The 55667-nt window shown below is 59.3% G+C and carries 58 protein-coding genes and 1 pseudogene (1 of these 59 running past the window's edge); 30 read left to right on the top strand and 29 right to left on the bottom strand.

The genetic code is table 11. The annotated features are described in order from the left end of the window. Positions 1–628 carry the 3' portion of a nucleoside recognition domain-containing protein gene (locus HDC30_RS25395; protein WP_025112290.1) on the top strand. The gene continues 602 nt to the left of window position 1, outside the view, so the window shows 628 of its 1230 coding nt (coding positions 603–1230); the start codon falls outside the window, past its left edge; it ends in the stop codon at positions 626–628. Positions 629–749: 121 nt separating this feature from the next. On the opposite strand, the gene HDC30_RS25390 is transcribed toward HDC30_RS25395, so the two are convergent. The 9 genes from HDC30_RS25390 to HDC30_RS25350 all read right to left on the bottom strand — a co-directional run bounded on the left by HDC30_RS25390 (position 750) and on the right by HDC30_RS25350 (position 11335). Then, complete coding sequence (locus HDC30_RS25390) at positions 750–1376, bottom strand: ABC-type transport auxiliary lipoprotein family protein (protein ID WP_096797614.1); 627 nt, start codon at positions 1374–1376, stop codon at positions 750–752. Beyond that, entirely contained in the window at positions 1373–2311 is a 939-nt protein-coding gene (locus HDC30_RS25385; RefSeq protein WP_096797615.1) for an MlaD family protein, read from the bottom strand. The genes HDC30_RS25390 and HDC30_RS25385 overlap by 4 nt, the downstream gene beginning before the upstream one ends. A 1-nt stretch (position 2312) precedes the next feature. After that, entirely contained in the window at positions 2313–3116 is an 804-nt protein-coding gene (locus HDC30_RS25380) for an ABC transporter ATP-binding protein (RefSeq protein WP_095139754.1), read from the bottom strand. Then, entirely contained in the window at positions 3113–4261 is a 1149-nt protein-coding gene (locus HDC30_RS25375) for an ABC transporter permease (protein ID WP_150369927.1), read from the bottom strand. The genes HDC30_RS25380 and HDC30_RS25375 overlap by 4 nt, the downstream gene beginning before the upstream one ends. A 54-nt stretch (positions 4262–4315) precedes the next feature. Then, on the bottom strand, positions 4316–5344 hold the full coding sequence (locus tag HDC30_RS25370; RefSeq protein ID WP_096797617.1) for a DUF5924 family protein: 1029 nt from the start codon (positions 5342–5344) through the stop codon (positions 4316–4318). A gap of 190 nt (positions 5345–5534) precedes the next feature. Continuing rightward, positions 5535–6926, bottom strand: a complete 1392-nt coding sequence (locus tag HDC30_RS25365; RefSeq protein WP_115988535.1) for a pitrilysin family protein — start codon at positions 6924–6926, stop codon at positions 5535–5537. 163 nt (positions 6927–7089) lie between these two features. After that, the gene (locus HDC30_RS25360) at positions 7090–8748 is read right to left on the bottom strand and encodes a Na/Pi cotransporter family protein (RefSeq protein ID WP_096797619.1); all 1659 of its coding nucleotides are present in this window, start codon (positions 8746–8748) and stop codon (positions 7090–7092) included. A gap of 441 nt (positions 8749–9189) precedes the next feature. Further along, the gene (locus HDC30_RS25355; protein ID WP_027610258.1) at positions 9190–9957 is read right to left on the bottom strand and encodes a TerC family protein; all 768 of its coding nucleotides are present in this window, start codon (positions 9955–9957) and stop codon (positions 9190–9192) included. 70 nt (positions 9958–10027) lie between these two features. Then, the gene (locus HDC30_RS25350; RefSeq protein WP_007954069.1) at positions 10028–11335 is read right to left on the bottom strand and encodes a CitMHS family transporter; all 1308 of its coding nucleotides are present in this window, start codon (positions 11333–11335) and stop codon (positions 10028–10030) included. A gap of 323 nt (positions 11336–11658) precedes the next feature. Here HDC30_RS25350 and HDC30_RS25345 point away from each other — a divergent pair, with 323 nt between their 5' ends. After that, positions 11659–12060 carry a GFA family protein gene (locus tag HDC30_RS25345; RefSeq protein WP_027610259.1) on the top strand — a complete coding sequence of 134 codons (402 nt, stop codon included), beginning with the start codon at positions 11659–11661 and terminating at the stop codon, positions 12058–12060. Here the strand turns inward: HDC30_RS25345 and HDC30_RS25340 are convergent, their stop codons facing one another. Continuing rightward, entirely contained in the window at positions 12061–12387 is a 327-nt protein-coding gene (locus HDC30_RS25340) for a DOPA 4,5-dioxygenase family protein (RefSeq protein WP_096797621.1), read from the bottom strand. Between the two features lie 83 nt (positions 12388–12470). On the opposite strand from HDC30_RS25340, the gene HDC30_RS25335 reads away from it, so the two are divergent. Continuing rightward, the gene (locus tag HDC30_RS25335) at positions 12471–13133 is read left to right on the top strand and encodes an NAD(P)-dependent oxidoreductase (protein ID WP_183785635.1); all 663 of its coding nucleotides are present in this window, start codon (positions 12471–12473) and stop codon (positions 13131–13133) included. A gap of 4 nt (positions 13134–13137) precedes the next feature. On the opposite strand, the gene HDC30_RS25330 is transcribed toward HDC30_RS25335, so the two are convergent. Further along, complete coding sequence (locus HDC30_RS25330) at positions 13138–14088, bottom strand: choline sulfate utilization transcriptional regulator (RefSeq protein ID WP_027610262.1); 951 nt, start codon at positions 14086–14088, stop codon at positions 13138–13140. Between the two features lie 114 nt (positions 14089–14202). Here HDC30_RS25330 and betC point away from each other — a divergent pair, with 114 nt between their 5' ends. The 3 genes from betC to HDC30_RS25315 all read left to right on the top strand — a co-directional run bounded on the left by betC (position 14203) and on the right by HDC30_RS25315 (position 18476). Continuing rightward, complete coding sequence (gene betC, locus HDC30_RS25325; RefSeq protein ID WP_027610263.1) at positions 14203–15717, top strand: choline-sulfatase; 1515 nt, start codon at positions 14203–14205, stop codon at positions 15715–15717. Between the two features lie 15 nt (positions 15718–15732). Further along, complete coding sequence (gene choX, locus HDC30_RS25320) at positions 15733–16653, top strand: choline ABC transporter substrate-binding protein (RefSeq protein WP_183785633.1); 921 nt, start codon at positions 15733–15735, stop codon at positions 16651–16653. A gap of 254 nt (positions 16654–16907) precedes the next feature. Then, positions 16908–18476 carry a SulP family inorganic anion transporter gene (locus HDC30_RS25315; RefSeq protein WP_183785631.1) on the top strand — a complete coding sequence of 523 codons (1569 nt, stop codon included), beginning with the start codon at positions 16908–16910 and terminating at the stop codon, positions 18474–18476. Between the two features lie 90 nt (positions 18477–18566). Here the strand turns inward: HDC30_RS25315 and aroE are convergent, their stop codons facing one another. Beyond that, positions 18567–19388 (bottom strand): shikimate dehydrogenase, encoded by an 822-nt coding sequence (gene aroE / locus HDC30_RS25310; RefSeq protein ID WP_098966439.1) that lies wholly within the window; start codon positions 19386–19388, stop codon positions 18567–18569. A 9-nt stretch (positions 19389–19397) separates the two neighbouring features. Next, positions 19398–20312, bottom strand: coding sequence for an oxygen-dependent coproporphyrinogen oxidase (hemF, locus tag HDC30_RS25305; protein ID WP_027610267.1), 915 nt, complete (start codon positions 20310–20312; stop codon positions 19398–19400). A 163-nt stretch (positions 20313–20475) separates the two neighbouring features. On the opposite strand from hemF, the gene HDC30_RS25300 reads away from it, so the two are divergent. Then, the gene (locus HDC30_RS25300) at positions 20476–21453 is read left to right on the top strand and encodes a quinone oxidoreductase (protein ID WP_096795474.1); all 978 of its coding nucleotides are present in this window, start codon (positions 20476–20478) and stop codon (positions 21451–21453) included. A 65-nt stretch (positions 21454–21518) separates the two neighbouring features. Here HDC30_RS25300 and HDC30_RS25295 read toward each other — a convergent pair whose 3' ends face one another. The 4 genes from HDC30_RS25295 to HDC30_RS25280 form a co-directional block, all read right to left on the bottom strand. After that, entirely contained in the window at positions 21519–22190 is a 672-nt protein-coding gene (locus HDC30_RS25295; RefSeq protein WP_027610269.1) for a hypothetical protein, read from the bottom strand. A 240-nt stretch (positions 22191–22430) separates the two neighbouring features. Further along, on the bottom strand, positions 22431–22988 hold the full coding sequence (locus HDC30_RS25290; RefSeq protein ID WP_115988545.1) for an L-threonylcarbamoyladenylate synthase: 558 nt from the start codon (positions 22986–22988) through the stop codon (positions 22431–22433). Positions 22989–23043: 55 nt separating this feature from the next. Further along, positions 23044–24141, bottom strand: a complete 1098-nt coding sequence (gene dprA / locus HDC30_RS25285) for a DNA-processing protein DprA (RefSeq protein ID WP_115988546.1) — start codon at positions 24139–24141, stop codon at positions 23044–23046. A gap of 82 nt (positions 24142–24223) precedes the next feature. Next, positions 24224–25249, bottom strand: a complete 1026-nt coding sequence (locus tag HDC30_RS25280) for a LysM peptidoglycan-binding domain-containing protein (protein ID WP_115988547.1) — start codon at positions 25247–25249, stop codon at positions 24224–24226. A 159-nt stretch (positions 25250–25408) separates the two neighbouring features. Here HDC30_RS25280 and def point away from each other — a divergent pair, with 159 nt between their 5' ends. The 5 genes from def to HDC30_RS25255 all read left to right on the top strand — a co-directional run bounded on the left by def (position 25409) and on the right by HDC30_RS25255 (position 30100). Continuing rightward, positions 25409–25915, top strand: a complete 507-nt coding sequence (def, locus tag HDC30_RS25275) for a peptide deformylase (RefSeq protein WP_027610272.1) — start codon at positions 25409–25411, stop codon at positions 25913–25915. Positions 25916–25972: 57 nt separating this feature from the next. Further along, positions 25973–26932, top strand: coding sequence for a methionyl-tRNA formyltransferase (fmt, locus tag HDC30_RS25270; RefSeq protein ID WP_183785629.1), 960 nt, complete (start codon positions 25973–25975; stop codon positions 26930–26932). Then, positions 26929–28239 (top strand): 16S rRNA (cytosine(967)-C(5))-methyltransferase RsmB, encoded by a 1311-nt coding sequence (gene rsmB / locus HDC30_RS25265; RefSeq protein ID WP_103367981.1) that lies wholly within the window; start codon positions 26929–26931, stop codon positions 28237–28239. Before fmt ends, rsmB begins: the two co-directional genes overlap by 4 nt. Positions 28240–28261: 22 nt before the next feature. Then, positions 28262–29638, top strand: a complete 1377-nt coding sequence (gene trkA / locus HDC30_RS25260) for a Trk system potassium transporter TrkA (RefSeq protein ID WP_095139781.1) — start codon at positions 28262–28264, stop codon at positions 29636–29638. 147 nt (positions 29639–29785) lie between these two features. After that, on the top strand, positions 29786–30100 hold the full coding sequence (locus HDC30_RS25255) for a tetratricopeptide repeat protein (RefSeq protein ID WP_027610275.1): 315 nt from the start codon (positions 29786–29788) through the stop codon (positions 30098–30100). 1 nt (position 30101) lies between these two features. Here the strand turns inward: HDC30_RS25255 and HDC30_RS25250 are convergent, their stop codons facing one another. From HDC30_RS25250 to tag, 3 genes are all read right to left on the bottom strand, one after another. Further along, entirely contained in the window at positions 30102–30341 is a 240-nt protein-coding gene (locus HDC30_RS25250; protein ID WP_007960749.1) for a PilZ domain-containing protein, read from the bottom strand. 110 nt (positions 30342–30451) lie between these two features. Continuing rightward, positions 30452–31339, bottom strand: coding sequence for a lysophospholipid acyltransferase (locus tag HDC30_RS25245; RefSeq protein WP_003220227.1), 888 nt, complete (start codon positions 31337–31339; stop codon positions 30452–30454). Between the two features lie 40 nt (positions 31340–31379). Next, a complete protein-coding gene (tag, locus tag HDC30_RS25240) occupies positions 31380–31937 on the bottom strand; it encodes a DNA-3-methyladenine glycosylase I (protein WP_183785627.1) in 558 nt (185 codons plus the stop codon). Between the two features lie 81 nt (positions 31938–32018). Here tag and glyQ point away from each other — a divergent pair, with 81 nt between their 5' ends. From glyQ to HDC30_RS25220, 4 genes are all read left to right on the top strand, one after another. Next, positions 32019–32972 carry a glycine--tRNA ligase subunit alpha gene (gene glyQ, locus HDC30_RS25235; protein WP_183785624.1) on the top strand — a complete coding sequence of 318 codons (954 nt, stop codon included), beginning with the start codon at positions 32019–32021 and terminating at the stop codon, positions 32970–32972. Beyond that, positions 32969–35023 carry a glycine--tRNA ligase subunit beta gene (gene glyS / locus HDC30_RS25230; protein ID WP_096795468.1) on the top strand — a complete coding sequence of 685 codons (2055 nt, stop codon included), beginning with the start codon at positions 32969–32971 and terminating at the stop codon, positions 35021–35023. The genes glyQ and glyS overlap by 4 nt, the downstream gene beginning before the upstream one ends. A gap of 5 nt (positions 35024–35028) precedes the next feature. Then, positions 35029–35568, top strand: a complete 540-nt coding sequence (gmhB, locus tag HDC30_RS25225; RefSeq protein ID WP_177325594.1) for a D-glycero-beta-D-manno-heptose 1,7-bisphosphate 7-phosphatase — start codon at positions 35029–35031, stop codon at positions 35566–35568. A gap of 82 nt (positions 35569–35650) precedes the next feature. Next, positions 35651–36430: a 1-acyl-sn-glycerol-3-phosphate acyltransferase gene (locus tag HDC30_RS25220; RefSeq protein ID WP_115988550.1), complete on the top strand. Its 780-nt coding sequence runs from the start codon at positions 35651–35653 to the stop codon at positions 36428–36430. A 168-nt stretch (positions 36431–36598) separates the two neighbouring features. On the opposite strand, the gene HDC30_RS25215 is transcribed toward HDC30_RS25220, so the two are convergent. Continuing rightward, positions 36599–38131, bottom strand: a complete 1533-nt coding sequence (locus HDC30_RS25215; protein ID WP_183785622.1) for a HAMP domain-containing sensor histidine kinase — start codon at positions 38129–38131, stop codon at positions 36599–36601. 168 nt (positions 38132–38299) lie between these two features. Between HDC30_RS25215 and HDC30_RS25210 the strand changes: the two genes are divergently transcribed. Further along, positions 38300–39037, top strand: a complete 738-nt coding sequence (locus HDC30_RS25210) for a response regulator transcription factor (protein WP_027610281.1) — start codon at positions 38300–38302, stop codon at positions 39035–39037. Positions 39038–39084: 47 nt separating this feature from the next. Here HDC30_RS25210 and HDC30_RS25205 read toward each other — a convergent pair whose 3' ends face one another. Next, on the bottom strand, positions 39085–39603 hold the full coding sequence (locus tag HDC30_RS25205) for an Hcp family type VI secretion system effector (RefSeq protein ID WP_097090227.1): 519 nt from the start codon (positions 39601–39603) through the stop codon (positions 39085–39087). A gap of 491 nt (positions 39604–40094) precedes the next feature. On the opposite strand from HDC30_RS25205, the gene HDC30_RS25200 reads away from it, so the two are divergent. Beyond that, complete coding sequence (locus HDC30_RS25200; RefSeq protein ID WP_047297418.1) at positions 40095–40895, top strand: alpha/beta fold hydrolase; 801 nt, start codon at positions 40095–40097, stop codon at positions 40893–40895. 419 nt (positions 40896–41314) lie between these two features. Further along, a complete protein-coding gene (locus HDC30_RS25195; protein WP_183785620.1) occupies positions 41315–41575 on the top strand; it encodes a DUF1652 domain-containing protein in 261 nt (86 codons plus the stop codon). A 50-nt stretch (positions 41576–41625) separates the two neighbouring features. On the opposite strand, the gene HDC30_RS25190 is transcribed toward HDC30_RS25195, so the two are convergent. Further along, a complete protein-coding gene (locus HDC30_RS25190; RefSeq protein ID WP_183785618.1) occupies positions 41626–42066 on the bottom strand; it encodes a low affinity iron permease family protein in 441 nt (146 codons plus the stop codon). Between the two features lie 327 nt (positions 42067–42393). Here HDC30_RS25190 and HDC30_RS25185 point away from each other — a divergent pair, with 327 nt between their 5' ends. The 6 genes from HDC30_RS25185 (at position 42394) to HDC30_RS25160 (ending at position 45952) form a co-directional block, all read left to right on the top strand. Next, positions 42394–43278, top strand: a complete 885-nt coding sequence (locus tag HDC30_RS25185; protein WP_183785616.1) for a manganese catalase family protein — start codon at positions 42394–42396, stop codon at positions 43276–43278. Between the two features lie 62 nt (positions 43279–43340). Beyond that, on the top strand, positions 43341–43502 hold the full coding sequence (locus HDC30_RS25180) for a hypothetical protein (RefSeq protein ID WP_183785614.1): 162 nt from the start codon (positions 43341–43343) through the stop codon (positions 43500–43502). Positions 43503–43510: 8 nt separating this feature from the next. Continuing rightward, positions 43511–44440, top strand: coding sequence for a ZIP family metal transporter (locus HDC30_RS25175; protein ID WP_183785611.1), 930 nt, complete (start codon positions 43511–43513; stop codon positions 44438–44440). A gap of 146 nt (positions 44441–44586) precedes the next feature. Next, positions 44587–45084 carry a ferritin-like domain-containing protein gene (locus HDC30_RS25170; protein WP_047297414.1) on the top strand — a complete coding sequence of 166 codons (498 nt, stop codon included), beginning with the start codon at positions 44587–44589 and terminating at the stop codon, positions 45082–45084. A 76-nt stretch (positions 45085–45160) separates the two neighbouring features. Beyond that, on the top strand, positions 45161–45382 hold the full coding sequence (locus tag HDC30_RS25165) for a PLDc N-terminal domain-containing protein (protein WP_183785609.1): 222 nt from the start codon (positions 45161–45163) through the stop codon (positions 45380–45382). A 33-nt stretch (positions 45383–45415) separates the two neighbouring features. Further along, positions 45416–45952, top strand: coding sequence for a hypothetical protein (locus tag HDC30_RS25160; RefSeq protein ID WP_183785607.1), 537 nt, complete (start codon positions 45416–45418; stop codon positions 45950–45952). 22 nt (positions 45953–45974) lie between these two features. Here the strand turns inward: HDC30_RS25160 and HDC30_RS25155 are convergent, their stop codons facing one another. Further along, positions 45975–46223, bottom strand: coding sequence for a hypothetical protein (locus HDC30_RS25155; protein WP_183785605.1), 249 nt, complete (start codon positions 46221–46223; stop codon positions 45975–45977). Next, positions 46220–46474 (bottom strand): DUF6555 family protein, encoded by a 255-nt coding sequence (locus HDC30_RS29250; RefSeq protein ID WP_047297410.1) that lies wholly within the window; start codon positions 46472–46474, stop codon positions 46220–46222. The genes HDC30_RS25155 and HDC30_RS29250 overlap by 4 nt, the downstream gene beginning before the upstream one ends. 195 nt (positions 46475–46669) lie before the next feature. Here HDC30_RS29250 and HDC30_RS25150 point away from each other — a divergent pair, with 195 nt between their 5' ends. Next, complete coding sequence (locus HDC30_RS25150; protein ID WP_183785603.1) at positions 46670–46921, top strand: hypothetical protein; 252 nt, start codon at positions 46670–46672, stop codon at positions 46919–46921. Positions 46922–47027: 106 nt separating this feature from the next. On the opposite strand, the gene HDC30_RS25145 is transcribed toward HDC30_RS25150, so the two are convergent. Then, on the bottom strand, positions 47028–47423 hold the full coding sequence (locus tag HDC30_RS25145; RefSeq protein ID WP_260320017.1) for a response regulator: 396 nt from the start codon (positions 47421–47423) through the stop codon (positions 47028–47030). 296 nt (positions 47424–47719) lie between these two features. Then, positions 47720–47992 (bottom strand): hypothetical protein, encoded by a 273-nt coding sequence (locus HDC30_RS25140; RefSeq protein WP_260320016.1) that lies wholly within the window; start codon positions 47990–47992, stop codon positions 47720–47722. Positions 47993–48284: 292 nt separating this feature from the next. Between HDC30_RS25140 and HDC30_RS25135 the strand changes: the two genes are divergently transcribed. From HDC30_RS25135 to cydB, 3 genes are all read left to right on the top strand, one after another. Then, the gene (locus tag HDC30_RS25135; RefSeq protein ID WP_260320015.1) at positions 48285–49805 is read left to right on the top strand and encodes a sensor domain-containing diguanylate cyclase; all 1521 of its coding nucleotides are present in this window, start codon (positions 48285–48287) and stop codon (positions 49803–49805) included. 171 nt (positions 49806–49976) lie between these two features. After that, positions 49977–51353, top strand: coding sequence for a cytochrome ubiquinol oxidase subunit I (locus HDC30_RS25130; RefSeq protein WP_047297406.1), 1377 nt, complete (start codon positions 49977–49979; stop codon positions 51351–51353). A gap of 12 nt (positions 51354–51365) precedes the next feature. Continuing rightward, positions 51366–52367, top strand: a complete 1002-nt coding sequence (gene cydB / locus HDC30_RS25125) for a cytochrome d ubiquinol oxidase subunit II (RefSeq protein ID WP_183785597.1) — start codon at positions 51366–51368, stop codon at positions 52365–52367. A 14-nt stretch (positions 52368–52381) separates the two neighbouring features. Here the strand turns inward: cydB and HDC30_RS25120 are convergent, their stop codons facing one another. Together HDC30_RS25120 and HDC30_RS25115 are read right to left on the bottom strand one after the other, a co-directional pair. Next, positions 52382–53554 carry a PAS domain-containing sensor histidine kinase gene (locus tag HDC30_RS25120; RefSeq protein WP_183785595.1) on the bottom strand — a complete coding sequence of 391 codons (1173 nt, stop codon included), beginning with the start codon at positions 53552–53554 and terminating at the stop codon, positions 52382–52384. Further along, positions 53544–54359 carry an alpha/beta fold hydrolase gene (locus tag HDC30_RS25115; RefSeq protein WP_183785593.1) on the bottom strand — a complete coding sequence of 272 codons (816 nt, stop codon included), beginning with the start codon at positions 54357–54359 and terminating at the stop codon, positions 53544–53546. The genes HDC30_RS25120 and HDC30_RS25115 overlap by 11 nt, the downstream gene beginning before the upstream one ends. Before the next feature lie 445 nt (positions 54360–54804). Between HDC30_RS25115 and HDC30_RS25110 the strand changes: the two are divergent. Then, positions 54805–55572: pseudogene (locus HDC30_RS25110) on the top strand (alcohol dehydrogenase catalytic domain-containing protein); the annotation flags it as partial. Between the last annotated feature and the right edge of the window lie 95 nt (positions 55573–55667).

The following is a 55667-nucleotide window of genomic DNA, read 5'->3' as shown; positions in this document are numbered from 1 at the left end:
CCCGGTGGTGCTGGCCTATCTGATTCCCGGCGCACTGATCCTCGGCGGCTTCATGGCGCTTCTGGCGACAATGTCGGCCACGGCGCTGGCCGGGCTGTCGTCGATCCTTGGCAACCTGACGCTGTTCGGCCTGATCATGCTGTTCCTGGTGATCGGCGCGTTACGCAAGGTCAAGGTCTACGAAGCGTTCGTCGAGGGCGCGAAGGAGGGCTTCGACGTCGCCAAGAACCTGCTGCCGTATCTGGTGGCGATGCTCTGCGCGATTGGCGTGCTGCGTGCCTCGGGCGCGCTGGACTTTGGTCTGGATGGCATTCGGCATCTGGTGCAGTGGGCCGGGTGGGATACGCGTTTTGTCGATGCGTTGCCGACGGCGATGGTCAAACCGTTTTCCGGCAGCGCCGCACGGGCGATGCTGATCGAGACCATGAAGACCTCCGGCGTCGACAGCTTCCCGTCACTGGTGGCGGCGACGATTCAGGGCAGCACCGAGACCACGTTCTATGTGCTGGCAGTGTATTTCGGCGCGGTGGGGATTCAGCGCGCAAGGCACGCCGTTGGATGCGCGCTGCTGGCTGAATTGGCCGGCGTACTCGGCGCCATCGGCGTCTGCTACTGGTTCTTCGGTTAACCACGAATCCCCATTGTGGGAGCGGGCTTGCTCGCGAAAGCGGCGGGTCAGTCGACCTGTATATTGACTGACACACCGCCTTCGCGAGCAAGCCCGCTCCCACAGGGGTTATGTATAAGGTTTAAGGTCTGGGTTGTTGGGTGAATTGCTGGCCTTGCTGAACAGCCCACGCGACAACCTTGGCCGTCAGCCGATCACTGGCCTGTCCAAACCCCGCGACCACCGCCGGCACCTGTACATCATTCAATGGCTGGCGCTCTTCGAAGCGGCGGCTGGCGAGAATCTTCTGGTCATAGCCGCGCACCAGCAGCGCATCGACGCGCACCACAACGCTGGCCTGATTGCCCTGATACTCAGTCTGAAACGCCTGCAAGCTGCCGCCCAGTTCCAGATCCGCAGCGAAGTTGCTGTCATCGGTGCTGAGCAGCGTCACCCGACCATCCCGCGCAAAACCATCCAGCAGCCGATTACGCACCAGCACCGGCGCCGGATCGCTCCAGCGCGACGCCTTGTAGCTGCTGATCACGTCGCCCTGTGGAATCACCGCAATGTTCGGCCGGTTCAGCGCTTCGCTGGCCTGCAGTTTGTTCAGGCGCAGCGACCAGTGCTGCGTCGCCGCTGAGCTGGCCGAGGCGGGCACTTGTGTGGCGGGCAGGCGATAGACGTCCGAAGGTTCGGCCTTGGGCAGGATCGAGCAGGCACTGGTCAAAGCGAGGCTGGCGAGGAGAGCGAAGTGAATCAGCTTCATGGGGTGAATTCCTTGTTCTTGTCACTGCCCAGCAAGTAGCCGCTGGGGTTGGCCTCAAGGCGTTGGGAAATGCCGCGCAGCGAAGTCAGGGTTTCGCGCAGTTCGCGGATCGCCGGCGCCAGGCCATTGAGGCCCTGCATTCCGTTGTCGAGCGAGTTCTGGTTCTTGCTCAGCAGGCCGTTGATGGTGGCGCTGCTTTGCTCCAGCGACTTCATCGCCTGCTCGGCACTGCCCAGCGCCTGCTTGCCCTGATCGTTGAGCAGGCCGTTGGCGTTGCGCATCAGCGCCGAAGTTTGCTCAAGCATGCTGCCGGCCTGCTTGCCGACGCTCGCCAGTTGCTGCATGGCCTGGCGCAGGTCGCCGCGCTGATCGTTGATCGAACCGGTGGTCTGCTCCAGATGCGCCAGCGTGTTGCTGACGCGCTCGACGTTCTCCGGGGAGAACATCTGGTTGGCGTTGCTCAGCAGCGCGGTGATGCCGGTCATCAGGTCGTTGCTGTCGTTGAGCAGGCGGGAAATGGGCGAGGGCGCCGCGACAATGGTCGGCAGCTCGCCGTCATGCCCACGCAGCTTCGGACTCTCCGGAGTGCCGCCGCTGAGCTGGATGATCGAAGTCCCGGTGATCCCGGCCAAAGCCAGTTTGGCCTGGGTGTCTTCCTTGACCGGGGTGTCCCCGCCCAGACGAATCCGCGCCAGCACCCGGCGTGGGTCTTTCGGGTCGAGACGCAGGTTGACCACATCACCGACCTTGATCCCGCTGTACTGCACGGGGCTGCCCTTGGACAGGCCGCTGACCGCCTCGTTGAAGACCACTTCATAATCCTTGAACTCGCTGTCGACGCTGGACTTGGCCAGCCACAGGCCGAAGAGCAGGGCGCCTGCCACGACAATCACTGAGAACAGGCCGATCAACACATGATGGGCTCGGGTTTCCATGTCAGACCTCGTTGAGCAATTTGGCGGCGTCCAGCGCCGAGCGGCCACGCGGGCCGTGGAAGTATTCGTGAATCCACGCGTCATCGGTTTCCGACACCACATCGATAGGGCCGGCCACCAGCACCTTCTTCTGCGCCAGCACCGCCACCCGGTCGGTGATGGTGTAGAGCGTGTCGAGGTCGTGGGTCACCAGAAACACACTCAGGCCCAGCGCATCGCGCAGGGTCAGGATCAGTTGATCGAACTGCGCCGCGCCAATCGGATCGAGGCCGGCGGTGGGTTCGTCGAGAAACAGGATGTCCGGGTCCAGCGCCAGAGCCCGCGCCAGCGCAGCGCGCTTGATCATCCCGCCGGACAGCGAGGCCGGGTATTTGTCCGCCGCCGACAGCGGCAGCCCGGCCAGCGCCAGCTTCACCGCCGCCAGATGCTCGGCGTCGTGGCGGCTCAGGCCGGCGTGTTCGATCAGCGGCAGGGCGACGTTTTCGGTCACCGTCAGCGAGGAGAACAGCGCGCCTTTCTGGAACAGAACACCAAAGCGCCGCTCGACCAGCGAACGCTCATGCTCGGACAGGCTCGGCAGGTTTTGCCCGAACACCTTCACGTTGCCTTCGCTGGGCCGACGCAGACCGACAATGCTGCGCAACAGTACCGATTTACCGCTGCCGGAGCCGCCGACCACGGCGAGGATTTCGCCCTTGTACAAATCCAGATCGAGATTCTCGTGCACGCTCTGGCTGCCAAAGCGATTGCACAGGCCACGGACTTCGATCACCGCCTCCGAGGGCGCGCGGGGTAGACGACTCACCAGCCCATCTCCATGAAAAACAGCGCAGCCACCGCATCGAGCACGATCACCACGAAAATCGACTGCACCACGGCAGACGTAGTGTGGGCGCCGACCGATTCGGCGCTGCCGCTGACCTTGAAGCCTTCCAGACAACCGATCGTGGCGATCAGGAAGGCAAAGACCGGCGCTTTCACCAGGCCGACCAGAAAGTGCTGAATACCGATGTCGCTCTGCAGCAGCGAGAGAAACATCGCCGGCGAAATCCCCAGCGACACCGCGCACACCACGCCACCGCCGATGATCCCGCAGAGCATCGCCAGAAACGTCAGCATCGGCAGCGCCACCAGCATCGCCAACACGCGCGGCACCACCAGCAGCTCCATCGGGTCGAGGCCGAGGGTGCGGATCGCGTCGATCTCCTCGTTGGCCTTCATCGAGCCGATCTGCGCGGTGAACGCACTGGCGGTGCGCCCGGCCATCAGGATCGCGGTGAGCAACACACCGAACTCACGCAGGAAGGAGAAGCCCACCAGATCAACGGTAAAGATCGTCGCGCCGAAACTGGCCAGCACCGTGGCGCCGAGAAACGCCACCACCGCGCCGACCAGAAAAGTCAGCAGCGCCACGATCGGCGCGGCGTCGAGGCCGGTCTGTTCGATGTGGGCGACGACGGGGGTGATGCGCCAGCGCTTGGGGCGCAACAGGTTGCGGGCGATGGTTTCGAGGATCAGGCCGATGAAACCCAGCACTTGCAGGGTGTCCTGCCAGACCGTTTCCACCGCGCGCCCGATGCGGGTCAGCAGTTGCACGCTGACGCTGACTTCCGGCTCCTTGATCGGCACGCAGAAGTCGGTCAGCGAGCGATACACCGTTTGCAGCAACGCGCGGTCGGCCTGGGAAATCGTGCAGTCGGGGTGTTCGGCGGATTTGCCCAGACGCTCGGAACCGAGCAGCTCCACCAGCAACGAAGCGCCCGCAGTGTCGAGCGCACCGAGGCTGTTGAGGTCGACCACGGTATTGGCGTCGTACTGGCCGGTCAGTTTTTCGGTCAGGTGCTTGAGGTCGGCGTAATGGGCAAGCGTCCAGTCCCCGGAAACCCGCAGGCGGGCAGGGCTGATTGACGTGTCCAGCTGGGCATTACCGCTCATTGAGCTGCTGATCATAAGCTCCGTGCTTGTCCGGCTATTAAGCGAACTAACGTAATAGCACGAACCGGATTACTTTTCTTTGATCGCTGTGCTGTCTGTCACTTCGAAACGCAACACGCCGATCACCTGACCATCTTCAGTCAGCACCCGCACCTGCCACTTGCCCGCCGGGTTGCCGGGGAAGTTCTGCTTGTGCGTCCACGCCCGGTAACCTTCCTTACGCCCGCCGTGGATATCGAGAGCGATGCGGTCGACCTCTTTGCCGTCGAACTGCCACACGTGGTAGATCCGCTCATCCAGCCCGCGCGGCGCGTTGATTGCGGTGTAGGCGTAGAGACCGCCGTTGCGGATCTGCTCGGCGCTGACCTGTTCGAGGCTGTCGCCCGGGGTGCGATCCTGCAACTGAGTGCTGATCGCCACGTCGGTCATCCACAGCGTCGCCGGCGGCACCCACGAGCGCAGCGTCCAGCCGACCGCGCCAATGCCGAAGGTGATGCACAGAATGGCCAACGCGTTGCGCACGGTGCGGATCGGGAAGATCGACGCCAGACTCGGGAACGACAACACCACCGCCGTGCCCAGCGCCCATTTGAAACTCTGCGCGGTGGTCAGGTGCATGATCACCGGCAGCGCGGTGAGCAGGGCGGCGAACAGGGTCAGGGTGTGCAGCGCGAGAAACGCCCAGCGCCGTGGCGCCAGCCATTTGTAATAGAGCGGATCGACAATCGAAATCAACGCGGCGATGCACAGCAGGCCGGTGAAGATCAGTTGGCCGCTGTTCCACGTAGTGGTGATGAAGAAGAACGGCAGGACGAAAAACAGGCTTTCCTGATGGATCATCTGCGTCGCGTAACGCAGCAGCGGCTGGGGGATCTCCCGCTTGAAGATGCGCGTGAACAGGCCGGTCAGGGTGTTCTCCAGCATCAGCCAGATCCAGCTCAGCAGCATGATGATGGTGATCCAGCTCGCCAGTCCCTGCTGGCGATCGACCAGAATGAAACTGCCGACCCCGGAGATGAAACCGCCAAGCGCAATCACCCCGGGATAGCGCTTCATCAGCTCGAGAATGCGCTGGATCAGGAGGGGGATTTTCTGCATGTTGGCGGTTCACGACTGAGTAGGAAAAAACCTCGACAGAGTACCGTCCGCCGGGCGACGTGGCGAGGCTCCCGGTCAGTAAAATCACCACAGATCCCTGTGGGAGCGAGCCTGCTCGCGAAGGCGGTGGGTCATACAACATTGCATCAACTGATACGACGCCTTCGCGAGCAGGCTCGCTCCCACAGGGTCAGTGTTCGGCGGGTTTTCGGCGGTGATGCAGGCGCCAGCCGATCAGGATCAACAGCAGAACCCCGAGACCACCGGCAATCAGCCACAATACTTCATCATCACTAAGCAACGGCTTCTCGATCCGCAGATATCCCGGTTGCAACAGCAACTCGCGCATGGCCTTGTTTGCCGTTTCCAGGGTCACGCCTTGCAGCTCCCGGGCCGGGTTGGCAAAGCGCCCGTCCTCGTAATCGCCCAGCGCGCTCCAGTAGTAATCCGCCATGGCACTGTTGCCCTGTACCGCCCAGGCCTGATGGGCGATGGCGGCTTGTTTGATCCGGGCGAAGGTGTCCGGGTCGAGGCCGTTTTTCAGCAGGTCGGCCTTGAGGTCTTCCAGCACCTGTTGGGCTTCGGCGAGGTCATCGCGATCCACGTCAGCGTTGAGGCTCATGAAGCCGACCCCGCCAAACACTTCACGCTCGGCCCATGGCCCGTAGGACAGGCCGTGATTCAGGCGAATCTGCCGGTACAGCGCCCAGTCGAGGTAGTCCTTGAGGATGTCGAAGGTCTCGTCGTACTGATCGTCGAGCATCGGCTCCGGCACCAGCCAGTGCAACTTGGCGCTGTCGCCGATGAAGCCACGGGTGAGGGTGCGTTCATGGGCGGCGCTGGTGCGGATGTCCGGCAGCTCACGGTGCTCCGCCGGGTCCACCGCTTCAAGCGCGCCCCAGGTGCGTTCCAGATAGGCCGGCAGCAGTTTGTCGAGTTCACCGACGACGATCAGGGTCATGTTGTTCGGCGCGTACCAGGTCTTGCGCACCTTCTCCAGTTGCTTCTGGGTCAGGTGACCGACCTCGGCCCGCTGCGGGCATTTCAGGCCCAATTCCACGGCCAGTTGATTGCTCGCGGTGTGACCCAGATCCTGGCGGTCGAGAAAGCGTTGCAGGCGCGTGTAGTGGCCGCCGTCCTCGCGCTCGACCACACGCTTGGCGGCGTTGATCGCGTTGTCGTCGATGCGGGTCTGGGTCAAAAGGTCGAGCAACAGGTCGAGGACCTTGCGCTGGTTCTTCGCCGGGGCTTCGATGACGAACGTGGTGTCGGCGTTGCTGGTAAACGCGTTCCACTCACCGCCCAGCGCCTGCATGCGCTCCTCGAGGCCGCCTTCGCCGGTGGCATCGACGCCGCTGAACAGCAGGTGCTCAAGCAGGTGCGGCAGCTCTTTTTCATCGCAGTCGAAATCGTCGAGACCGACGCCCACCACCAGACGAATCGCCACATGCCCGCGCTCGGTGCCGGGCTTGAGCAACAGCTGCAAACCGTTGGGCAGCGCGTAGCCTTCGACCTGAAAGCGATCAACGGCGAAGACGGGCAGGGAACCGAGCAACAGACAGGCGAACAACAGGCAACGCATAACAGGCTTCCATACGGCTGATTTGGAGATCCGTGTCGCTATTCAGGCCGCTTTCGCGAGCAGGCTCGCTCCCACCTTGAAATTCATTCCCTGTGGGAGCGAGCCTGCTCGCGAATATCTTGCGGCTGAATCAATGTTACTGACTGACCCCAGCCCCAGACGTTCAAGGCGAATGCGTAATGTCGGCAATATCATCCGCTTCCAGTGCCCCGGTATCCGCCGTTTCCAGCACCACATAAGCACTGCTGCAAAACAGCGAATTCAAGCGTTTCATATCCGCAATCAGCTCCAGATGCAGCGAACTGGTTTCCAGACTCTGCACGATCTTACGTTGCAAACGGCTGACATGGGCATGGGCCAGACGCCGTTCCTGTGCGCGAAAGCGACGTTTCTCGCGCAACAGCTGACGGGCGCTTTCCTTGTCGCCGCTGAGGAACACTGACAGGCCCAGGCGCAGGTTGGCGATCAATTGCTGATGCAGCCCGGCCAGATCCTCCAGGCCTTCTTCGGAAAACGACCGACGCTGGGAGGTCTTCTGCTGCTGCACCTTGCGCAGCATGCGTTCGATCAGGTCGCTGGCCAGTTTCAGGTTGATCGCCAATTCGATGGTCTCTGCCCAGCGCCGACTGTCCTGTTCGCCGAGATCCTCGCGGGGCATTTGCGCCAGATACAGCTTGATCGCGCTGTACAGCGCTTCGACGTCATCGGTCAGTCGGCGCATTTCCTGGGTAATGGCGGTCTGCTTGCCGCGCAGCACATCGAGCATCGCGTCGAGCATGTTGTCGATCAGGTCGCCCATGCGCAGGGTCTCGCGGGCGGCGTTGGCCAGCGCCAGGCTCGGGGTGACCAGCGCCGTCGCATCGAGATGCCGCGGCTTGGCGGTGCCGTTGACCTCCGGGCGCTCCGGCAGCAGCCAGGCACACAGGCGTGCCATCGGCGAAACACTGGGCAGCAGGATCAGGCAGCGCGCGGTGTTGTAGAGCAAGTGGAAGCCGATGACCATTTCCTGCGGGCTGAAATCCAGGCCGTCCATCCAGTGCACCAGCGGATCGAGCACCGGGATGATCAGCAGCAGGCCGATCAACTTGTACAGCAGGCTGCCCAGCGCCACTTGCCGCCCGGCGGCGTTCTGCATGCTGGTGCTCATGAACGCCAGCACGCCACTGCCGATGTTGGCGCCGATCACCAGGCCGATCGCCACCGGCAGGCTGATCACGCTGGCGCCGGCCAGCGTCGCGGTCAGCAGCACGGCGGCGAGGCTGGAGTAGGAAATCATCGCGAACAGCGCGCCGACCAAGGCGTCGAGGAGGATGTCGCCGGTCAGCGAAGCAAAGATCACCTTCACCCCTTGGGCGTGGGTAATCGGTGCGGCGGCCTCGACGATCAGTTGCAGCGCGAGAATGATCAGCCCCAGACCGATGCTGACCCGGCCCATCTGCCCGAGCCGCGTCTGTTTGCGCGACAGAAAGAAAATCACTCCGAGGAAAATCAGCAGCGGCGACAGCCACGACAGGTCGAACGTCAGCACCCGCGCCATCAGCGCGGTACCGACGTCGGCGCCAAGCATGGTCGCCAGCGCCGGGGTCAGCGCCATCAAGCCCTGACCAACGAAGGAGGTGACGAGCATGGCCGTGGCGTTGCTGCTCTGCACCATCGCAGTCACGACGATGCCGGCGACGAACGCGAGCCAGCGTTTGGACATGTTCTGGCCGATCACATGGCGCAGATTGGTGCCGTACACCCGCAGGATGCCGGTTCGGACGATGTGCGTGCCCCAGATCAGCAGGGCCACGGCAGACAGCAAATTGAGCAGGGTGAGCATGCAGACCCCCTGTAGTAGCAGCGCCCCAAAGGGGCAAGTTGACGGTACCGCGCGGTTTCTACGTTTTGATACTTAAGCTGTAGTTGGCTAACGGACTGGGCGCCAGCATTGCACAGCTAAAGTGCGGATTGAAACAAAAGTGTCATGAAAACAGGTTCATCCACCTCATCTGAAATCAACGCGGTCCCCTGTAGGAGTGAGCCTGCTCGCGATAGGGCGACCAGCTTCAACATCGTTGCTGACTGACGGACCGCTATCGCGAGCAGGCTCACTCCTACAGGTATTACGGCTGCCCCGGATTCTTCAGTAGCCCTAAACAACTGTGGGAGCGGGCTTGCTCGCGAAAGCGCTGGGTCAGCCAACATCATCGTCGACTGACACGCCGCCTTCGCGAGCAAGCCCGCTCCCACAAGGGGTGTTGCGTGTTGCTGGACTACCGGGTTATTGCCCCGGAACATCCTTGCGCAGTTTCACCGGATCCTGCTGCTGTTTCTTCCGGGCCATCGCGCCGCGCAGTTTGATGTTGATCGCTTCCACCGCCAGCGAGAACGCCATGGCGAAGTAGACGTAGCCTTTCGGCACATGCACGTCGAACGACTCGGCGATCAGTACGGTACCGACCACCAGCAGGAACGACAGCGCCAGCATCTTCAGCGACGGGTGCTTGTCGATGAACTCGCTGATCTTGCCCGAGGCCGCCATCATCACCAGCACGGCGACGACGATTGCCGCGACCATCACCGGCACATGGGAGACCATGCCGACGGCAGTGATTACCGAGTCCAGCGAGAACACGATGTCGATGATCGCGATCTGAATGATCGTGTAAAGGAAGTTGCCGCCCTTGCCCGAAGGCTCGTCGCCGCTTTCGTCTTCGCCTTCCAGCGCGTGGTACATCTCCTGCGAGCTCTTCCACAGCAGGAACAGGCCACCGAAGAACAGGATCAGGTCGCGACCGGAAATGCCCTGGCCGAACACCACGAACAGGTCGGCGGTGAGGCGCATGACCCAGGTGATCGACAGCAGCAACAGGATCCGCGTGATCATCGCCAGGCCCAGGCCGAAGATCCGCGTGCGCTGCTGCATGTGCTTGGGCATGCGGCTGACCAGGATCGAAATCATGATGATGTTATCGATGCCCAGAACGATTTCCAGGGCGGTCAGGGTAAAGAAGGCAACCCAGATTTCGGGGTTGGTCAGCCAATCCATGTGTATTCCTTTGAGCGAGTGTTAAACCATGACGCCAGCAAGCAGCTGGCGTCATGGTGAGTGAATGCCGTTACAACGTGCTGAACAGCGGGAACGTCCCCAGCAGCAAGGCGGCCACCAGTATGCACAGGCAGACCAGCACTGCCCACTTCAGGGTGAAACGCTGGTGGTCACCGAACTCGATACCGGCCAGCGCCACCAGCAGGTACGTCGACGGCACCAGCGGGCTGAGCAAGTGGACGGGCTGACCGACGATCGAGGCACGGGCCATTTCCACTGCGGTGATGCCGTAATGGCTGGCCGCTTCGGAGAGCACCGGCAATACGCCGTAGTAGAACGCGTCGTTCGACATGAAGAATGTGAACGGCATGCTCACCAGCGCCGTGATCACCGCCAGGTACGGGCCGAGGAAGTCCGGAATCACTGCCAGCAGACTTTTCGACATGGCGTCGACCATGCCGGTTCCGGACAGGATACCGGTGAAGATACCCGCAGCGAAAATCAGACTGACCACCGACAGCACGCTGCCGGCGTGAGCCGCAACCCGGTCCTTCTGCATTTGCAGGCACGGGTAGTTGACGATCATCGCGATACTGAACGCCACCATGAACAACACCGGCAGCGGCAGCAGGCCGGCGATCAGGGTGCACATCAGCGCCAGGGTCAACAGGCCGTTGAACCAGATCAGCTTCGGACGACGGGCATCGGGGAATTGCGAGACGCTGATTTCACTGTGATCGATTTCGTCGCCGATCAGGTGCAGCTCGCCCAGACGCGCACGTTCACGTTTGCCGTAGAAGTAGGCAATGATCAGGATCGCCACCACACCGGCAGCCATCGCCGGGATCATCGGCACGAAGATGTCCGACGGGTCGACATGCAGCGCACTGGCGGCACGGGCGGTCGGGCCGCCCCACGGGGTCATGTTCATCACGCCACCGGCGAGGATGATCAGACCGGCCATGATCCGCGGGCTCATGCCGATGCGGCTGTACAGCGGCAGCATGGCGGCCACGCAGATCATGTAAGTGGTCGCGCCGTCACCATCGAGGGAAACGACGAGCGCCAGCACGGCGGTACCGACCGAAACTTTCAACGGGTCGCCCTTGACCAGTTTGAGGATCTTGCGCACGGCCGGGTCGAACAGGCCGGAGTCGATCATCAGGGCGAAGTATAGAATGGCGAACATCAGCATCACGCCGGTCGGCGCAAGCTTGGTAATGCCTTCGAGCATCATCGGGCCGATCTTCGGCGCGAAACCACCGAACAGGGCGAACAGGATCGGGATGATGATCAGGGCGATCAGCGCAGACAGGCGCTTGGTCATGATCAGGAACATGAACGTGATGACCATGGCAAAGCCAAGGAAAGTCAGCATGGGATTACTCCAGGCGTAGCGCGGCTAATTGAGTGAGCGGATCGGAAGGGATCAGCGCAGAACGGGAAGCACGAGACGTACGGGCGGAGTTTCAGCGAGAAGGCGGGCTACAGAGGACATCAGAATCACCATTGTTGTTGTTAATTGGGCCTGACATGCGAGCGATCACACGCGTTGGCCAACCGGTCTGTTGCCGGTAGTGGCGGCGATCCTAATCGGGCAACCTTTCAGCTACCTTTCGCTGACGAAAGCTTCAGGCGAATGGCCAACCGGCTGTCGGATGCGGCTAGAGTCAATCATTTCGGGGACGGGAGGGCAGGGACATGGAAGAAGTGCACAGCGGTGGCTGCCACTGCGGACACATCCGCTATCAGTTCAGCGGGCCATTGCAGGACATTGCCCACTGCCACTGCTCGATCTGCCGCAAAGTCAGCGGTGGGATTGTCACCACGTGGATCACGGTTCCGGCAGCCAGCTTTCATTGGCTGGCGGGGACGCCAACGCGCTATGACTCGTCGAGCAGTTGCGCGCGGTATTTCTGTCCACGTTGTGGCGCGCAGCTGGCGCTGGTGACGCAACTCAGTCCCGCGAGCATCGATGTGACCATCGCCACACTGGATCACCCGGAGTTGGCACCAGCCGAGCGGCATATCTGGACCGACAGCCAATTGCCCTGGCTGCATCTCGACGAGCATCTGCCGGGCGAGCCCGAAGAAACCCTTTGATCAAAAAATAGACAGATCCAGCGGCCGTATCGCGCCCATCCAGATCGCGTGCTCGGTGTGATCGAGCAAATCATCGCCAGTGTCGGGGTGCAAAAACACCACCAGCCCCTTGCGATTGAGCGCCAGCCACGGCAACACCTCACCGATCAGCTCCGGGCCGAAAGCCAACTGGCAGCTCCAGTCTGGATGCGGGCCGACCGGGCGCTCATGGACGCGCCCCATCTTCAGAGGAAACAACTGCGCCGCCTGTTCACACAAAGCGCGCGCCTGATCAATTGAGTCAGCGTCGAAATAGACGTGGGCGTGATAGCCATTGATTGCGTGCATCTGAAAGCCTCTGACTCGGTTCGAACCCTCGGCGCAGGCTGCGTGTCACACGCCATACGAGGGACAACAAAAAGGAATCAGCCATGAAAAATGCCGAAACCCCGACGGTGAAAGTGGTGCTCTATGGTGCCATGGCCAGCCTGGGCGGTGCGTTGATGGCTGAAATGCTGCGCCGTCAGCACGAAGTCATCGCCATTCTCGACGATCTGAATGTACTCGCACCGCGTCCGGGCCTGCGCACCAAAAGCGGCGATCTGTTCGATGCCGAACGGGTCAACCAAAGCGTAGCCGGCAGCTCGGCAGTGATCTGTCTGCTAGACGCACCGGGCCTGCCTTTCAGCAGCGACCATGTAGAAAGATCCGTAGTGCTTGGGCCGGTGGAACAGGTTTTAGCAGTCGATGCGTTGGTCGACGGCTTGCAAGCGGCCAACGTGTCACGGTTGTTCCTGGTGGGGAATTTTGCCGTGCTCGACGAGCCAGATCTGGACGACGGGCTGCAACGCCACGCCGCCGAAGAAATCCGTGAAGCCCTGCAAAGCAGCCCATTGCAGTGGACGCTAGTGAATGCGCCGCACGGGGTGGCGGGGCTGACCATTGAGCATTTCAGTCAGGTGGGCGGCAATCTGGAGCCGGGGCTGGCGGAGCCGCTGGAACGGCTGAACCGGGTCGCGGTGGGGATTGCCGATGAGCTGCGGTTGAATCTGCATGTGGGGCAGCATGTGAATTTTGTCGCCGCAACTGGCTGAGCCTTCAAACCGCAATCGACGGTAACGCTACCCCGGCGAGAGATTCGGCGCTGCTGGCCTGCTCGGCCATCAACCAGTCGACAAACTGCTGAATCAACGCGCCCCGGCGTTTGCGTTGCGGCAGCACCACGTAATAACCGAGGCGCGACAACGTGGTCTCGGCGATCGGCCGACACAGCAAGCCCTGGCTCAGCAAGTTATCCACAAGGTGGCGCCAACCGATCGCGACGCCCTGACCGCCAATCGCCGCTTGAATCAACAGCGTGTAATTGTCGAAACGTAATTGACCCGGTGCTGGCGGGGTGCTGATGCCCAGTTCGCGAAACAGCCCGCTCCAGTCAAACCAGTTGCTGCTGTTTTCCCCGCGCAGATGCAGAAGCGGCAACTCCAGCAAAGCCTGGGCGGGCAAGGGCAGGGCGCGCTCCTTGAGCAATTGCGGACTGCACACCGGAAACACTTCCTCGCTAAACAGCCAATGGCTTTCGCCCTGCTTGAAACGCCCGTCGCCGAACAGGATCGCGACATCGATGTCGGTGCGCAGCATGTTGTGGTTGCGCTCGCTGGTGACCAAGCTGACATCGACGTTCGGATTGGCTTCATGGAAGCGGTGCAGGCGTGGCATCAGCCAGTAAGCGGCAAAGGCGAAATCGGTGGCGACTTGCAATACCTCGTGTTGTTGCTGCGTACTGATAGCACTCAATCCTGCGTCGATATTCTGCAAACCGAGCTGAACCTGCTCGAACAGGATCGCGCCGCCCTCGGTCAGTTCAATACCGCGATAGATCCGGTCAAACAACCGCGCGCCCAGCTGTTCTTCCAGACGCTTGATCTGCTGGCTGATCGCCGGCTGCGTAGTGCCCAGCTCCACCGCGGCGGCGGTAAAACTGCGATGGCGTGCAGCCGCTTCGAAGGCGCGTAACAGGTCGAGAGATAAGTTGCCGAGGGCGTCATACATAAGCTGTGCTTATCCTAGTCATTGTCCGGCGCAGGCTTTACCGGACGGGGCATGGACTCCATGCTCGATCGCAGCAATGTCGCATAAATATTCACTATGGAATGCCGCGATCACATGAAGCGCAAGAACATTCTTTTCATCATGGCCGATCAAATGGCCGCGCCAATGTTGCCAATCTACGGCCCGTCGCCAATCAAACTGCCGAATCTTTCGCGCCTCGCCGCTCAGGGCGTGGTGTTCGATGCCGCTTACTGCAACAGTCCGCTGTGCGCGCCGTCGCGTTTCACTCTGGTCAGCGGCCAGTTACCGAGCAAGATCGGCGCCTACGACAACGCCGCCGATTTCCCTGCCGATATTCCGACCTACGCCCACTACCTGCGTCGCCTCGGTTACCGCACCGCGCTGTCGGGCAAGATGCATTTCTGCGGCCCGGATCAGTTGCACGGTTATGAAGAGCGCCTGACCAGCGACATCTACCCGGCCGACTACGGCTGGGCGGTGAACTGGGACGAGCCGGACGTGCGCCCGAGCTGGTATCACAACATGTCGTCGGTGCTGCAGGCCGGGCCGTGCGTGCGCACCAACCAGCTCGACTTCGATGAAGAGGTGGTGTTCAAGGCCCAGCAATACCTGTTCGATCACATTCGCGAGGACGGCGATCAGCCGTTCTGCCTGACCGTTTCGATGACTCACCCACACGACCCGTACACCATTCCCAAGGCGTTCTGGGATTTGTACGACGACGGTGACATCCCGTTGCCGAGCACCCCGGTTCAACATTCCCTCGATCCACACTCGCAGCGCCTGCTCAAGGTCTATGACCTGTGGGACAAGCCGCTGCCTGTGGATAAGATTCGCGATGCGCGCCGTGCGTACTTCGGCGCGTGCAGCTATATCGACGCCAACGTCGGCAAACTTCTGCAAACCCTCGAAGATACCGGGCTGATCGATGACACCATCATCGTGTTCTCCGGCGACCACGGTGACATGCTCGGCGAGAAAGGCCTCTGGTACAAAATGCACTGGTTCGAGATGGCTGCACGGGTGCCGCTGCTGATCAGTGCGCCGGGGCAGTTCGCTGCTGGCCGGGTTAGCGCGGCAGTGTCCACCGCCGACCTGTTGCCGACCTTCGTTGAACTGGCCGGCGGCAGCCTGGAGCCGAACTTGCCGCTGGACGGCCGCTCGCTGCTGACGCACCTGCAAGGGCAGGGCGGGCACGACGAAGTGTTCGGCGAGTACATGGCAGAGGGCACGGTCAGCCCGCTGATGATGATCCGTCGCGGCGCCTACAAATTTATCTACAGTGAAAGCGACCCGTGCCTACTCTTCGATGTACACAACGACCCGCGTGAACTCGAAGAACTCAGCCAGTCGCCGCAACATCGCCAGCTGTTCGACGATTTTATCGCCGAAGCGCGGGCCAAGTGGGACATCCCGGCGATTCACCGCGAGGTGCTCGCCAGCCAGCGTCGCCGTCGTTTTGTCGCCGATGCCCTGACCATCGGCAAGCTGAAGAGCTGGGATCACCAGCCGCTGGTGGATGCCAGTCAGCAATACATGCGCAACCACATCGACCTCGACGATCTGGAACGCAAGGCCCGTTATCCACAACCCTGCCAAAACCAATAATGTAAGGGGAAGTCCATGCGCAAGTTATCCACAGCACTGACGATTGGCCTGCTGGCTCTGGCCAGCGCCTCGGCATTTGCCGAGCAAAGCTGCGAAACGGTGAAAATGGCCGACCCGGGCTGGAGCGACATCGCCGCGACCAACGCCATCACCGGGTTTCTGCTGGACGGCATGGGCTACAAGGCCAAGGTCGACACCCTCGCGGTGCCGATCACCTTCGGCGGTTTGAAGGACGGTCAGGTGGATGTGTTCCTCGGCAACTGGATGCCGGCGCAGCAGGGCTTCTACGACAAGTTCGTCGCCACCGGTGACGTCACGCAACTGGCGAAGAATCTCGACGGCACCGAGTTCACCCTGGCCGTCCCGGATTATGTGTGGGATGCCGGTGTGCATGACTTCGCCGACCTGAACAAATACGCCGACAAGTTCGACAAGAAAATCTACGGCATCGGCTCCGGTGCGCCAGCGAACATCTCGCTGCAGGAAATCATCAAGAAGAACGACTTCGACCTCGGCCAGTGGAAGCTGATCGAATCCAGCGAACAGGCGATGCTCGCCGAAGTGTCGCGGGCAGTGAAGAAGCAGAAATTCGTCACCTTCCTCGGCTGGACCCCGCACCCGATGAACGTGCAGCTGAAAATGCATTACCTCAAGGGCGGCGAGAAGTATTTCGGCGACACCGGCAGCGTCTACACCCTGACGCGCAAAGGCTACGCCGAGGCCTGCCCGAATGTGGGCAAGTTGCTGACCAACCTGACGTTCACCCAGGACATGGAGAACAGCATCATGGCTGAGGTGGTGAACAAGAAAGTCAGCAATGCCGATGCGGTGAAGGCGTGGATCAAGGCCAATCCGGCGGTGCTGGACAAGTGGCTGGAGGGGGTGAAGACCGTGGATGGCAAGGATGCTTTGGCGGCTGTAAAGGCAAAGCTTTGACCGTGGGGTGGCTTTGAATTTTGCTCGGCTTGAGATTTTTGCCCCCTCACCCCAGCCCTCTCCCCCAGAAGGGGCGAGGGGGAAGGGAGCCGATCTTTATGTTGTTCAGAACCTGAGTTCGACTGGATATCTCAGGTCGGCGTACTTCCCTCTTTCACCTCGATCAGTCCCCTCTCCCTCCGGGAGAGGCTTAGGGTGAGGGCCTTTACCCTGGCACCCTGATAACCTTGAACAAAACCCGCCCGCGAGGACCCATGGCCCTGCCCAGTCGCCACTCACTCTTTCCCTTCCTGACCTGGCTGCCCCGGCAAACCCGCGCCAGCGTCGGCCGGGATCTGGTCGTTGGCCTGAGCGGTGCGATTCTCGCGTTGCCGCAGTCGATCGCCTACGCACTGATCGCCGGCCTGCCGCCGGAATACGGCCTCTATGCGGCGATCATCCCGGTGCTGATTGCCTGTCTGTGGGGTTCGTCGTGGCACCTGATCTGCGGCCCAACGGCGGCGATTTCGATTGTGCTGTATGCCAGCGTCAGCCCCTTGGCTGTGCCGGCGTCACAGGACTACATCACGCTGATCCTGCTGCTGACCTTCCTTGCGGGGATTTTTCAGTGGCTGCTGGGGTTGCTGCGCTTCGGCGCTTTGGTGAATTTCGTCTCGCACTCGGTGGTGCTCGGCTTCACCCTCGGCGCGGCGGTGGTGATCGCCATCGGCCAGTTGCCGAATCTGCTGGGGCTGGATCTGCCGGCGAAAGCCACGGCGCTGGCCAGTCTGATGGACCTGCTGCAGCACCTGCGGGTTGTGGATAAACCATCACTGGTGTTGGGTTTGGCCACGGTGCTGGTCGGTTTTGTCCTCAGACAACTGCTGCCGCGCTGGCCGACTCTGTTGATAACGCTGGTGCTGGGCAGCGCAGTGGTGTGGTTATGGCCGGCGATGTTCGGCCACGTGCATCTGGTCAGCGCCTTTGTCGGACGCCTGCCACCGTTCAGTGCGCTGCCGCTGGATCTCGATCTGGTGCTGCGCTTGCTGCCGAGCGCCGTGGCGGTAGGCATGCTCGGTCTGGTCACCAGCCTGTCGATTGCCCGTTCGATTGCTGCACGTTCGCAGCAGTTGCTTGATGCCAACCAGGAAGTCCGCGCACAGGGCTTGTCGAATATTGTCGGGGCGTTCTTTTCCGGATCGCTCTCCGCCGGTTCGTTCACCCGCTCAGGCCTGAGTTACGAGGCAGGTGCCTGTTCGCCGCTGGCCGGGGTTTTTTCGGCGATCTGGGTCGCGCTGTTCGCGATTTTCGGCGCCGGGCTGATTTCACACATCCCCATTCCGGCGATGGCCGGGAGCATTCTGCTGATCGCCTGGGGCCTGGTGGATCATCGCGGGATTCGTTCGTTGCTGCGGGTCAGCCGCGCCGAGTTCGTGGTCATGGTGCTGACCTGCCTCGCCACGCTGCTACTGGAACTGCAGACCGCGATCTATGCCGGGGTGCTGGCGTCGCTGTTCTTCTACCTCAAGCGCACCTCGCAACCGCGAGTGCAGCATTCCCGCGAGGGTGAGGAGGACGTACTGCGGGTCGGCGGCTCGATCTTCTTCGGCGCCAGCCATTACCTGCAAGTGCGCCTGCAACGGCTGCACGGTACGCGGGTGGTGATCGAGGCGCAGCAGATCAACTTCATCGATTATTCGGGGGTGGAGATGCTGCATCAGGAGGCGCGGCGCCTGCTGCGTCAGGATCGCAGCCTGACCCTGCGCCGGGCTCGGCCGCAGGTGGTGGAGGAGTTGCGGAAGCTGGAAGGGCCGGAAAAGTGTCCGATCCGGTTTGAGGATTGATCCAGGATCGGCGGTGCGGCCATTCGCGAGCAAGCCAGCTCCCACATTGGAATGCGATCAAATGTGGGAGCGGGCTTGCTCGCGAAGCTTTTAAAGGGCCAACTGGCGGCGTAGTTCGGCCAGTACCGGCGCCGTATCCGGACGCACCCCGCGCCACAGGAAAAACGCCTCGGCCGCCTGTTCAGCCAGCATCCCCAGACCATCCATCGATACCGCCGCGCCATGCTCGCTGGCCCAACGGCAGAATGCGGTCGGCTCTTTGCCGTACATCATGTCGTAGCACAGGGTCTGGCCCGGCTCGATCAGGCTCGCGGCAATCGGCGGCACGTCGCCGGTGAGGCTGGCGGAGGTGGCGTTGATGATCACGTCCACCGGCTCCTGCAACCAGTCGAAACCACTGGCCGACACCGGCCCCAGATCACAGAACAGCTCGGCCAGCAGCTCGGCCTTGTCCACCGTGCGGTTGGCAATAATCACCGATGCCGGCTTCTCCGCCAGCAACGGCTCCAGCGCGCCACGCACCGCGCCGCCAGCGCCGAGCAGCAGGATGCGTTTGCCGGTCAGGCTGAAACCGGCATTCACCGTCAGGTCGCGCACCAGACCGGCGCCGTCGGTGTTGTCGCCGAGCAGCGAACCGTCGACCAGTTTGCTCAAGGTGTTCACCGCACCAGCGCGCTGCGCGCGAGCGGTCAGGCTGTTCGCCAGGCGATAGGCCTCTTCCTTGAACGGCACCGTGACGTTGGCGCCGCGACCGTCCTGGAAGAACGCCATGGCGCAGGCACTGAAGTCGTCAAGCGGCGCCAGCAGGGTGCTGTAGTCGAGGCGCTGACCGGTCTGCTCGGCGAACAGTTTGTGAATCATCGGCGACTTGCTGTGGCCGATCGGGTTACCGAAAACGACGTAACGATCCATCAGCAGTCCTCAGGCCTGGGCCAGCCAGTCGCGGTCTTGCAGGAAGTAGTCGGTCAGGCGCGCTTCTTCGCTGCCGGGCTCGGCCTTGAAGTCATAGGCCCAGCGCACTTGCGGCGGCAACGACATGAGGATCGACTCGGTACGCCCGCCCGATTGCAGGCCGAACAGGGTGCCTCGGTCGTAGACCAGGTTGAACTCGACGTAGCGGCCACGGCGGAATTCCTGGAATTCACGCTGCTGTGCGGTGAACGCATCGTGCTTGCGGCGCTGCACGATGGGCAGGTAAGCGTCGATGTAGGCATCACCGATGGCGCGCATGAAGGCGAAACTGGTGTCGAAGTCCCACTCGTTCAGGTCATCGAAAAACAGGCCGCCGATGCCCCGCGGTTCATGGCGATGCTTGATGTGGAAATAGGTGTCGCACCAGGCCTTGTAACGTGGATAGACGTCCGGCCCGAACGGCGCGCAGGCCTGCTCGGCGACGCGGTGCCAGTGGATGCAGTCTTCTTCATTGCCGTAATAGGGGGTCAGGTCGAAGCCGCCGCCGAACCACCAGACCGGCTCTTCACCTTCCTTCTCGGCGATGAAAAAGCGCACGTTGGCGTGGGACGTCGGCACATGCGGGTTGTGCGGGTGAATCACCAGCGACACGCCGAGGGCTTCGAAACCGCGACCGGCCAGTTCCGGGCGATGGGCGCTGGCCGACGGCGGCAGCCCGCTGCCGAACACGTGGGAAAAGTTGACGCCGCCCTTTTCGATCACCGTACCGTTTTCGATCACGCGGGTACGACCGCCACCACCGGCAGGCCGGGTCCAGGCGTCTTCGACGAAACGCGTGCCGCCGTCCTCGGTTTCCAGCGCGGCACAGATGCGGTCTTGCAAATCGAGCAGATAGGCCTTTACGGCGTCGGTGCGGGTCGTCATGGCTTCACCTTGAATCGGGCATAACTACGCGGGCGCCCCGCAGGCAGGGGGCGGCGCAAATGGGCGCGTAGCATAACACCGCAAACCTGCGCGCCGCAGTTGACGAAGATCAAGCAGGGGAGTTGGATAGGGGGCTTACAAACGACCCAAGGAGAGCAGGCAGATGGCAAAGCGTATCCAGTTCCGCGCCCACGGCGGTCCCGAAGTGCTTGAGTTTGTTGACTACGAACCCGCCGCGCCCGGCCCGAATCAGGTGCGGGTGGCGAACAAGGCGATCGGCCTGAACTTCATCGATACCTATTACCGCGGCGGTCTGTATGCCCCGCCAGCCTTGCCGTCCGGCCTCGGCGCAGAAGGCGCCGGCATCGTCGATGCGGTGGGCAGCGACGTCACCCGGTTCAAGGTCGGTGATCGCGTGGCATATGGCAGCGGCCCGCTGGGTGCCTACAGCCAGTTGCACACCCTGCCCGAAGCCAATCTGGTGAAGCTGCCGGACGAAATCAGCTTCGAGACCGCAGCCGGGGTCATGCTCAAGGGCCTCACCGTGCAGTACCTGCTGCGCCAGACCTATGAACTCAAGGGTGGCGAAACCATTCTGTTCCACGCCGCTGCCGGGGGTGTCGGTTCATTGGCCTGCCAATGGGCCAAGGCACTGGGCGTCAAGCTGATCGGCACGGTCAGCTCGAAGGAAAAAGCCGAACTGGCCAAAGCCAACGGCGCTTGGGCAACCATCGATTACAGCCACGAAAACGTGGCACAGCGGGTGCTGGAGCTGACTGACGGCAAGAAAGTCCCGGTGGTGTACGACGGCGTCGGCAAAGACACCTGGCTGACCTCGCTCGACAGTGTGTCGCCGCGTGGGCTGGTGGTGAGTTTCGGCAACGCCTCCGGTGCGGTGGACGGGGTGAATCTGGGGATTCTTTCGGCCAAGGGCTCGCTGTACGTGACCCGCCCGACCCTGGCGACCTACGCCAACAACGCCGAGAACCTGCAGCGCATGGCCGACGAGCTGTTCGAGATGATCATCAGCGGCAAGCTCAAGGTGAGCATCAGCCAGCGCTATCCACTGGCTGATGCGGCGAAGGCGCAGACCGAATTGTCGGCCCGGCGTACCACCGGCTCGACCATCCTGCTGCCCTGACAAACCTTCGACGTCTTGCCAGTCAGGGTTGCGAACCCACGGCTGGCAAGTCAGTTCGAACGCGTTCAACACCTCGGCAGATGACACTCCAACGGTTTCTGCACCACGTGGCCAACCGCCGGATCAGGCGGTTGGACCGCCGCGAGAATTTGCCGCCACTCGGCTGACAGCACCCAGTAATCGCCGCGTGCGCGCTGGTCGATATGCAGGGCATTGGAAGCGATCGGCATCAGGCCGAAGCGCTGGTAGAAGCGCAGCTGTTGCGATCTGCACAACGCGGTTACCCCGTTATAACCGCGTTTAATGGCCCACTCGGTAGCGGCCGCCAGCAGACCGTTGACCGCAATGGGCAACTGATTGGGTGTGTACGACATCAATCGACTGAATTCGACATGGCGCGACAGCGCTACTGTGGGAGAAACGTGTTGCTGCGCCAGCGATACCCACTCGAACGGTGCCGGAGTCGCTCTCAATACCGCCAACAGTTGATCGTGCCGATACAGCAGAAAATGGGTACTGCGCGACTTTATCGCCAGTCTGGTTTCGAGCATCCGCGCCCGTGAAGTCAGCATGTAATGCTGCAACCGAAGCCGAAATTGCCGATCGATAAACCGGTCGAACTCCTGAGTATCCGCCCCTGCCTCAAGCATCACGATGCGACAACCCTCATGGTGACTCTTCAACGTCACCTGAAGCGCCTGCAGGTAATCCGTGAGTTGCAAATTGGTAGTGTCCATTCTTTCTCCGCAGACCTTAACTTATCGAAGTGTTTCGAGTGCAGGGAAAGGATGGTTGCTTTTGCCGATTCCGCCACGCCAGAAAGTCTGATAATCGAGTGGGAAAAGCCAATGAATCCGGGGACTTGGCGACTTTTCCGACACAGAAACTGGCGTCATTGCAGGATAAATCGCAGGCACGCGTAGTCCTCCTCACCATCAAGGCGAGGAAGACTCACGGTAAAGGTTTTCGACGCAGGATCAGTCGGGACGAATGACCTTGCCGGTTGCCAGGTCGCGGATCACGCTGGGGTTCTTGCGCCCGCCCAGTTGCCCGCCAAGGATCAGGTCGATCTGCCCACGGAAATACTGCTCGACGCGCAACCGCGTGCGCGCCGCCGGCCGCCCCTGCGGGTTGGCCGAGGTCGAGATCAGCGGCCCGACCATCGAGCACAGATCCCGCACCTGCGGGTGATCGCTGACTCGCAGCGCCACCGTGTCATGCACGCCCGTCACCCATTCAGGCAACAGGTTCTGATGCGGCACCAGCCAGGTGTTCGGCCCCGGCCAAGTGCTGGCCATGCGGTCGATCCACTCCTGCGGGAAGTCTTGGAACAGGAAGTCGAACTGGCGGATGTTGTCGGCGACCAGGATCAGACCCTTGTCCACCGAACGGTTCTTGATCGCCAGCAGCCGATCCACTGCCTCTTCGTTCCACGGGTCGCAACCCAGCCCCCAGACGGCTTCCGTTGGATAGGCAATCACCGCCCCGGCGCGAATCTCTCGTGCGGCTTGTTGCACACGCCAACTGTTGACCATGAAAAAACTCTCCGAAAACAGGTTTTGCGCAGTTTACCGATCTTCCCTGTAAAACCTAGCGTGTCCTCGCCAGCCAGCGACCGTTTTCACACACTGCGCGGCCGTCCATTTCCAGTTCGGTGAGCGCCGCGAGAACGTTGGGCAGCGTCCAGCCGCTGCTCTCGACCAAGGCTTCGCTGGTGTGCGGCGCGGCGTGCAGCAGGTCAAGCAAGGGATGCGCGGTATCCGGCGGGTCTGTGGATAACGGCAAATGCTGCCAGCCGCGCAGGGCTTCGAGAATGTGTTCGATGGTTTCCACCAACACCGCACCGTCGCGGATCAACTGATGGCAGCCGCGCGCACCAGGGTGATGGATCGAGCCGGGAATCGCATACACCTCGCGGCCCTGTTCCGCCGCCAGCCGGGCGGTGATCAGTGAACCGCTGGCGACACTCGCCTCGACCACCAGCACGCCGAGAGACAAACCGCTGATGATCCGGTTGCGCCTGGGGAAGTTGCTCGCCGTTGGCCCGGCGTCCAGTGGAAACTCGGAAACCACTGCGCTGCCCGAGGCAATCATCGCGTCGGCCAGTCGACGATTGCGCTGTGGATAAAACTTTTCCAGGCCGGTGCCGAGTACACCGACGGTTTGCCCGCCGACGTCCAGAGCCGCTTGATGCGCAGCCGCATCGATACCCAGCGCCAAGCCACTGGTGATGACGAAACCGGCCCCGGCGAGGCTGCGGGAAAACGCGGCGGCGGTATCCATTCCCGGGCGCGACGCGCTGCGACTGCCGACCATCGCCAGTTGCGGTCTTTCCAGAATCAGCGGATCACCGGCGACGAACAACAGCGGTGGCGGGTCAGGGATCTGCGCCAGCAGCGCCGGATAATTCGCCTGGTCCAACATCAATAGATGCTGGCCGGGCCGCTCTAGCCAGCGCAATGCATGGCTGGCGCCGTCGCGCACTTCAGGGCTGCGCCGGGCCTCGGCCGAGGCCGCCGGCAACCCCAGCGCACGCCAGGCACTGGCCGGCGCGCTCAGGGCTTTTGACGCCGAGCCGAAGGCTTCAAGCAGTTTGGCAAAACGTTTCGGGCCGATTTCCGGCAAGCGGTGCAGGCGCAAACGCGCTTCCAGTTCCGCTGGGGAAACCGGCGTACAGGCAGACAGCATCGTGGATCATCCTTGATCGTTATAAGTCCCGAACCATTCGGAACAAGCTGTGGATAACTCTGTTGGTAACTTGTTAAGCCTGCTAAGGATTTCGCACCTTGTCGAGCACCGCCAGCGAGCGCGATGCGTTGAGTACGAGGCCGTAACTGAGCTTGTCGTAGGTGCGGAACACCATCAGCAGACCGGCCCGTTCATCGGGAATTTTCAGCGGCTGGCCGGTGACCCGGTCGCGCACGGTTTCCCCGGTTTTCATCACCACCAGCACATTGCCTTCGGCCAGACCGTCGCGCTTGCCTTTGTTCAGGGTGACCACGTCCATCACGCCGATCTGCGTGACGCCGCGCGGCACGTCGATGATCAGGCCGTTGATGTCGGTGCTCGGGGCGCTGGGCATGAAAGTCGAATTGATCGAGCGCTCTTCGCCGCTGAACAGACGATCGCCCAGACGTACTTCCTGGGTGGTGCGTTGCAGGGCGAGGGTGGCGACGTCGCCTTCGGTGGCGACGATTTCACCGCCACCGATATCGTCGGCGTTGATCCCGAGAAACTCCTTGGTCTGCGGGTCGGTGTAGACCTTGCCCTGGCGGAAGATGCCGTACACCGGTTGATTCGGGTCGAAGTGGCCACGGGCGAAGATCCGGTCGCCGGTGCCGCTGAGCACGCGCTCGGCATCGCCGGCGACGATATATGGCGCCTTGTCGAAGTCCTCGACCTTGTCGACGATGCGGTTGCTCAGCAGAAAGCTGTTGATCGATTTCAGCGGAATGCTCGGAATCGCCTCGGCCACCGGGCTGGTGCGGATGCGCGGCGACAGCTTGATGGTGCCCCGTGACTCGCCGCGATTGAGGGTCAGCTGCGGCTGGCCGTTGACGTAACTGAGCGTCAGCGTGTCGCCGGGATAGATCAGGTTGGGGTTTTCGATTTGCGGATTGGCCCGCCACAGCTGTGGCCATTGCCAGGGCTCGCGCAGGTATTTGCCGGAAATGTCCCAGAGGGTGTCTCCCGAAACCACCGTGTATTGCTGTGGAAAACCATCCCTGAGTTGCACTTGCCCTTGCGCAGCCGCGGCCGAAGCCAGAAGCAGCAGGGCGAGTAGTGTTTTCCTCATGCAGCGAATCCCTTTATCATGTGCGTTCGCGTGAACCGTCAGAGCCCCCGTGGCTCGCTACTGCAAATTGCATTAGCTACGCTTCACAACGGTAGCCTGCATCTTCGGACCTGCCAGGCCATCGACCCGACTTTACTCAATACGTGCAGCAATCAGCCTATGGCCATTTTAAACATCCTCGAATTCCCGGACCCGCGTCTGCGTACTATCGCCAAGCCTGTGGCTGTAGTGGACGACGAAGTGCGTCAGTTGGTCGATGACATGTTTGAAACAATGTATGAAGCGCCGGGCATCGGCCTCGCCGCGACCCAGGTCAACGTGCACAAACGTATCGTCGTGATGGACCTTTCCGAAGACCGCACCGAACCCCGGGTGTTCATCAACCCCGAGTTCGAATCGCTGACCGACGAGATGGATCAGTATCAGGAAGGCTGCCTGTCGGTGCCGGGTTTCTACGAAAACGTCGACCGCCCGCAGAAGGTCAAAATCAAGGCACTGGACCGCGACGGCCAGCCTTACGAACTGATCGCCGAAGGCCTGCTCGCGGTGTGCATCCAGCACGAATGCGACCACCTCAACGGCAAGTTGTTCGTCGATTACCTGTCCACGCTCAAACGCGACCGGATCAAGAAGAAACTGGAAAAGCTGCATCGCCAGAACGCTTGATGCCCTCCTTCAAAGGCTTGCTGCGGCAAGCCTTTTTCTTTTTATGAGACGCCCTTCATGACTGAGCCACTGCGCATCGTTTTTGCCGGCACCCCGGAATTCGCCGCCGAACACCTCAAGGCCCTGCTGAACAGCCCTTACGAGATCGTTGCGGTCTACACCCAACCGGATCGTCCGGCCGGTCGCGGGCAAAAACTGATGCCGAGCCCGGTCAAACAGTTGGCCCTGGAAAATAATATCCAGGTGTTGCAGCCGCCGACCCTGCGCAACGCCGATGCTCAAGCCGAGCTCGCCGCGCTGAAACCGGACTTGCTGGTGGTGGTCGCCTACGGCCTGATCCTGCCGCAAGCGGTGCTGGATATTCCGCGTCTGGGCTGCATCAACAGCCACGCCTCGCTGTTGCCGCGCTGGCGCGGTGCGGCGCCGATCCAGCGCGCCGTGGAACACGGTGATGCCGAAAGCGGCGTGACTGTGATGCGCATGGAAGCCGGCCTCGACACCGGGCCGATGCTGCTCAAAGTCGTGACCCCGATCAGCGCCGAAGACACGGGTGGCACGCTGCACGACCGTCTCGCCGAAATGGGCCCGCCCGCCGTGGTTCAGGCAATTGCCGGCCTGGCCGCTGGAACCCTCGAAGGCGAAGTGCAGAACGACGAGCTCGCCACCTACGCCCACAAACTGAACAAGGACGAAGCGCGCCTCGAATGGAGCCGTCCGGCGGTCGAGCTGGAGCGTCTGGTACGCGCCTTCAATCCATGGCCGATTACCCACAGCACCCTCAACGGCGAAGCGCTGAAGGTATTGGCCGCGACGCTGGCTGACGGCAAAGGCGCTCCGGGTGAAATCCTCAGCGCCAGCAAGGACGGCCTGATCGTGGCCTGCGGTGAACAGGCGCTGTGCCTGACCCGCCTGCAACTGCCCGGCGGCAAGGCGCTGAACTTCAGCGACCTGTTCAACAGCCGTCGCGAGAAATTCGCTGTCGGCACCGTGCTCGGCGCCATGGTGGCCGCGCAATGAACCCGCGTCTGGCCGCCGCCAAGGCACTCGCCGCCGTGCTCAGCGGCAAGGCTTCGCTGAACAGCTCCCTGCCGACGCAACTGGACAAGGTCGAGGACCGTGATCGCGGTTTCACCCAGGATCTGGCGTTCGGCACCGCGCGCTGGCAGCCACGGCTGTCGGCGCTGGCGGAAAAGCTTCTGCAGAAGCCGTTCAAGGCTGCCGACGCCGATGTCGAGGCGCTGCTGCTGGTCGGTCTCTATCAACTGCTCTACACGCGCGTGCCGCCGCACGCGGCCATCGGCGAAACCGTCGGTTGCGCCGACAAGCTTAAAAAGCCGTGGGCCAAGGGTCTGCTCAACGCCGTGCTGCGTAATGCCCAGCGCGAAAGCGAGACCATTTTCGCCGAGCTGGAGCGCGACCCGGTGGTACGCACCGCTCACCCGCGCTGGCTGCAAAAATCCCTGAAAGCCTTCTGGCCGGAACAGTGGGAAGCGATCTGCGCCGCGAATAACGCGCATCCGCCGATGATCCTGCGGGTCAACCGCCGCTATCACAGCCGCGACGCCTACCTCGGCTTGCTCAGCGAGGCCGGCATCGCCGCCACGCCGTGCGTTTACAGCCGCGACGGCATCGTCCTCGACGCCGCCGCCGATGTGCGCAGCCTGCCGGGTTTTGCCGAAGGCTGGATCAGCGTGCAGGACGAAGCCGCGCAACTGGCCGCCGATCTGCTCGATCTGGCGCCGGGCCAACGGGTGCTCGACGCCTGCTGCGCCCCCGGCGGCAAGACCTGCCACATCCTCGAAGCCGAACCGGCGCTGGCCGGCGTGGTGGCGGTGGACCTGGAAGCCAAGCGGCTGGTGCGCGTAAAGGAAAACCTTGAGCGGCTGGGGCTGAGCGCCGAACTGATCGCTGCGGACGGCCGCGATACCGCAGCGTGGTGGGACGGCAAGCCGTTCCAGCGCATCCTGCTCGACGCGCCATGTTCGGCAACCGGCGTGATCCGCCGCCACCCGGACATCAAGCTGACCCGTCAGCCGGACGACATCGTTGCCCTCGCGCAACTGCAAGGCGAACTGCTCGACGCCCTGTGGAAAACCCTCGAAGTCGGCGGCATCCTGCTGTACGCCACTTGCTCGACCTTGCCGACCGAGAACACCGAAGTCATTGCCGCGTTCCTTGAGCGCACGCCCGGTGCCCGCGAACTGGATCTGGCAACTACGGCCGGGATCAAACAGCCCCATGGTCGCCAATTGCTGGCCCAGCAGGGCGGGCATGACGGGTTCTACTACGCCAAGCTGATCAAGATCGCTGCCGCGCGCGGCTAAACGGATTCAACGGAGTGACTGGATGAAAATCATCATCCTCGGTGCGGGGCAGGTCGGCGGTTCGCTGGCTGAACACCTAGCGAGCGAAGCCAACGACATCACCGTGGTCGACACCGACGGCGAACGCCTGCGCGACCTCGGCGACCGTCTCGACATCCGCACCATTCAGGGCCGCGGCTCGCTGCCGTCGGTGCTGCGTCAGGCCGGCGCCGACGATGCCGATATGCTGGTGGCGGTGACCAACAGCGACGAGACCAACATGGTCGCCTGCCAGGTCGCGCACACCCTGTTCCACACCCCGACCAAGATCGCCCGGGTGCGCGAAGCGTCCTACCTCAATCGCGAAGAACAGCTGTTCCAGAACGAAGCGATTCCGGTCGACGTGCTGATCAGCCCCGAGCAGGTGGTGACCAACTACATCAAGCGCCTGATCCAGCATCCGGGCGCGCTGCAAGTGATCGACTTCGCAGAAGGCCAGGCGCAACTTGTGGCGGTGCGCGCCTATTACGGCGGGCCGCTGGTGGGTCAGCAATTGCGCCAGTTGCGCGAGCACATGCCGAATGTCGAGACGCGTGTCGCGGCGATTTTCCGCCGCGACCGGCCGATCCTGCCGCAGGGCGATACGGTGATCGAGGCCGATGACGAAGTCTTCTTCATCGCCGCCCGTGAGAATATTCGCGCGGTGATGAGCGAAATGCGCCGTCTCGACGAAACCTACAAGCGCATCGTGATTGCCGGTGGCGGGCAGATCGGCGAGCGCCTGGCCGAGGCCATCGAGAGCCGCTACCAGGTGAAAATCATCGAGATGAGCCCGGCGCGCTGCCGCTATCTCTCCGACACCCTCGACAGCACCGTGGTGCTGCAGGGCAGCGCGTCGGACCGTGATCTGCTGCTGGAAGAGAACATTGCCGACGCCGACATCTTCCTTGCGCTGACCAACGATGACGAAGCCAACATCATGTCGTCGCTGCTGGCCAAGCGCCTGGGCGCGAAGAAGGTGATGACGATCATCAACAACCCGGCTTACGTCGACCTGATCCAGGGCGGCGACATCGACATCGCTATCAGCCCGCAACTGGCGACCATCGGCACCTTGCTGGCTCACGTACGGCGGGGCGATATCGTCAGCGTGCACTCATTGCGCCGGGGCGCGGCGGAAGCCATCGAGGCGATTGCCCACGGGGATGCGAAGTCGAGCAAGGTCATCGGCCGGCCGATCGAGAAAATCGGCTTGCCACCGGGCAGCACGATTGGCGCGATCATCCGCAACGAAGAAGTGATCATCGCCCACGACGATACGGTGATCGAAACCGGCGACCATGTGATTCTGTTCCTTGTGGATAAAAAGCATATTCGCGATGTGGAGAAGCTGTTTCATGTGGGTCTCAGCTTCTTCTGAGTTTTGCGCTGACGGCACTGGCCCCTTCGCGAGCAGGCTAGCTCCCACATTTGGAATACGTTTCCCCTGTGGGAGCGGGCTTGCTCGCGAAAGCGGTGTAATTGACACCGATCTACACCTGACACTCCACAGAAAAGGACTCCACCGATGCTCGAATCCCTGGAAAAAATGCTCGCCAAGGGTGTGGATAACTCATTGCTGCGCTTTGGCCTGGGCAAGGGTTATCTGGATCTGGGGGAGAACGCCAAGGCAGCCGAGCATTTCCAGCGCTGTGTCGGTTTCGACCCGAAGTACTCGGCGGCGTGGAAGCTATTGGGCAAAGCGCAACTCGCACTCGGCGATCACGCCGCCGCACGGCAGGCGTGGGAACAAGGTCTGGAAGCCGCCCGCGCCCATGGCGACAAGCAGGCCGAGAAGGAAATGACGGTGTTTCTGAAGAAGCTCGACCGCCAGGCGCAATAAGTTAGAGATAACGCAGGCCGATGCCCTCGGCATCCACCGTCACCACTTCCATTCGCACCCGCGGCGCGCCTGTGGGTAAATCCTGCACTTGGCCATAAACCACCGCACCCTTGGGCAATGACGCCAGACGCGGATGCTGCACATACACGCCGGTGGCCGACAGATTGCGGGTCTGCCCCAGGCATTCGCCGAAGCTGTCGTGGGTGATCTTGATGCGGAAGGATTTGCGTTGTTCGGACATCTTTATGCGCCCTTGAATGAACGGGGTTGTGGATAAGCCGCAGAAGCAAGATCAAAAGATCGCAGCCTGCGGCAGCTCCTACGGGTTATCCACAGAGTGTGCCAACTTGCTCAGTACCAGCGCGCTTCGCCCGGCGGACGTTTCTTGAAGCGCTTCATGCTCCACATGTATTGGCTTGGATACGCGGCAACGTAGCGTTCAACGACTTTGCTCATCGCTGCGCAGGATTCCTCGGTATCGGTGCTGTACATGGCCTCGGGCGCCGCTTCGAGGATCACTTTGTAGCCGGAGCCGTCCGGCAGGCGCAGGGCGTGCAGGAACACGCCGACCGCTTTGCCGCCGGCGAGCATGTTCGGCACGAATTTACTGGTCAGCGCCTGGGTGGCGAAGAACGGTACGAAGATCCCCGCGGATTCGGCCGGTTCCGGGTCAGCGGGAATGCCCACTGCACCACCTTTGCGCACTTCCTTGATGACGCTGAGGATGCCTTCCTTGGTGGAGGCAGCGACCTTGTTGCCCAGCTGCACGCGTTGCTTGCGCAGCAATTCATCCACAGCCTTGAGCTTTGGCGGGCGGTAGAAAATGATCGGTTTGCACTGGCTGCAATAGAAGTGGTTGAGCACTTCCCAGTTGCCCAGGTGGCTGGTGATGCCGACCACGCCTTTGCCCGAGGCCAGCGCCTCCTTGAGGATGTCGAGGCCTTCGACTTCGCGCACCAGATCGATCGAACGCTGGGCCGGCCAGATCCAGGCGCAGGCACTTTCGGTCAGGGATTTACCGATGTCTTTGAGGCTCTGGCCGACCAGGCGCTCACGTTCGGCCGGGTCCATCTGTGGAAAACATTTGGCGAGGTTGATCCGCACCACGTCGCGGGAGCGGTTGGGGGTTTTCCACATGATCCAGCCGATCGCCGAACCCACGGCCTGCACGGCCCGCCATGGCAGCAGGGCAAACAGCCGCAGAGCGCCTACCAGCAAGGCGCCTTTAAACTTTTCCACAGGTCACTCCTGATTTTCTGCTGTGCGCGAGGCGGCCATTCTAACCGCCGTTGACCAGCTGCGCGTAGCGGTCGCAGTCCTGAGTGTGATCCATGACCATGCCCGAAGCCTGCATCAGTGCGTAGCAAATGGTTGGGCCAACGAAGGTGAAGCCGGCCTTTTTCAGGGCTTTGCTCATCGCCACGGCTTCGGGGGTGATCGCCGGGACTTCGCTGCGATCCTTGAAATGATTGATGATCGGTTGGCCGCCGACGAACCACCAGAGAAACGCCACCGGGTCTTCCAGCGCCAGCCAGGCCTGGGCGTTGCGCCGGGCGGCATTGAGTTTGAGGCGATTGCGGATGATGCCGGGGTCGAGCATCAGTTCGGCGATTTCCGCGTCGCTCATCTGCGCCACACGCTGCACGTCGAAGCCGTACAACACCTCGCGGTAGCGCTCGCGTTTACGCAGCACGGTGATCCACGACAGCCCGGCCTGGAACCCTTCGAGCAAAAGCAACTCGAACAAACCCTGCGCATCGCGTAGCGGCGTGCCCCACTCCTGATCGTGATAAGCCATGTACAGCGGATCTTCGGTACACCAAAAGCAGCGTGGCATAAGGCTCCAGGGGGTGGAGGTGCGACTGAATCGGGTATACTCCCGCTCTTTAAATCGCAGCCCAAGAAACAGGTGAATTTCGTGAGCCAGCCTACGCCAGCCGTGCGTACCTTCCAAGACTTGATCCTCGCGCTCCAGCAATACTGGGCCGAGCAAGGTTGTGTGGTACTTCAGCCCTACGATATGGAAGTAGGCGCCGGCACTTTCCACACCGCGACCTTCCTGCGCGCCATCGGCCCGGAAACCTGGAACGCCGCGTACGTGCAGCCAAGCCGCCGTCCGACTGACGGCCGCTACGGGGAAAACCCGAACCGTCTGCAGCACTACTATCAGTTCCAGGTGGTTCTGAAGCCGAACCCGGACAACTTCCAGGAACTGTACCTGGGCTCGCTCAAGCATGTCGGCCTGGACCCGCTGGTCCACGACATCCGCTTCGTCGAAGACAACTGGGAATCGCCGACCCTCGGCGCCTGGGGTCTGGGCTGGGAAGTCTGGCTCAACGGCATGGAAGTGACTCAGTTCACCTACTTCCAGCAGGCTGGCGGCATCGAGTGCTACCCGGTCACCGGTGAAATCACCTACGGTCTGGAGCGTCTGGCCATGTACCTGCAAGGCGTGGATTCGGTCTACGACCTGGTCTGGGCTGACGGTCCGTTCGGCAAGGTGACCTACGGCGACGTGTTCCACCAGAACGAAGTGGAGCAATCCACCTACAACTTCGAACACGCCAACGTCGACAAGCTGTTCGAACTCTTCGACTTCTATGAAAGCGAAGCCAAGCGCCTGATCGAACTCGACCAGCCGCTGCCGTTGCCGAGCTACGAAATGGTCCTGAAGACCTCGCACACCTTCAACCTGCTGGATGCGCGCCGGGCGATCTCGGTGACCGCGCGTCAGCAATACATCCTGCGCGTACGCACTCTGGCGCGTTCCGTTGCGCAAGCCTACCTGCTGGCTCGCGCCAAGCTGGGCTTCCCGATGGCGACCCCGGACCTGCGTGACGAAGTACTGGCCAAGCTGGAGGCTGCACAATGAGTGCTCAAGATTTTCTGGTTGAACTGGGCACCGAAGAACTGCCTCCCAAAGCCCTGAACACCCTGGCTGAAGCGTTCCTCGCCGGTATCGACAAGGGCCTGCAAGCTGCCGGCCTGAGCTACGAAAGCAAAACCGTCTACGCCGCACCGCGGCGTCTGGCCGTGCTGATCACCGCGCTGGCCACCCAGCAACCGGATCGCAGCATCAACCTCGACGGCCCGCCACGTCAGGCGGCGTTCGACGCTGAAGGCAACCCGACTCAGGCAGCGCTGGGCTTTGCCAAGAAGTGCGGCGTCGAGCTGAGCGAAATCGACCAGAGCGGCCCGAAACTGCGTTACAGCCAGAACATCGCCGGCAAGCCAACCGCAAGCCTGCTGCCGACCATCGTCGAAGATTCGCTGAACGACCTGCCGATCCCGAAACGCATGCGTTGGGGTGCGCGCAAGGAAGAGTTCGTGCGTCCGACCCAGTGGCTGGTGATGCTGCTCGGTGACCAGGTCATCGACTGCACCATCCTCGCGCAGAAGGCTGGCCGCGACTCCCGTGGTCACCGTTTCCATCACCCGGAAAGCGTGCGCATCGGTTCGCCGTCGAGCTACCTGGCCGACCTGCGTGCCGCCTACGTGCTGGCCGATGCCAACGAGCGTCGCGAGATCATCAGCAAGCGCACCGAAGAACTGGCGACCCGTCAGGAAGGCACCGCGATCGTGCCGCCGGCGCTGCTCGATGAAGTGACCGCGCTGGTCGAATGGCCGGTGCCGCTGGTGTGCTCGTTCGAGGAACGCTTCCTCGACGTGCCGCAGGAAGCACTGATCACCACCATGCAGGACAACCAGAAGTACTTCTGCCTGCTGGATGCCGACGGCAAGTTGCTGCCACGGTTCATCACCGTCGCCAACATCGAAAGCAAAGATCCACAGCAGATCATCGCCGGTAACGAGAAAGTGGTTCGCCCACGCCTGACCGACGCCGAGTTCTTCTTCAAGCAAGACAAGAAGCAGAAACTCGAAGCCTTCAATGATCGCCTGAAGAACGTGGTGTTCCAGGAAAAACTCGGCAGCGTCTACGACAAGGCCGAGCGCGTTTCGAAACTCGCGGCCTACATCGCCGCGCGAATCGGCGGCAACGCTTCCTGGGCGGCCCGTGCCGGCCTGCTGTCGAAGTGCGACCTGGCCACCGAAATGGTCGGCGAGTTCCCGGAGATGCAAGGTGTCGCCGGTTACTACTACGCCCTCAATGACGGCGAGCCGGAAGACGTTGCGCTGGCGCTGAACGAGCAGTACATGCCACGCGGTGCCGGTGCTGAACTGCCGGCGACCCTGACCGGTGCCGCTGTCGCGATCGCCGACAAGCTCGACACCCTGGTCGGCATCTTCGGTATCGGCATGCTGCCGACCGGCAGCAAAGACCCGTATGCCCTGCGCCGTGCGGCCCTCGGCGTGCTGCGTATCCTGATCGAGAAAAAACTCGACCTCGATCTGAACGACGCCGTGGCCTTCGCCGTGACGGCGTTCGGTGCCAAGGTCAAGGCTGCCGGCCTGAACGACGCGGTGCTGGAATTCATCTTCGACCGTCTGCGTGCGCGTTACGAAGACGAAGGCGTCGATGTTGCCACTTACCTGTCGGTACGTGCCCTGAAGCCGGGTTCGGCGCTGGACTTCGACCAGCGTGTGCAAGCGGTTCAGGCCTTCCGCAAGCTGCCGGAAGCGGCAGCGCTGGCGGCGGTCAACAAGCGTGTATCGAACCTGTTGAGCAAGGTTGAAGGCTCGGTGCCGACCGTGGTCGAAGCCAAATACTTCGACAACGCTAACGAGTTCTCGCTGTACTCGGCGATCCAGCAAGCGGATCAGGCGGTGCAGCCAATGGCCGCAGCGCGTCAGTACAACGAATCGCTGGCGCGTCTGGCGGCATTGCGCGAGCCGGTGGATGCGTTCTTCGACGCGGTGATGGTCAATGCCGAAGACGCCAAGGTCCGGGCCAACCGCTACGCGCTGCTCGCGCGTCTGCGTGGTCTGTTCCTCGGGGTTGCCGACATTTCGCTGCTGGGTTGAGGGGATTGCTGTTGAAACTGCTGATTCTCGATCGGGACGGAGTGATCAATTACGACTCCGACGCTTACATCAAGTCGGTGGAGGAGTGGATTCCACTGCCCGGCTCGATCGAGGCGATTGCGCAGTTGAGCAAGGCCGGCTGGACGGTGGCGGTCGCCACCAACCAGTCGGGCATTGCTCGCGGCTATTACGACCTTGCCACCCTCGACGCCATGCACGCGCGCCTGCGCACGCTCGTGGCAGAGCAGGGCGGTGAAGTCGGGCTGATCGTGTACTGCCCGCATGGTCCGGACGAGGGTTGCGATTGCCGCAAGCCGAAGCCGGGGATGTTGCAAACCATCGCGGCGCATTACAACGTGGCGCTGACGAATGTCTGGTTCGTCGGCGACAGCCTTGGTGACCTGGAGGCCGCCAAAGCCGTCGATTCACAGCCCGTTTTGGTAAAGACCGGGAAAGGCGAAAAAACTCTGGGCAAGACCCTTCCGGTCGGCACCCTGATTTTTGACGATCTGGCGGCGATTGCCGCAGAACTTATCCACAACTAGAGTGCTTCTGAAGTTCCTGACCAGGGATTGATCGGGAGTGCGCTTGAACAGTCGGGCATCGCCCGTAACGGTAAACGTCGCCATGTCGATACTGCAGGCCATCAGAATTTTTCTCTTTTACCTGCTGCTGGGCACTACTGCCTTGCTGTGGTGCAGCCTGAGCTTTTTTATCGCGCCCTTTTTGCCGTTCAAGGCGCGCTATCGTTTCATCAACGTGTACTGGTGCCGTTGCGCCTTGTGGTTGACCAAGGTGTTTCTCGGCATTCGTTACGAGATCAAAGGCGCGGAAAATGTGCCGGATCGGCCCTGCGTGATTCAGTCGAACCACCAGAGCACCTGGGAGACGTTCTTTCTCTCTGCTTATTTCTCGCCCTTGAGCCAGGTGCTCAAGCGTGAATTGCTCTACGTACCGTTCTTCGGTTGGGCCATGGCCATGCTGCGGCCGATCGCGATTGATCGCGACAACCCGAAAGCGGCGCTCAAACAAGTCGCGGCCAAGGGCGATGAACTGCTCAAGGACAACGTCTGGGTCTTGATCTTCCCTGAAGGCACCCGCGTTCCCCACGGCACTGTCGGCAAGTTCTCGCGCAGTGGCAGCGCGTTAGCGGTAAATGCGGCGCTTCCGGTACTGCCGATTGCACACAATGCCGGCAAGTTCTGGCCGAAAATCGGCTGGGGCAAGACGTCGGGTGTGATCACCGTGGTCATCGGTGAGCCGATGTATGCCGAAGGCACTGGCCCGCGCGCCATCGCCGAGCTGAACGACCGGGTACAGGCCTGGAACGAACAGACCCAGCGCGAAATGGGTTCGCTGCCACCAGCACCGCAGGCGCCTGCCGCGAATGATCAGGTGGCTGTCTGAGATTTTGTGGATAACCTGTGTACGGTTTTGTTGAAAAAGCCTGAATATTGAGAGTAACCGATTGATTTACTTATATATTTCTCAAGCTCATAAAACACCGTAAAAGGTGCATAAGTTTTTTTCGGAAGTAAAAAAACCGGCTGATATAGCCGGTTTTTTTGTGCCTGTTCACTCGCTGATCAACGGTAACTGCAGCCGGAACGTGGTGCCTTGATCGACGATACTGTGGCACTCGATGTTACCGCCATGATGATCGACCACTGCCTTGACCATCGACAGCCCCAACCCAACGCCATCAATCCCCTGCGCCGACGAAAAGCGCCGGTACTGGGTGAACAGATCCGGCAGCTCCTCGGCGGCAATGCCTTTGCCCTGATCGGTCAATTCACAGCATAGCCACTCACCTTGGCAACTGACGTTCAACTTGATCGTGGTACCGACCGGGCTGTACTTGATGGCGTTCTCCAGCAGGTTGAACAAGGCGCGGGTCAGCAGGCCCTGGTCAGCGTTGATCAAACGCTCCTGGGATTGTTCGTCCATCGTGTGCAGCAGTTTGATGCTTTTCTGCTGAGCAATGGGCAGCGCCTGATCCAGCACGTCCAGCACCAGCATCGCGAACAGACTGGGCTGGAACTGATAAGCCTCGGATTCGGCCCGCGCCAGCAGAACGAAACCGTCAGTCAGATCGAGCGCCCGGCGTACCTGGCGCTCGATCTGCTCGAACAGCGGTGAATCCGCGCCGGCTTGATGGCGATGTACATCGAGCAGGGCCAAAATCGCCGAATGCGGGGCGCGCAGATCGTGGGAAAGGAACCGCAGCAAGACCCCACGCTGTTCTTCTGCGGCGCGTTCGGCGCTCAGATCGGTGAGGCTCAGCAGCCAGCCGATGGGAGTATCGCCATCCACCGGCAGCAAAGCCGCCCGTTCCAGACGCAAACTGCGTTCCTTGTGATCGCGAAACTCCAGCAGCGTCAGGTCCGACAGCGCCGGGCGTGGTTCTGTGGACAATTCCGGATAACCGAGGCCGGCCAGTTGCTCGAGAACATAGTCACCGACCAGCGGGTCATCGAACAATACCCGGGCCTTGCGGTTTCCCAGCAGAATCTGCCCCTTGGGATCGCTGATCAGCGTCGCCACCGGCAGGTATTCCAGACCGTCGGCAATGAAACGCCGGGTATCGCGGGTGCGGCTCATGGCTTGCTCCAGTGCCATGATCTGGCCCTGCAGCTGATCAGCGCTGGTGAATTGCGCACGGCGCCGCTCGGGAAATACTTTCGGCTCGCGGTCCAGTCGGGCCAGCTCCCAGCCAAAATACGTCAGCACCACACTCAGGCGCCGCCAGTTCCAGATCAGGTAGCCGAACAACATGCCCAGCGCCGCTGGAGTCGGTGACCACCAGTGTCGAACTTCCGCCAGCCCGGCGCTAGCCAGCAGCACACAAGCCACACCGCACGATGTCACCCAGATCGCCCAGCGCGGGCGCCACAGCAGCAATCCGAGTACGCAGGCTACCAGCCCTACCGAAAGCAACGCGCTCCACATCGGTACCACGTCGTGCAGATTGATCTGCGCGCGATACGACAACAAGGCAGTCAGCGGCAACAGCACTAGACTTATCCACAACCACTCACGCACCAGCCGTCGAAACAGACGCTGGACCTGACTTGGCTCGCGGCTTTCACGCCGACGCGGGCTATTCATGACAAACAGGGCAGGGGACAGTGAATGGTTTCATGGGCCACAGGTCTGAGGATGTAGATCCGAAGAATCATAGCGGACGTCGACCGATGGTGGACTGCTTACTTTTACCGCACATGCCGAGCCTTCAGGGTTGCCGGCCACTGCTCAAGCAACAAGGAACCCACGCGTATGCGCGTTGCGATACTGGACGATGAACCCGCCGAACTGCGTCGGGTCGAGCAAACCCTGCAGCAGATGGCTGCGGAGGGAGACCAACCTTGGTCGTTGCACAGCTTTGAACGGGGCGAGGACCTGTTGCGCCAATTGCGGCGGGATACCTTCGACCTGCTGATCCTCGACTGGCAACTGCCCGACCTGTCCGGCCTGGCGCTGCTGCGCTGGACCCGCGAACACATGGAGGCGCCGCCCGCCGCAATCATGCTGACCAGCCGCGACGGCGAAAGCGATATCGTCCAGGCGCTGAACGCCGGTGCCGACGATTACGTCAGCAAACCGTTCCGCCCCAACGAGCTGAAAGCCCGAGTCGCCGCCGTACTGCGCCGGCACAGCCAGCAACGTAGCAGCGCTGCTGAAGTCCTGAGTTTCAATGACCTGACCTTCGACGACGCCGAACTGAGCGTCACCCGCGAGGGCAAGGCAGTGGTCATGACGGAGCGTGAATACCGCCTGGCGCGCTGCCTGTTCAGTAACCTGGGTCGGCCATTGTCGCGGGAGTACCTGTACGAACGCTTCTGGCCCCACGAAGAAGTGGCGTCGTCACGGCCGCTGGATACCCATATCTATCGCCTGCGCAACAAACTGGGGCTGACGGCGGATCGGGGTTGGCAGTTGCTGACGATTTATGGGTATGGGTATCGGTTGGAGAGTGTATCTGCGACACCTGCTGACAGCATGATGCAGTCGTAAGGTGAATCGACCAGTCAAACTGGTCGATATTTGGCAGCCCGCGAGCGTCAGTTGACCAAAGGTGCACGCCAGTCATCTGAACCCGTCGTGCCGCAGATTTCATGCGTCCAGATGATTTTACGATACGTGAAATGTACGTCTTCCAACTGTGTGAAGTGCGCCATATTCATATCTTGGCAATTCGGCATTCTGGAATTCACTTCCACAATAACGGCGTCTACCAATTCAATACTGAAAAAATGTTCTTGTGTACCTGAAGCGGAAGTTCGATACCAGGCAATATGACAATTGTCCAAGACTTCGCCACTGGTCAAGGCGCTGAATATCAACGGGGATGCCTTGTCGAAAACCTTGGTAACCATCAGCGGCTTATGCACCCGCTGACCGGTGGGCTGGCCGGATTGAGGGTCACGTGGAATGATTATTTGATGGCTGAAAGCTTGTACCAAAATCTGATCTTCGTGCCCTTCCTGGTAGGTATTACCCACTGAATCTGCTGTAAAAGCTCCAGCACTGATTAAACCTTGTCGATTACCATTGATCGTCAAATACGCAGGTGTTGGCATAACTAAGTTCCCTGTTTGATTCTAGACACTGACAGTGCTTCACCTGTGCCGTAGGGCAGTTAGCGAAGCGGCTGTAAGATAAATAGAACCGATCCAGATATATGTAGTCTCTCCTATACGAAGGGATAGTCTTAAAATTTGCAGGATTTAATCCGACAAGAAAGAACCAAAAAAAAGCCAGCGCATAGCGCTGGCTTTTTTATTCGTGCGTTAGCGATGGGACGATGGATGTCGGATCACCAAATAAATGGATCAGGAGAACCCGCCCTCCTTGGGTAGAACCCCCAATTTTGTGAATCTGTACGCTTTGAATCACAAAATAAATGAGAAAAGCCTACGCTCCTCACAGAATAAATGCGTTCGTTGCACCAGCTGCGGCTACCACCAGGGTTACTACGCTATGGAAGCCACCGCTCCGGAGCCATGTCAATGCGTTTCACCCTTTTTGAACCAACAGCGCTGGACGCCAAGCAAGGATGAGAAGGGGGATCATGACAAAGCAGAAATTAGCTATTTACGACTTGCGGTTGAATATTTCCATCCGTGGCCAAGGCTCACCGCTGCTTCTAATCAATGGCCTGGGTGGATTGATCCGTGCGTTCGATCCTCTGCGAAATGAGCTGACCGATTACACAACCATTACGTTGGATGTTCCGGGCGTCGGCAGATCGCAGGTGCCCCGGTGGCCTATGCGCTTGCCACGCTATGCCGATACGCTTGCCGAAATGCTCAAGCAATTGGGGTTCGATCAGGTCGATGTATTCGGTGTGAGTTGGGGCGGTGCTTTGGCACAGGAATTTGCTCTACGTCATCCCAATATGGTGCGTCGCTTGATACTCGCTGCGACCTCGGCCGGTCCAGCAATGCTGGTAAAACCCGCTGATATCTTGGATTTTTTCAGTATGGCCAAAGGTGCCAAGTTGAAGAAGCAAAAAGGCCCGCGTAGTTCGATACAGGCGCTCATGCATTTCGGTGTTGTGAACGGGATGCTCTCGGTTAATCCCCAAACCTATTACCGTCAATTCACAGCGTTGGTAGGCTGGACGAGCCTGTTACGTCTGTTCCGCCTTCGCCAGCGGACGCTCATCCTCGCCGGCGATCGCGATCCGCTGGTGCGGCTTTATAACGGGCACATTTTGCGTCACGGCATTCGCCGTGCCGAACTGCATGTTCTGCGTGACGAGGGTCATTTCTTCGTGGTGACCAGTGCTAAACAAACTGCCGAAGTCATCCGCGAATTTCTCGAACGCTCGCACGATGATGAAAAGCCCGCGATCATCAACCTTGCCTAACTGTCCACTTAGACAATCGGCTTTGCTCCACTTCTACGTTTTCACGCTCGCTCGTTTGATACGTCCTGGCAACACCGGACCCTCGCAAGCAATTTGGGCCGGAGGAATCTCGTGTTTGGAGTTCGGCATCTTGAACCCTTGCGTCGGCATCCTCCAGCCTTCCAATTTGGTGATCTAAACTTCACCAGTGAGGTGCTGACACCACCGGCTACGAGTAGGTAGGCGCATTCAAAGGGTTAGCCGACGCTCGATTAAAACCGTGAAAATGTGACCCAGTCTTACGTTTAGACCTTGAAAGCAAAAACTTAATCGCCAGAAATGTACTGTCTTGAATGCGATGGCTCGACGGAAGTTCTAGAGCCTGCATCTGCCACTCAACACTACATATCTTGCTTCGGGATACGACATTGGAGGAGAAGATGATTTCAACCCTGGAGCTGCGGCGGATCATTGAAGAGAGCTTTCGACCGCTTGAGTGCCAATGCACTTTAATGCCTGGAAATTCGCTACAGGTTCGGGTGACTGATCCGGCAACGGGCAGAGTCGATCTGCTTGTCACTGGCATTTCCACGCACACATTGGTCAGTCCTCGGGCGATCTCAGAGTTGATTGCTGAGCTTCGGTACGATCTGGCGACCAACAAACAAAGAAACCTATCGGGTATCGCTGCCACCCGTTGATAGTTGGAGGTCCCGAGGGCTTAGCCAATCCTAAGCCCTCATCGCGTCTGTTATGGCATTGGAGTTTCAGCCGGAGGCAGCGCGGCAGGCTTCTGGATGTCCTGCGTTACGGATGTAGTTTCCGTGCAGTCAACGCTCACCTCTTCCTCTTCTCCCATCGTACTGTAACGCTTGCGTAACTCACGCAGCTCCTTGGTATCCAGATGATCCAATGACATGAATGCGTTCTGTGCGTCCTTCGTTGCTCGGATCAGTTCATCGAGCTTCAGGTGCAAGATGTCGTTATCCCTGTTCTGTGTGTTCTGGATGAGGAACACCATCAGGAAGGTGATGATCGTCGTTGACGTGTTGATGATCAGTTGCCAGGTGTCGTTGTAGTGAAAATACGGACCAGTTAACGCCCAAGCGATGATCAGCAGAATAGCTATCAGAAAGGTTTTCGAGCTGCCGGCCCAGTTCGAGAGTGCTTGGCAAAACTTTGCGAATTTCATGACGATGAATCCTAGTGGTAGATGCCGTTTCGACCACGCGAGCTCTATGAAATTCTTTGTTACATATGGCTGTCTCTCCTCCCATGAAGAACGCTCGACACACCGATAGCTGTTGAGCTGACCGATCAAGCAAAAGTTTGCGAAGCCTTCAAGGAAGGCCGACGACTGGCTACAAAATCCTTGAAAAAAACCATCCTCTGCCGCTTGTCGCCGTGACTGAAAACAAATTGCAATTACTTCTTCGCGATTCGCTTCAGATGTCTGTGGGCTCGCATTCGATCTTTCTCGAATGAGCAAAGAGCCTCGTCTGACCTGAGGAGATTTGTGATGTTTATACATAACAAGCGACTTCAATACACCGTACGCGTGGCCGAGCCCAATCCAGGCTTGGCCAATCTGTTACTCGAACAATTTGGCGGCGCACAGGGAGAGCTCGCGGCGGCATCGCGGTACTTCACCCAAGCGCTGGCCGAGGATGATCCAGGTCGCAAAGACCTGCTGATGGACATTGCGACCGAAGAGCTGAGCCACCTCGAAATCGTCGGCTCCATCATCGTCATGTTGAACAAGGGTGCCAAAGGCCGAATGGCCGAAGGCGTTGAAGAAGAAGGTGAGTTGTACCGGGCCATCAATGGTGCGGGCAACGATTCGCACATCACCAGCCTGCTGTATGGCGCCGGCGCACCGTTGACCAACTCCGCGGGCGTGCCTTGGTCGGCAGCCTATGTCGATACGATCGGTGAGCCGACGGCCGACTTCCGCTCCAATATTGCTGCCGAGGCTCGCGCAAAAATCGTCTATGAGCGGCTGATGAACGTGACGGATGATCCTGGTGTTAAAGAAGCCTTGGGCTTCCTCATGACCCGTGAAATTGCCCACCAGCTGTCCTTCGAAAAAGCACTCCACGCAATCCAGCCGAACTTCCCGCAGGGCAAGCTCCCCGGCATGCCGGAGTTCACCAACGTGTACTTCAACATGTCGCAAGGCGAAGTCAGTACCCGTGGTCCGTGGAACCAGGGCGACGACTGGGAGTACGTGGAAAACCCCGCGCCTGCCGTGGATGGCGGTGACGGTACCGCCAGTGTCCAGCTAAGCGCCGAAGAAGAGGAACTGCTGCTGGATATGAAGGCACGAACCATGTCCGACCCGGACAGCAACCCTATCACCGGCGCCGATCTGGGAGCAGGTGTGCAGGGTGAACCAAACGTTTGATGACCAGGACCGCACGCCGCCACGGCGTGCGGTTTTTATCCATTCAATCCGAGGAAAATGGCATGAATTCGAATACCGGCGTTTTCAACAAAGACCTGGCGCAATCTTTGTCCGATCGCTTCAACGCAACTGCTGCATCCTTTGACCGGACTGCCCTGCGGATCGCCCGAACGTTGCGCCAATCGACAGTCAGTTCCAATGGAAAACATTCAAGCGGACGATAGGAGGCTACATGTCACATACCTCATCGTCCGAAAGAACCCCACTGCGCAATTGGTGGGATATGGCGTCCAGTGGCGGCTGGCCCGGGGTCCTGTTCTGGGCGACGCTACTGCTGGTAACTGGCCTGTTGTTGATCAGCGGTTACTCTGCGCTGGTAGGGGCGGAAAAGGAGAACCTGCGCCTGGCGGCATTAGGAGGATTGTCCGGATTCGCAGCGACCGCCTTGGGCGCTGTGGTGGCGATCATCCTTCGCGATATTGCCTCGCGCACCCAAGACATCATGCTGGGGTTTGCCGCGGGCATGATGCTGGCAGCCAGCTCTTTTTCTTTGATCCTTCCGGGCATCGAGGCCGCGCAGGCCCTGTGTGGTAACCAGCTACTGGCCGCCTGTGTTGTCGTGTTTGGGCTGGCCTTGGGTGTTGCGCTCATGATCGGTCTGGACCGGTTCGTACCTCACGAACATCAGGAAAGCGGCAGGCGCGGACCTGATACTCAACGCATCAATCGCGTGTGGCTGTTTGTCCTTGCCATCACCCTGCACAACCTGCCAGAGGGCATGGCCATCGGCGTCAGCTTTGCCAATGGCGATATGAAAGTGGGCATGCCTCTGACGACGGCCATCGCCATTCAAGACATTCCGGAAGGCCTCGCCGTCGCGTTGGCACTACGGGTCACCGGAATATCGGCATGGCGGGCGGCCCTGATCGCCATTGGCTCTGGTTTGATGGAGCCATTGGGCGCAGTCGTGGGCTTGGGTGTATCAAGCGGTTTCGCCTTGGGCTACCCAGTGGCCCTAGGTCTGGCCGCCGGCGCGATGATCTTTGTGGTGTCACACGAGGTCATTCCTGAAACGCATCGTAATGGTCATGAAACACCTGCGACGCTCGGTCTGATGTTGGGATTCGGGGTGATGATGTTCCTCGATACCGCACTTGGCTAACGGGATGAACACTTCATCCGGGAAGCGAAAAAATCTTGGAACGCCTCTTACAAGAGCTATGTCAGTTTTCATGATCACCACGATGGCGGACGAGCAATCCTGATCACGCCTCGGGTAAACATCCATTGACCAGAAGGAAGTTAGAAATGGCTAGGAAAACTGTTGAAGACTTGTTCATCCATGAACTCTCCGATGTTTACAGCGCCGAGAAACAAATCACCAAAGCGTTGCCGCGCCTGGCGCGGGCGGCGACCAATCCATTGCTTGCTGAAGCCTTCACCTCGCACCTCGAAGAAACCCAAGGCCAGATCGAACGTATCGATCAGCTGGTCGAACTGACCGGGCTGAAGCTCAAACGCATGAAGTGCGTTGCGATGGAGGGCTTGGTCGAGGAGTCCAAAGAGCTGCTGGACGAAATCGACAAAGGCGCGGTGCTGGATGCAGCACTGATCGGCGCAGCGCAAAAGGTCGAGCACTACGAAATCGCCAGTTACGGCACGCTGATCGCAATGGCGAAACACCTGAAACTCGACGATGCCGCTGCATTGCTAGAGGCCACCCTCGCTGAGGAGAAAGGCGCGGACGAGAAGCTGTCGAAGATCGCAGAGCAAGGTGGTAATCAGGCGGCGACACTCGAGAAATAACAACGCTTCGGATAGCAGATAGCGCACCACGGCATCTGTTGCCGTGGTGCTCTTAGCAAGTCGACAGAGGTGCATCATGCAAACTGAATATTTCTGGATTGCCGTTGCAGCCATTCTTCTACTGCTGGATTTGTGGGCACTGAACAGTGTGATGAGGAGCGATAAATCCTCCGGGACCAAGGCAGGCTGGACAGCGCTGATTTTTTTTCTCCCGTTACTGGGCGTCGTGATCTGGGGTGTTGCAGGGCCGCGAGGCATTACCAAAGGACTATCTTCGCCGGAACACAGCAAGGGATGATCATTTTTGCAGGTCGGTTCTAAGGAAAATGCATTGCCAAGAATTCTGACATCACCTACCAGCGAAGCCGAGCTGACCGAACACAACGCCAAGATGTTCGGTTCACCCAAAGAACGCTTGGAATTTTATCGTCGCGAAATTCATTACGAAACCTCGATCCTGGCCAATAGGACTGATGCCTACCTGGCGGCGCAATCATTTCTGGTCATCGCGTTCGCCTCCTGCATGGGAAATCTTAATCCAGAGTGGGGCAAACTCTTCACACTGATCGTGCCTCCCTTTCTCGCGTTGTTGGGACTACTCAGCACGCTCAACGCCTGGCCCGGCATTCGGGCGGCATACGACATCATTGATCATTGGTACTACAAGCAGAGCGAACTCTTGAGGAGCGAGCCGGTGATGGGCATGGCTTACGATGAATCGCCACTGTTCTGCGAGCGAGAGTCCACCCATAAGGGATATCGAAAGGCACTATTGTTTTCGGTGCGTACTCCTTGGATTTTTGCGACGTTCTGGATACTGCTCGGATGCTGGTCCGTACTCATTCAACTCACAAAGCCATTGGGATAGCCGAAAGGCTTCGAGCAGCTCTTCACGGTACCGGTGAGATTATGAGTTGCCCGCGAATGCGCAGCAGATCCTGCTGCGCTTCGATACGCTTAGCATCGGCCAGCGCTTTAGCTTCAGTAAAGCGCTCCCAAGATACTGCACTGGAAGAGTCTCCCTCTAGCAGGCTATAGGCAAACGACTCCAACCGGTCCGCTTCGAAGAAAAGAGCTGCGTTGCGCGCTAACTCATCGTCGGTCGGGGAGAGGGTCAAGTCCGTTGTTTCGTGTTTCATGAGACAGCCTCCGTCCACTCTACTTTGGTGGTCTCCCGCCATCTCACGTCCGTCACGCCAAACCTCTCAGCCATAGGCTTACTGAACACCTTGAGCGGCGGCTTCCCCGGTTTTGGGATAGGTGCCAGATCCGCGTCGCAACATGCCCAATGCCAGGCATCAGCGTTTCGCATTTTGGGAGAACGAATAACGAACGACTTCGGCTTCCCATGAAGCCGATATTCAATGACGTACAGATCAGTGCGATTCATGAGGCCCTCCTTTTGCTCATATGCAAAGGAGCGGTATACCGTTGAAAAATTCCAAAAATATGGAGGGCTATTGCTATCAGTACGTCGCTTCAAAACCGACCCAACAGAAATGGACTTTTCCCTCTGGTCGGCTCCCCTGAACTGTCTCTAAATTTGCAGCCTCAACTGGCAAATCATGTCGAGGAGTTCGCCCGTATGAACACCTACAAAAGCCTTTTGTCCGCGGATCAAGAAGCCAAGCTTCGCGCCTATGATCGCTGGCACCGCGTGTTGGAAAATTGTTCCCTGCGAAGGGACAGCCCCGATGCCTACCATGACGAACTGCTTCGGCAAGCCGATGAGATGGATCGACTGGGTATTGTGACGTGGCAGGAGTGGCATGAACTGCGAATCAAGGCCGATCATGCTTACTTGCGAGCAGTGGCAGGCGCTGACTATCACGGATGACTGGCGACGCAGTCAAAACCGCCGGGGATGTCCATTACTAAATTCCTTCAACCTAAAGGAAATCCAGTTTTGCGAGCCTCTGCGCAAAGGAAAACTCATTGAGTTTTTAACAATCCCGCCTGGCGATAAGCGGGCAGCCTGGCTGGAGTACCTCTGCCACCGCGAGAACGAATTCATCCAGCGTCCATGGCTTCTGCAAATACTTGGTACCTCGGGGGACAGTCGCCGGCTCCAAAAAATAGCCTGAGATCAAGAGGGATCTTGTGGAGGGCCATTTGGCCCTAACCATCTCAATGAATTCAGCACCTTGTATTTGACCCGGCAAAGCGTGGTCCACGACCACTAGAGAACAGGGCGTGTGTGCCTGAAGCAAATACGTCAAGGCATCGTCCGCGGTTTCAAATGCCAGCGACTGCGCGCCGATTCCCTTCAAAATATCGACCATGATCATCCGAAGCGTCTGATCATCTTCAATAACAATCACTTTGCCTAAGATAGGCAATAAACCGTCCCAATTGAGCCCCACTCTTTTCAGCCCTTTATCCGGCGAAAAAAAACCTCACATCTGCCAGTGTAGGACGAGAAATGAAGTCCTCGGCAATTCAAATCAATGTTCAGATGGTCTCAGGACGATTCGCACAGCCTATGTGAGAATCCGGGTGTAGGAAAATACGGAAGTCGGTCGCAAGGCCAAGGTACTCATGAACCCGCGAAGCTCTCTGAAGGGGCTGAGGGTTGTCGATCCTCATGGGGGTTAGAAATTGCTAATTTGGGTATCGACCCACGGATTTGGGTTGATTATTCAAGCATTTCCGTCAGTGGCTTTTTCTCTGATTGATACAGCAATGCGGCCCATGCGTCGTAAGCTTGCTTCTGACGTTCGATAGCTTCGGCCCATCGTGGCCCGGCTACTTCTTTTGCCACGACAAGCATCATGAGTCGGTTGGTGGCAGCATCAAGCTCGATGAGTAAATGATGGGAAGAGAAGCGGAAATCATCAATATTGGACATGCAGGTACGCAGCAAGGAGGGATAACCCGAAGCATCGAGCGAATGATTGAGTAGTGTCATTGTGACACCCCTGGCGTTATCTGAATTTTTGACTCGACGACCGGTAAGGGGCCCATTGAGTCAATTGGAAACGGAGAGAATTCGAAGCAAATAAATTTGATTTAAGTCTTCGAAACCTTCGTACTGGATCCTAGCCAACTCGACAAATTTTCTCGGGATTGTCCGGGAAAACGAGTACAGGATTAGTGAAAAACGGCGAGGAATATGGTGCCGTTCAAATTATTAAGGGCGCATGATGCCTCATCAATCTTTCGCAACTGGTCTCGCAAAGGGAAAGGAAACATCACCCACAATGTCTGGGCGCGTGAGGACAAAAGACAGAGTGCAGGCAGCTACCCGCTTCCTGTTAGCGGTTTGCTTATCCCTGATGCTCGTTGCTTTGTGGGAAGCCTGGAACTCTCGTCAGTACCGCTTGCACGATAAGGAAGTGGCGATGGCCAACCTTGCGCAGACTTTGTCCTCGCAGGCGCAAGCGTCAATCAAACAGGCCGACACGGTGCTTTTCAGCCTAGTCGACCGTATAGAAACGGATGGGATGGGTTCTGATCAACTTCCTCTTTTGAAGCGTCTGCTCAAAGCTCAGCGTAATGAATTATCGCAATTACACGGCTTGTTCATTTATGACGCGAAAGGTATCTGGATAGCTGACTCAAGCGGCATCATGCCTCCTAACGCAAACAACTCCGACCGCGAGTATTTCATCTACCATCGCGATCACCCTGACCGCGGTCCTCACGTGGGAATGTCCATCCAAAGTCGCTCGACGGGAGAGTGGGTACTGCCTATCTCGCGCAGGATCAATAACCCAGATGGAAGTTTTGCCGGTGTGGCATTGGCAACCATTTATCTCGACCATTTTCTCAAGCTCTATGACAGCATCGAGATCGGCAAAAACGGAGTCATCAACCTGATCTCCGCCGACGCCAGAATCGTCCTGCGACGGCCCTTCAATGAAGCAATCCTTGGCACCAGTGTCGCCGACGGTCCGCTCTTCACCCAACTCCTACCGAAAGGATATTCAGGAACAGCTACCGTCAGGTCATATGTCGACGGCGTCGAGCGCGTCGTCGGGTTTCGTCGGGTCAATGATTATCCTCTTGTGGTGTTTACGGCCATGAACAAAGAGGAGGTTTTGGGGAGCTGGCGGCAGGAAACTTTGATGAGCTCTGCCATCGTAATTTTGCTGATGAGTGTGTTGGGCGGAATTGGCTATCGGTTGATCCGGTTGATGAAACAACAGAACCGAATTCAAAACGAATTAATGGGTGCTCAAGACAAGCTGCTTGAGGCCAATCAGACGCTTGAATTACTGGCTCTGGAGGATGCCCTCACCGGACTGGCAAATCGTCGTCAGTTCGATCTGTTTACACAAGCTGAGATAGGGCGTGCAAAACGAAACCACACAACCGTGGCATTGCTCATGATTGATGTCGACCACTTCAAGCGCTTCAACGATCGGTACGGCCATCTGGTGGGTGACGAGTGCTTACGCCAGCTGAGCAGGATCATTCAAGAAAACATACGGCGACCAGGCGATTTAGCCGCTCGGTTTGGCGGTGAAGAGTTTTCGGCAGTTCTTCCAGCCACAGACTATGTTGGTGCGTTTATCGTTGCCGAGAAGATCCGCAAAGCCGTTCTGCAAGCGCAGATCGAACATAAAGATGCTGATCAGGGGATAGTTACGATCAGCATTGGCGTTAGCGCATGCAATCCGGGGCCCGAGGATACGCCGGATGCGTTGATCGGTGCCGCCGATAAAGCCCTTTACATCGCCAAGACCAGCGGGCGAAACATGAGCGTTATTGCCAACTAAAAAGCCGTTTCTGATGCAGGTCATTCGCCATCGCTGTCGGCAACACCAACTATGATTAGATCAGCTCAGCAATCGAGCAGAAAACTCCCACCACTCGTAAAGCAAGGCTGAACGAGAGGAAGTTCGCGAAAAGTGTCGATCAATTAGTTGTCTGACAGCCGGGAGCCATCCGTGGAAGCCCTCGACTCATCTCTTATGGCGGCGCGAGCTCAGTTCGCGATCACCATCAGTTTTCACATCGTGCTGGCGGCATTCACCATCGGACTGGCGAATTTCCTGTTGGTGCTCGAGGCGTTGTGGCTCAAGACCGGTCGCGAAGTGTATCTGGACGTCTATCGCTACTGGCTCAAAATATTCGCCCTGAACGTAGCAGTAGGAACGGCCTCGGGGCTTATTCTGGAATATCAGTTTGGGCTGAACTGGTCACGTCTGGCGGTGCAAACTGGCGACATCCTAGGCCCGTTGATGTTCTACGAAGTGTTGGCGGCGTTTTTCCTCGAGGCCGGGTTCCTGGGCATCATGCTTTTCGGCATGAAAAAGGTCGGTCCACGCCTGCATTTCTTCGCCACCGGTGCGGTGGCCACGGGTTCGCTGATCAGTGCGTTCTGGATTCTGTCGGCCAACTCGTGGATGCACACGCCCGCAGGCTATTCGATGACGACAGACGGGCGCTTTCTGGCCGAAGACTGGTGGGCGATCGTTTTCAATCCCTCCTTTCCCTATCGGCTAGTGCACATGACATTGGCCGCGCTGCTGGGTTCGGCGACGCTGGTGGCCGGCGCCAGTGCCTGGCAGTTGCTCAAGACCTCGCACAACCCCCGCGCACGCCTGCAATTGTCCATGGCCTTATGGACGGTCGTGACTCTAACTCCCGCGCAAATTGTGGTCGGCGACCTGCATGGTGAACACACTTTGAAGGTTCAACCGCAGAAGGTAGCCGCCATTGAAGGTTCGTGGACGCGTCCGCCCGCAGGTGCGGGTGAACCGCTACGCCTCTTCGGCTGGCCGGATATGTCCGAAAAACGCAATCACTGGGAAGTGGCTATTCCGCGGATCGGCTCGCTTTACCTTCGTCACGACCTGAGCGGCACCATCGCCGCACTGGACGAGTTCGCGCCTGAGGATACTCCGCCGGTGCCCCCGGTTTTTTTCGCGTTTCGCCTGATGGTCGGGTTGGGGTTGATGATGTTGGCGCAAGGCATCACCAGTCTCGTTCTGCGCTGGCGAAAGCGTCTATACATTGCACGCGGGTGGCTATGGAGCTGTGTGCTGATGGCCCCAACGGGGTTTGTAGCGATGCTTAGTGGCTGGACAGTCACTGAGGTGGGGCGTCAGCCCTTTACCGTCTACGGGCTACTGCGCACGGTCGATAGCGTGTCACGAGTTTCACGCGAGCAGGTCATGGCTACTACTTGGGGGATTCTGCTGTTCTATTTGCTGGTGTTTGGAATCGGCTTGTGGGTGCTGATGCGATTGCTACGTGAGCCACCGCGCCGGGGCGAACCGGGACCGCAGCCAACATTGCCTGACGAAACCGGACGGCCTTGAGGAAACAAGTCGATGGACACTGATTGGCTGACCCTGTTGTGTGCAGCAGCCCTGGCATTCTCGGTGATGAACTATGTGTTGCTCGACGGAACCGATCTGGGTGTCGGCATACTGCTGGGCCTGACGCATAGCAGCCGCGATCGACGCGCCATGGCTGTGACCATCCTGCCGATTTGGGATGCCAACGAAACCTGGCTGGTTCTCGGTGGCGGTGGGCTGCTGGCTTTGTTTCCGGTGGCCTACGCCATTCTGCTCCCCGCGCTGTACGTGCCATTTATCGCAATGTTTCTGGCATTAATACTGCGTGCAATGGCGCTTGAATTTCGTGATCACGCGCCCAGCGAGCGCGTTAAACGGCTGATCGACGGCGTGTTGCTGTGTGGCTCCCTGTGCACTGGACTGATTCAAGGTGTTGTGCTCGGCACCCTGGTCAAAGGCGTCCCCCATCTGGGCAGTCAGTACAGTGGCGATGGCCGCGAGTGGCTCGAACCCTTTCCGCTATTTTGCGGCCTGGTACTTGTGCTGGGCTACACGTGGCTGGGCGCCTGCTGGCTGTATTGGCGAACCGTTGATGAACTGCAGCACCGTTCTGGACGTCAGGCGAAGCATTTGGCTTGGGGCACTGTAGGGCTTCTGCTCGTGTTGGTCGCTTGGACTACCACTTTGCACGCTCAGTACTCGCAGCGACTGACGACCCCGATGGTGTGGGTACCCGCGGTTTTGATTCTGATGGGTTTGCTGGTGGCGTTCCGAGTGGGATTTCGCAGTCGTTTTGACTGGGTGCCGCTGTTCTGCGCCTTGGGCGTATTCGTACTGGCGTTCGCCTTGATGCTTGTAGCGCTGTATCCATTGATCATCCCGCCAGATCTGACGCTGCGAGCCGCCACGTCAAGGCCCAACAGCCAGATCTTCATGCTCGTGGGCTTTGCGGTGTTGATACCGGTGACGCTGATCTACAACACGTACGGATTCAAAGTCTTCAGCGGCAAGGTTCGCGTGGGATCAGAGAACTGAAAAAAGCAGAGGTTTTAATGCTTAATTTGTGGAAAAAAGACTTCAAATATTGTGCCTTCTTCGGGGTTAGAACGCACCGTAACATCACCTCCGTGTGCCCTGGCGATTTCCCTCACGATGAACAAACCAAGCCCTACGCTGCGTGCGTTACGGTCGTTGGTACCGCGAACCATGGGTTCGAATAGAGTGGCCATTAGTGTTTCAGGGATAATCGACCCCTGGTTGCGAACGGACACAATGGTCTGATGCTCTTCGAAAGAGGACGTAATCATGATTGGCTGCTTCAAGTCGCCATAAGCCACGCTGTTAGCGACCAGGTTGCCAATAATCTGCTGCACGCGATCCGCGTCAATGTGGGCGATACCCGATCCACTGCATTGATGAAGCAAATTTGCAGCAGGAAACGCGATGCGCAGTTCATCGATGCTCAGGCTGACTAATGTGTGCAGGTCAACCGGGGCCGGCTTTACAGCAATTCCTCGGCCGACGCGCGCCAAGGTAAAGTCCAACAGATCGGCAATCATTCGTTCGGCACGGCCGGCGGACTGGCTGATGTGGCCGAGCATTTTGACTTGCTTAGCGGAATATTCGTCTCGGGCTAAAATTTCAGAAGCCATTTTTATCGCAGTTAGCGGTGTTTTTAAGTCATGGCTGACGATGGCTATCATCTGCTCGGCAAACGAAGCGCGACGTTCAGCCTTCTCGTAGGCTCGGCTCAATTCGCTCTGGGCAAGCTGAAGCGCAGTTTCTGCGACTGTTTTTTCACGTAGAAGATCTTCGGCGACTTTTCGAGAACTGAGCAGTTCGCGCTCATATTTATCGCGGTCGGTGGTCGCGAATAGTGCCAGTTCATAAAAAGCACCACCGGCATGCTCTCGTCTAACACCATTGAGCAGCATTGTGACGCAATGCCTATCCTTGTGTACCAGATCGAGTTTCACCTCGGCCACAGAACCTTGCATACGCATCAGTGGCGCCCAGTGGGTTTGGTGAAATATGCGCCCCCCCATGGTCAACAGGTCTTGGAAACGCCTGCCGATCAGAGATTGGGATTCAAAGCCAATCCAGCAGCCGAATGTCAGGTTGGCACGTAGAATCGTCCCGTCCTCTTGCGTCACCACGAGGCCGCAGGGCGCACCTTCAAATAATGTCTGCGAGTCAGGAAAAGCCGGTTCGTCAGTCGACATCCGCACCCACCCACCGCGTCAGGAAGCTGTCCATCGCTTCCGAACAGGCACTCGGTACGCTCATGTGTGGGCAATGGCCAACATTAGCAACCAGACTGAGGGTGCTGTTGGGAAGTACAGAATGCAGGTATTCACCTACTGCGATGGGCGCGATGAAGTCATCGGTGGATTGTAGAATCAAGGTGGGTGTGATCAATCCCGCAACGTCCTTGCGATTGTCCGACATGAACGTGACGCGTGCGAACTGCTTAGCAATCTCTGGATCAGTCCGGCAGAAGCTATTGGTCAATTCTTCTCCCAAGGCCGGTTGCCCAGGGGCCCCCATGATTACGGGGGCCATATTGCTGGACCAACCGAGGTAGTTGCTGTCGAGGGTATCAAGCAAAGACTGGATGTCCTCAAGCCTGAACCCGCCTACATAATCATCAGTGTCGATGTAGCAGGGGGAAGGGCCAATCATGATTTGCCCCGCAACTTTTCCAGGGCACAGGCGTTCAGCCAAGACACCTATCATGGCACTCACAGAGTGGCCGACCAGAATCACCTCACCCGTTGCGAAATGATCAATGATCTCGCTCAGGTCATGGGCGTATCCCGTTAAGGAACTGTATTTTTCCCGATCATACGCACCGATATCCGATTGTCCCGCACCGACAAGGTCATACAGGACAACCTTGAAACGGGCCGTGAAATGGTCGACCAGATAACGCCACATGCTCTGGTCACAGCCAAAACCGTGAGAAAAAATCAGCGTCGAAGCTCCTTCACCTAGCACTTTTATGTTGTTTCGATATCGCAGGTTCATGCGCTTCATCCCGGGAGCATCTGAGGTGGTTGTTGCATTTTCGGCGGTGGAGATAGTGCGGGTTGCGGGCAAGCAGAACAACAGATTAGCTGTCTATTAAGAGGTCGTTCGAGAAACCTTCACGTTAATAACGATCGGACGTCGAATGCTTGGGAGCTTTTTTCTATTCTCGAAGCATTAAAGGCCACGCTTTTTTGGCAGTCACTCTTGCTTATGGTTCAAATCGTGAGATTTAGAATCAGAATCCATGCAAGCGCTTGTCAGAAATGCAATTGACGGTCAGGACGATCTGAGGCGAATGGTCAAGCGCTGCAATACACGTCCAGGAATGATCCCGTCGTCTCCAGTCCGCTGATCTGACTTCGCGAAAGCATAGTGAACTCCAATGGTCCCGAATCCTTCCGTATGAAGACAAATGTCTTTTTGAACGTACGAGGGCATCACCATGCGAGCAATGACCTATCACGGCGCCCATGACGTCAGAGTCGAGAGCGTGCCGGATCCGGTACTAGAAGCGCCGGACGACATTATTCTGCGCGTCACCGCCACAGCCATCTGTGGTTCTGATTTGCACCTGTATCGCGGCAAGATTCCCACCGTCGAGCATGGCGATATCTTCGGTCACGAGTTCATGGGCATCGTCGAAGAGACCGGTTCTGGCGTGACTGCGGTCCAGCGCGGTGATCGGGTGGTGATTCCGTTTGTCATCGCCTGTGGTGATTGTTTCTTTTGCCAGCAGGAGCTTTACGCCGCGTGTGAGACGACGAATACCGGCCCGGGCGCGGCGATGAACAAGAAACTGATTCCCCCGCCGGCAGCTTTATTCGGTTATAGCCGGATGTATGGCGGTATCCCGGGAGGCCAAGCTGAACTGGTAAGGGTGCCCAAAGCCAATACCGGGCCATTCAAGGTGCCAGGAACGCTGGCGGACGAGAAGGTGCTGTTTCTCTCCGATATCCTGCCAACCGCCTGGCAGGCGGTTCTCAATGCCAATATTGGACAAGGCTCAAGCGTAGCCATCTACGGCGCTGGGCCGGTGGGACTGCTGAGCGCCGCCTGCGCCCGCATGCTCGGTGCTGAGCGCATCTTCATGGTCGATCATCATACGTATCGCCTTGGGTATGCGCAGCGTACCTACGGTGTTATCCCGATCAACTTTGATGACGATGATGATCCGGCCGACACCATTATCCGGCAGACACCGGGGAGCAGGGTAAGCGTCTGGCCAAGTCACCTTCAAAACTCCAGCATTAAGGGCGATGGTGTCCGCGTATTTTTAAGCGGACGCGATCGCCCTTAATCGCCAGG

The sequence above is a fragment of the Pseudomonas sp. JAI115 genome, assembly GCF_014200835.1.
GTDB classification, from domain to species: Bacteria; Pseudomonadota; Gammaproteobacteria; order Pseudomonadales; family Pseudomonadaceae; genus Aquipseudomonas; species Aquipseudomonas putida_A.
Note: the sequence above shows the minus strand (reverse complement) of the source record. Positions and strands in the feature narration are given on the sequence as shown.

Coding starts and splice junctions, on each gene's coding strand:
- HDC30_RS25210 (WP_027610281.1), top strand. CDS start 38,300: ATGCGCGTTGCGATACTGGACGATGAACCCGCCGAACTGCGTCGGGTC.
- HDC30_RS25215 (WP_183785622.1), bottom strand. CDS start 38,131: ATGAATAGCCCGCGTCGGCGTGAAAGCCGCGAGCCAAGTCAGGTCCAG.
- HDC30_RS25135 (WP_260320015.1), top strand. CDS start 48,285: ATGTCTGGGCGCGTGAGGACAAAAGACAGAGTGCAGGCAGCTACCCGC.
- HDC30_RS25255 (WP_027610275.1), top strand. CDS start 29,786: ATGCTCGAATCCCTGGAAAAAATGCTCGCCAAGGGTGTGGATAACTCA.
- HDC30_RS25175 (WP_183785611.1), top strand. CDS start 43,511: ATGTCACATACCTCATCGTCCGAAAGAACCCCACTGCGCAATTGGTGG.
- HDC30_RS25385 (WP_096797615.1), bottom strand. CDS start 2,311: ATGGAAACCCGAGCCCATCATGTGTTGATCGGCCTGTTCTCAGTGATT.
- HDC30_RS25170 (WP_047297414.1), top strand. CDS start 44,587: ATGGCTAGGAAAACTGTTGAAGACTTGTTCATCCATGAACTCTCCGAT.
- HDC30_RS25340 (WP_096797621.1), bottom strand. CDS start 12,387: ATGCACGCAATCAATGGCTATCACGCCCACGTCTATTTCGACGCTGAC.
- HDC30_RS25390 (WP_096797614.1), bottom strand. CDS start 1,376: ATGAAGCTGATTCACTTCGCTCTCCTCGCCAGCCTCGCTTTGACCAGT.
- HDC30_RS25335 (WP_183785635.1), top strand. CDS start 12,471: ATGAAAAATGCCGAAACCCCGACGGTGAAAGTGGTGCTCTATGGTGCC.
- HDC30_RS25120 (WP_183785595.1), bottom strand. CDS start 53,554: ATGTCGACTGACGAACCGGCTTTTCCTGACTCGCAGACATTATTTGAA.
- HDC30_RS25140 (WP_260320016.1), bottom strand. CDS start 47,992: ATGACACTACTCAATCATTCGCTCGATGCTTCGGGTTATCCCTCCTTG.
- HDC30_RS25355 (WP_027610258.1), bottom strand. CDS start 9,957: ATGGATTGGCTGACCAACCCCGAAATCTGGGTTGCCTTCTTTACCCTG.
- HDC30_RS25195 (WP_183785620.1), top strand. CDS start 41,315: ATGATTTCAACCCTGGAGCTGCGGCGGATCATTGAAGAGAGCTTTCGA.
- HDC30_RS25330 (WP_027610262.1), bottom strand. CDS start 14,088: ATGTATGACGCCCTCGGCAACTTATCTCTCGACCTGTTACGCGCCTTC.
- HDC30_RS25155 (WP_183785605.1), bottom strand. CDS start 46,223: ATGAAACACGAAACAACGGACTTGACCCTCTCCCCGACCGACGATGAG.
- glyS (WP_096795468.1), top strand. CDS start 32,969: ATGAGTGCTCAAGATTTTCTGGTTGAACTGGGCACCGAAGAACTGCCT.
- HDC30_RS25375 (WP_150369927.1), bottom strand. CDS start 4,261: ATGATCAGCAGCTCAATGAGCGGTAATGCCCAGCTGGACACGTCAATC.
- HDC30_RS25280 (WP_115988547.1), bottom strand. CDS start 25,249: ATGAGGAAAACACTACTCGCCCTGCTGCTTCTGGCTTCGGCCGCGGCT.
- hemF (WP_027610267.1), bottom strand. CDS start 20,312: ATGACGACCCGCACCGACGCCGTAAAGGCCTATCTGCTCGATTTGCAA.
- HDC30_RS25315 (WP_183785631.1), top strand. CDS start 16,908: ATGGCCCTGCCCAGTCGCCACTCACTCTTTCCCTTCCTGACCTGGCTG.
- def (WP_027610272.1), top strand. CDS start 25,409: ATGGCCATTTTAAACATCCTCGAATTCCCGGACCCGCGTCTGCGTACT.
- HDC30_RS25360 (WP_096797619.1), bottom strand. CDS start 8,748: ATGCTCACCCTGCTCAATTTGCTGTCTGCCGTGGCCCTGCTGATCTGG.
- HDC30_RS25250 (WP_007960749.1), bottom strand. CDS start 30,341: ATGTCCGAACAACGCAAATCCTTCCGCATCAAGATCACCCACGACAGC.
- dprA (WP_115988546.1), bottom strand. CDS start 24,141: ATGCTGTCTGCCTGTACGCCGGTTTCCCCAGCGGAACTGGAAGCGCGT.
- tag (WP_183785627.1), bottom strand. CDS start 31,937: ATGCCACGCTGCTTTTGGTGTACCGAAGATCCGCTGTACATGGCTTAT.
- HDC30_RS25365 (WP_115988535.1), bottom strand. CDS start 6,926: ATGCGTTGCCTGTTGTTCGCCTGTCTGTTGCTCGGTTCCCTGCCCGTC.
- cydB (WP_183785597.1), top strand. CDS start 51,366: ATGGACACTGATTGGCTGACCCTGTTGTGTGCAGCAGCCCTGGCATTC.
- rsmB (WP_103367981.1), top strand. CDS start 26,929: ATGAACCCGCGTCTGGCCGCCGCCAAGGCACTCGCCGCCGTGCTCAGC.
- HDC30_RS25300 (WP_096795474.1), top strand. CDS start 20,476: ATGGCAAAGCGTATCCAGTTCCGCGCCCACGGCGGTCCCGAAGTGCTT.
- trkA (WP_095139781.1), top strand. CDS start 28,262: ATGAAAATCATCATCCTCGGTGCGGGGCAGGTCGGCGGTTCGCTGGCT.
- choX (WP_183785633.1), top strand. CDS start 15,733: ATGCGCAAGTTATCCACAGCACTGACGATTGGCCTGCTGGCTCTGGCC.
- HDC30_RS25370 (WP_096797617.1), bottom strand. CDS start 5,344: ATGCAGAAAATCCCCCTCCTGATCCAGCGCATTCTCGAGCTGATGAAG.
- HDC30_RS25220 (WP_115988550.1), top strand. CDS start 35,651: ATGTCGATACTGCAGGCCATCAGAATTTTTCTCTTTTACCTGCTGCTG.
- HDC30_RS25295 (WP_027610269.1), bottom strand. CDS start 22,190: ATGGACACTACCAATTTGCAACTCACGGATTACCTGCAGGCGCTTCAG.
- fmt (WP_183785629.1), top strand. CDS start 25,973: ATGACTGAGCCACTGCGCATCGTTTTTGCCGGCACCCCGGAATTCGCC.
- HDC30_RS29250 (WP_047297410.1), bottom strand. CDS start 46,474: ATGAATCGCACTGATCTGTACGTCATTGAATATCGGCTTCATGGGAAG.
- HDC30_RS25180 (WP_183785614.1), top strand. CDS start 43,341: ATGAATTCGAATACCGGCGTTTTCAACAAAGACCTGGCGCAATCTTTG.
- HDC30_RS25350 (WP_007954069.1), bottom strand. CDS start 11,335: ATGCTGACTTTCCTTGGCTTTGCCATGGTCATCACGTTCATGTTCCTG.
- HDC30_RS25165 (WP_183785609.1), top strand. CDS start 45,161: ATGCAAACTGAATATTTCTGGATTGCCGTTGCAGCCATTCTTCTACTG.
- betC (WP_027610263.1), top strand. CDS start 14,203: ATGAAGCGCAAGAACATTCTTTTCATCATGGCCGATCAAATGGCCGCG.
- HDC30_RS25200 (WP_047297418.1), top strand. CDS start 40,095: ATGACAAAGCAGAAATTAGCTATTTACGACTTGCGGTTGAATATTTCC.
- HDC30_RS25345 (WP_027610259.1), top strand. CDS start 11,659: ATGGAAGAAGTGCACAGCGGTGGCTGCCACTGCGGACACATCCGCTAT.
- HDC30_RS25290 (WP_115988545.1), bottom strand. CDS start 22,988: ATGGTCAACAGTTGGCGTGTGCAACAAGCCGCACGAGAGATTCGCGCC.
- HDC30_RS25205 (WP_097090227.1), bottom strand. CDS start 39,603: ATGCCAACACCTGCGTATTTGACGATCAATGGTAATCGACAAGGTTTA.
- HDC30_RS25115 (WP_183785593.1), bottom strand. CDS start 54,359: ATGAACCTGCGATATCGAAACAACATAAAAGTGCTAGGTGAAGGAGCT.
- HDC30_RS25185 (WP_183785616.1), top strand. CDS start 42,394: ATGTTTATACATAACAAGCGACTTCAATACACCGTACGCGTGGCCGAG.
- HDC30_RS25190 (WP_183785618.1), bottom strand. CDS start 42,066: ATGAAATTCGCAAAGTTTTGCCAAGCACTCTCGAACTGGGCCGGCAGC.
- aroE (WP_098966439.1), bottom strand. CDS start 19,388: ATGGATCGTTACGTCGTTTTCGGTAACCCGATCGGCCACAGCAAGTCG.
- HDC30_RS25150 (WP_183785603.1), top strand. CDS start 46,670: ATGAACACCTACAAAAGCCTTTTGTCCGCGGATCAAGAAGCCAAGCTT.